The sequence below is a fragment of the Flavobacterium anhuiense genome (assembly GCF_900101855.1).
Taxonomy (GTDB): Bacteria; Bacteroidota; Bacteroidia; order Flavobacteriales; family Flavobacteriaceae; genus Flavobacterium; species Flavobacterium anhuiense.
In genome coordinates, this window is record NZ_FMVC01000002.1 from 439,599 (window position 1) to 497,269 (window position 57,671).

A 57,671-nucleotide genomic window follows, 5' to 3' on the forward strand; every position below is an offset into this window, starting at 1 on the left:
GTCACTTTATAGGTAACTGTCACTGTTCCGCCGTTGCATAGTTTCGGAGCCGTCGGACTGCCTTGGATTTCCCCTTTCGCATCACAGCCGCCGCTCACTTTAAAGCCTGCTTTGAAGGCCTCGAATGCGGCATCCAATGCGGCCTGGTCTGCATACGCGCAGGCCGAAGCATTCACTGAGGTCGGAGCTTCTGCGCTTACCGCCGCAGGAGCCGTAATGGTGAAAGTCGCAGAACATGATTTCTGTAATCCGCAAGAATCAGTAACATTATAATTTACGGTTACAGTTCCTCCGCATAAAGCTGGAGGAGTCAAATTCTCTAATCCTGTAATTGTTAAAGTTCCATTACCTCCCGAAGCTGTAAAGCTTTGTTTAAAAGCATCAAAAGCAGTATTAACCGCGGCTTGATCGGCATAAAAACAAGAACTTTTTATATTATCTTCAGGGCAAGTTATATTAATAGGCGTTGGCGGAGTGCTTGTCACAACTACGTCATCTGCTTTTTTACATCCATTTATAGGATCGGTGACTGTTAAGGTATAAGTTCCAGCCTTATCAATTGTTGGTGTGAGCGTTGTACCGCCCGATACAATGTTTCCGTCCAATGTACTCCATAAATAGGTCGCATTAGGCGTACTTGATGAGCCGGATAATTTTATTGATGTTATTAAACACGTTAAAGCCTTATCTTCTCCCGCATTAACATTTGGCGGTTCTTTATTTTCAAGGACTGTGACCGTTTTTTTAGCAAAACAGCCTTCTAAATTTGTATAAGCATATACCGTATAAACTCCCTTAACAGATACAACAGGAGCATTTCCTGGTATAAAAGGGCCATCGGCTATGCCATCAGGTGAAGGGCCGTACCATTTTATAGTGGCATTTGGCGGAGTTGGTGTTGCTGTTAAAGTAGCTGTTGGATTATTACAGGTTAATGGATTACTAACATTACCCTCTACGGCTACATCCGTAATATTTCCGAACAAATAAGGGCCTGAAAAATCTTTTAATTCTGCCGTAAATGAAGATGACGATCTTGTTTTTACTATCAGACTACCTAATAAATTTGAACAAGGACTTTGGTTAACATTTCGGCTATCCAAGCCTAACGCTGTCAAATTAAGTCCGAACTCTGTAAACTGCAAAGCCTTATAATTATCTTGAAAATTGGCTTGCGAACCTTCTAAAGTTCCCCAAGGCGGACCTAATGTTGCAGCCGTTACATTAACAACTGCAAAAACATTGGTAAGTATCCCTCCACCTTTTGCTTTTATTTCGGCATATCCGTAAGGAGGCGCACCATTTCCTTGGTCAAAAACACCAGTAAGATCAAAAGGTCTGTCGGGTCTTGAGTTAAAATTAGCAATATCAGCACTAGACATCCAAACTCTTACACTTCCAAGCGGTTTTGTCCCACCGTTTTCAAAATCAATGGCAACGAGTACGTCTCCAGGCACAAGTATTTTTCCGGTAGCGTCAAAAGTCCATGCTGTGTGTCCTGCTTGGCTACCTGTACCAACTAACGCACTACCGTTAAAGCTTACTTCTGTTCTAAAAAATTCAAAATCAAAATGGGAATTCCCATCAGAAGAAATTTTAGATGCTCCTCCATATCCCCATAAAATTCCATTAGGATTCACCGCTAATGCCGCCGGAGACAAATCTCTTCTTAAATAGCCATACACATCGACAATATCATCTTTTTGAGGAATACTACCTGAACCTAAAGCCCAAGTAGTCGGGTTATCGCCATTCTTGTTAGAATTTCCAGAAAAAGTATTAGAGTCGCTGTTACTTTGCGTTGAATTTCCATCACGTCCATAAACAGCATCAATCCACAAAAAATTACCAACCATGGTATTTTTGGGTTTCGACATTCTTTTTTCGAATGTAAAATTATTATTCGCTTGGATTGATGTTTTTAGACCCGCCGCATTAGTCTGATCGATAACATTTTGACCCGTTCCATTGGCGAAAGCCGAATTAAAAAACCAGTCATCATAAATACCTGAAACTGTTGGGGGAACTAAAAATTGCTCTTTGTTTGCATAAACGTCAGCATCAATACCAAAATTAGCTTGCACGGCCGCTCCAGATATAGCTTGTGAATGCAAGGAAGGATGGATAGCAAATAGCATAAAAAGTACCATCACATAAAATTGATACTTTTTGTGCACAATAATTTTCGTCAAATTAAAATTTGGAAAAATTAAATCGATAAAAGAACAACGAAAGATTTCACAAAATTCATGTAAAATCTTGATGTGATAAAAAATAGTTTTTTTCATAATAATAGTATTTAGAATACCATTACATTAGCAAAAAACCAGATAGTTTGCAGATTTGGCAATTACATGTAAATAATAAACCTTCTTCAAAAGTTATGAAGCACAAAATCTAAAACTCTTATAAAAAAGACTTGACCCTCAGAAATTAATCTGACATTGACGATCAGGGGGGATAAACATTTGTTAAAATTAGTTAATAACCTATATGCTCTCAATTAAAAACGAGTAAAATCGATATCATTCAAAAATAATCGATGAACGGAACATAATAAGAAAGAAAAGTAGTACGAAGCGCTTTTTCAAATAAAAAAAGACCTTTCATTTTTCAAAAACAAAAGGTCTTTTTTGTCAATTTCTTAAAAACATATTAACCAAACAACACAATAACACGCATGTTGATTAAAAAATATGAATTTCGTAATTACTTTGTTTTAGTTTTAAACAATATTTTACTAAAAAATAATGCATGATACAGAAGCGAGTTTTCCCAATAATCCCATGTATGAGCTCCTGGACGTTCTGTATAATCGTGGTCGACTTTGTTATAAACTAATCTTCTGTGTAACTCTCTATTGGGTTCAATTAAAAAATCATCTACACCGCAATCTATTATTAGTGGCAACTTGTTCGCTTTTAGTTTATCAGCCATTCTTAAAACAGAATTTTGCTCGTACAATTCAGTATTTCCGCTTTTATCGCCAAAAACAGGCTGCATTAATTTGACAATTTGAGCAGACGAATCTCTGTTAAGCATTGTACTCATATCTACGGCACCGCTCATACTTCCAGCTGCACAAAACAAATCGGGATGTCTGGCTGATAAATATAAAGCGCCATGACCGCCCATTGAAAGCCCCGTGATTACTCTTCCGCCTTTATTGGCAATTGTTCGGTACGTTTTATCTACTTTCTGAATTACTTCCTGCGTAATAAAAGTCTCAAACTGACTTTCTTTATTTACAGGACTATCAATATAAAAACTAAACGTCTCGCCTTCTGGCATTACGATTATCATATTATATTGATCTGCAAGATTGTGAACCAGTTTTTTGTTTGGAGTATTTTTTAGCCAGTCGCTAAAATGTCCGTATGCGCCATGCAACAGATACATTACTGGAAAAGTGGTTTTGCTTTTAGCATAAGAATTGGGCAAAACTACCGCTGCTTTATAGGTTTTTCCCATTGCAGTGCTGGCAACTTGAAGTGTGTCTACTTTTGCAGCGTATGTCATGGTGGTAAGACAAAGCAAAAATGCAGACAATAGCATTTTAAATTTCTTCATTTTAATATTTTTTTTCTGATTAGGGTTTGTAAATATACCTTTTTTCAGAATAAAATATATGAAAAATCCGATCTCTTCTTGCACTTAAAAAAGATAGCCACGAATTCACAAATTAATATCAAATAAAATTCGTGACTCGAGCGACAGCGAACAGGCGAAGCAATTCGTGGCTAAAAAGCATCAAGCCAAAAACTAGCTGATTATAATTTTATGCTCATGACGGTATTGCGAGGCGCTTTTACCGGTGTATTGTTTAAACGATTTGCTGAAGTGGCTGAAATTATTAAAACCGCTTTCGTAACAAACCTCATTAATACTCATAGGCTGTTCCGCCAAAAGCTTTGAAGCATGCACTAAACGATATTCATTTACAAACTCAGTAAATGTTTTGTTTGAAATTTTCTTGAAATAACGACAAAAAGAAGGCGTAGTCATACTCACCAAACTTGAAACCTCGTCTATAGAAATAGATTCCTGAAAATGATCTTTCACAAAGTTGAAAACCACATTCATACGATCATTATCCTGAGTCTGAAGTTCCATCGTAAATCCGTCAGCATTTAAAATGGTATATTCTTCAGCTGATTCTAGTTCGTCTAAAACAGTCAAAAGAGTCATTAATCTTTGAAATGGCGGTTCATTTTCCATCATTTCAATTTTTTCTCCAATACGTTTTTTCGTTTCACCACCAAAAGCGATTCCACCTTTAGCTTGTTTTAATATATTCTGAACTTTTTTCATTTCGGGAGCAACAAAAAAATCGCTTCCTAAAAATTCAGGTTTTATGTGAATAACAGTTTCATTTGTATTTCCTGTCTGCTCATTTGTAAAACCGCAATGCGGTAAATTAGCTCCTATTAAAAGTAAACTACCATTGGTATAATAAGAAACATGGCTTCCTATTTGTCTTTTTCCAGCCCCGCCATTTATATAAACCAACTCAATTTCTGGATGATAGTGCCATAAATGAGCTTTGCTATTGGTCTTTTCGGCGTGTTTAGTGTAGGTAAAAGAACTTCCGTATGAGTTAGTTATCACTTCTAGAGCTGGGGCAATAGTCTTCATGATAATTTCTTTAAAAAATAATAGCAAATTTAACAAAATCACCTAAAATAATTTAAATTTTAACCTACAACGGTTTCGTAAATGCGAATTTTACATTAAAATAACGTTCTTAACACTGAAAAATTTATATCAAAATCGGCTTTTTTTTAAGGTCTTATTTTTTTTCTCTACTTTTTTTTTATTTATCCCATTTAAAACCTGATTTTATACCAATATGTTAAAAATTGTAAGAAAGATGGAAATTTTAAGAAGTATTAAGTTTTCGAAAAACTTTGAAGAATAACAATCAAATTAACAAAAACATAAGATTTAAATCAAATTTTAACCTATAACGGTTTCGTAAATGAGAATATAGCATATAAATTGGAAAATATAGATGTTAAAATAACACACATGCTACTATAACTTTGCCTCAGAGAAATGAACGAAAAAAATTTAATACTATAGAATATGAAAAAGATTATGAAATTAAGTTTAGTATGTGCAGTACTTCTAACAGGAATGAGTACTTATGCAATTGATGGAAATGAAACGTTAAATCTTCATGTATTAAAAGGAAATGGCAAGGTAATTGCTTTTGGAATTAATCAATTACAAAAAGCAGTTATTAGTATATATGATGATAATGGTGAATTAATCTATACTGAAACCGCTTCTGGTAAAGACGGAATCTTAAGAACTTTCAGTTTAGAACAGTTTCCAGAAGGAAAATATATTTTAGAAGTTGCTGACAGCTTCAAAAAAGTAAAATACGATATTACTGTTAACGCTAATAGTTCTGTTTTGTCTTCAAAAGGAACAGTTTCTGTTAACTAAGAAAATATAAACGTTAAGTGCAATTCTTCACGGCACTTAAAACTTTATACTCTAATACAGTATAAAAAGTGAGGTTAGATAGTTAGTAAGTTAAAAACTTTCAAAAGTTTTAAAAACGGCTCTTTGTGGTTACTGAGCCGTTTTTTTTTGCTTTATACTTTCTTAACAGTAAAGTTTTTTTTATCGCAAAGACACAATCCTGATAGCTATCGGGAACGCAAAGTTCGCAAAGTTTTTTTCGATAAAGCTTTGCGAACTTTGCGTTTGTATTCACAATCTTAAGTAAAAATCTTTGCGCCCTTTACGGTTAAACACATCATCCAAAAAACTTAGATTCTTAGTATCTCAGAACCTTAGCATCTTTCAAAACTTCCTACATTTTTTAAAGAAACCGTTATGATATTGTAAATTAAAAACCATCAAAAACGTTGAAAAATAATAACCAAATTAACCAAAACAGTAAAAAATAAATCAAATTTTAACATATAACGGTTTCGTAAATGAGAATATAGCATCGAAATTGGCAAATATAGTATTGTTTTTTTACTTACAACTGAAGTAATTTAGCATCAGAGAATTAGAACTATTAATTTAAAAACTAAATACCATGAAAAAGATTATTAGATTGAGTTTAGTAGCAGCGTTGCTTTTCACTGGAATAAGCACTTATGCAATTGATGGAACAGCAGATTTTAACCTGCACGTTATTAAAGCTAATGGCAAAATGATCACTTTTGGCCTTAACCAAACACAAAAAGCCTATTTAGCTATTTATGACAAAGACGGATCTCTAATTTACTCTGAAACCGCTTCAGGTAAAGATGGAATTTTAAGAACTTTCAGCTTAGAAGAATTTCCAGAAGGAACTTACTTCTTAGAAGTAGAAAACGATGCAAAAAAAGCAAAATACGAAATCACAATAACTGACGATTCTTCTGTTTTATCTCAAAAAGCAGTTTCTTCGGTTTATAAAGCAGGTTTCGCTAAAAATACAAGCGTGGCAGCACGCTAAAAAAGTTTATGCTTTTCATAAGTATAAAGTGAGGTTAGATAGTTAGTAAGTTTAAAAACTTTCAAAAGTTTTAAAAACAGCTCTTTGTGGTTATTGAGCTGTTTTTTTTTTGCTTTAATTTTGCCACATTTTTTTAACCGCAAAGGCGCTAAGGTTTCGCAAAGTTCGCAAAGTTTTTTATTTGAAAGCTTTGCGAACTTTGCGCTTTCTTGGTGTCTTTGCGGTTAAAAAACTTATTGCATTTTGTAAATAAATCCTTAAACCATTGTAAATTTAAAAACAAGCAAAACATTAAAAAATAATAACCGAATTAACAAAAACGTTGAAAATAATTCAAGATTTAACCTATAACGGTTTCGTAAATGAGAATATAGCATAGAAATCAGAAAATACAGTTGTGCTTTTTCATGTAATACATAAGTAATTTAGCATCAGAGAATTAGAACTATTAATTTAAAACCTAAGTACCATGAAAAAGATTGCAAAATTGAGTTTAGTAGCAGCGTTGCTTTTCACAGGAATAAGCACTTACGCAATTGATGGAAATGGAGAATTTAATCTTCATGTATTAAAAGCTAATGGCAAACTGATCACTTTCGCACTTAACAAAGTACAGAAAGCCAATTTAGCTATTTATGACAATGACGGAACTTTAATCTATTCTGAAACTGCATCTGGAAAAGATGGAATTTTAAGAACTTTCAGTTTAGAGCAATTTCCTGAGGGAACTTATTACTTAGAAGTAGAAGACAATGTGAAAAAAGCAAAATATGAAATTACAATAGATGATACTGCGTCATTATCTAGAACTGCAATTTCTTCAGTTTACAAAGCTGGTTTTGCCAAAAATTCAAGTGTTGCTGCGCGCTAAGAATTTATACGCCCCAAAAAGGTATAAATTGAGGTTAAAAAAATTAAAAATTACGTTTTAAGAAACAGCTCTTGGTGGTTATGGAGCTGTTTTTTTGTTTTATAATAAATCCAAAATTGCAAAGCAAAACCATTTTCTGAAAATTATTCTTATTAATTACAACCCACTGATTTTTAAGGACTAAAAAATATTCAAGAAAAAACAATCCGTAAGCCCAGTAATTACGTACATAGTTCAAACAAAATGCAGAAATAATTACAATTCAATAACTTATGGATTTAAAAATGCCATTTTATTGCTAAAAATTAAATTTGTATTTGTAGTTTTACGCGTTCCACATTTAGTAATTAACAATTTAAAAAAAACATGACAAAATTTACCAAAGCTGGTTTAGTTGCTGCCTTTTTTTTAGCGACTGTGTTTACCTATGCCATTGATGGAAAAGGTGATTACATTTTAAATATCAAAACAGGAAACGGAAAAGTAGTTAGCTTTACTTTAGACACTGTAGAAAATGCATCTTTCTCTATCTATGATGAGAATCACAACTTACTTTATGCGGGAGAATCTGCAGCAGACAAATTGGAAGTTTCTAAAACAATTAGTTTAGAAAGTTTTCCTGCTGGAACGTATGTTCTTGAAGTGAAAGCCAACGACAAAGTTGAGAAACACGAAATTAAAGTTGCTGCTAAAAAAGTAAAGACTGTAAAGTTAGACCAATCTGTAAATCAGAGTCCAGCTTTCCGTCGTTAATTTTTTGCCCCTAAAAAATTAGAAAAGCAGCTCGTACCAGGAGCTGCTTTTTTTGTTTTATTTCTCGATAAAATCTAATTTATATATTCAAAACTTTCAAAATCAATTGATTCTAAAATGCAATACAACAGTTTTTATTTACAAAACGTCGTCTAAAATCAATTCATGTTACTGATTTCCATATATTTGTAACCAAAATTGCACCAAGCATACAATAAAAATAAATTAGTGAAGTTTATAATTGTTTTTATAACTGTTTCTTGCAGTGAAAGATTTTCAAAAACAATTAATGAATACGATTAAATACCACAACCAAAACTAAAAACCTATGCAGAAAAAACTAGCTCTTTTAGTATTGTTAATCGTATTTTCATTTCGTGCAGTTGCGCAAAATGAAACTTATTATAAAACCGATAAGGTCGGCGAAAAGTATGCCTATGTCGACGTTATAAAAACCTACGAAAAGGTTGCTGCAAAAGGCTACAAATCTGTAGACTTATTTCAAAAACTAGGAAATTCATCGTATTCGAATTGCGAACTCGAAAAAGCAGCCGAATGGTACACCAAACTTTTTTCTCTTACCACAGATTTAGAACCTGTATATTATTACCGCTATGCAGAATCGTTACGTTTTATTTGTGAAAACGCAAAAGCCGATGCTCTTATCGAAAAATTAAAACGTAAGCCGAAAACAACAATAAAAAAGAAAGTTTAATATACTATTTGAATAGATATAAAAAAACCTCTCAGAAATGAGAGGTTTTCTTTTATAAATCAAAATCAATCATATCGCGAAGTGGAAGACGACCCGATAGCACGGATTGTAAATCCGCGCTATCGGGTGAAAATCTGCTCGATCGGAATTAAAACGTTTTACGCTTCCTGTCTGCCGTTGGTTCCATACCAAGACAACCATTGTCGGCTGACCAATGCAAATACTTATTGCGGAGCTCCCTTAAATCTTCTTGTTCCTGCAACTCCTGTTGGTAGACATTATAATTTTTATCTCCAGCTTCTACACCAATGTACTTTTTATGGATATCGCCATACCATTTAAAAACATAAGGTGAGGCGTCACCAAAAACATATCTCCGCAAACGCTTTTTTACCCGCATAAGCAAAGCATCATTTGAAATGCTATATTTATCAATTTCTAATTTTACTTCATCAAAAGGTAATTTTTGTAATGCTATAGCTGATTCTGCCATAAAATGCAAAGGAATATAGCTATAAGTATTTTTTAAGTTTCGTGTGCCTTTAAGTTCGTGCTTAGGGCCGAAGAAAGAAATTTCCAGCTGATCATCGAGATACCAAGATTCATTAATTAACTTTTCCGAAAGTTTATGAAGTACTTCTTTAAAATTTTTCTCAATAACTCCAACCGTTTCAATGCCATTATTATAACTACCACCAATGTCTGAGTGAACGCCTGGAAATTCTTTTTCTTTTCCTACTGTAGTTTTAGTAAGCGAAAAATTATTGCGGTGTTCATCAGTCGCCGTAAAATGCATTACAGTTTCCGCTTTAGACAAATTATTTAATGGTATCTCAGTTTTGTCATTATCAAAATTAGTTTTTGCGCTTGCCAGTGCCGAGTATGACGAAACTGTATCAAAAAGACCCAAAAACCTAACTTTTATAAGACTTACTTTGATACCATTTTTTGCCAAATAATATCCCAAATATCCCGCCTTATTTTTTTGATTGACAGACAAAGGTAGAGCTTTTTTGCTTATTTCATTTAGAAAAACTCTTGCTGCAGCCGCACCACGGCTAAAACCAAAAACATCCAGATAAAGTACGGGTATTTCTTTGGTTTCACTTTGTTTGCTGATTGCTATAGCCAACTTTTCACAGCCTTCTTTTACTTTTCCTAGTATACCTGTATCGCCAGTACCAAACCCAGCACCTAATAGCTCATCACCTTTTTCCTTTACGGTACCGATTCCATCAACGTATACTGCCAAATTATCTGGATAAGCATCATGAAGTCTTGCTACGTTAGACCAATCGTTGTAATAACTGCTGCTTTCATGATCCCTGCCATATCTTCTATAGGCCTCTGCCGAAATTTCCTCCTCAGGCGTTAGTTTTTTGCCTCTTGCCCGTTTGTCGTAATACTCTTTGGCTTTAGTGTTGTTTTTATTGTTGTTGGTGCCGTCAAAAAAAACACCAACGGTTAAATCTTGTGTTTTTGTTACTTTCTTGGGCGGTGTGTAATTTCCAAATACTATGCTCATAATCAATTCAATTTACCCGAATCTTGACAGACTTGACTCAAATTGTACTTTTGTCCTCCTTGCTCTATATAAAAATCAGTTACCCAACTATTATCTGTTTGTTTTGTTGGATCTATCTTTATAACCATTTCTGCGGGTTTATTTTTATCTATATATTCCTTAAACAATTTCCTAATTTCATTTTTGTTAAAATCCGAAGGAATTTCGTTATTGCCACCTGCTTCGAGATATTTTGCCCAATACTCCTTATCTCTGGTAAAAGCAATACGGGATACATACTCTTGCTCTTTTTTGCCATTCATAACCGACCAGAAAATTTGAAAGCCATAAGGAATTGCTCTGTAGTTCTGTTCTATTGGTCTGTCGAAAGGGTCTTCAAATTCTCCGTTACACATCTTAATGTATAGTCTGCTAATTTTGCAGCCTTCCGGCAGTATCACTTTTGGCTTCCAGAGGTATTTTTCTCTGTAGGCTTCATAAACTTCCGATGGCGGATAACCGTTTTTGGTTATATACTCTCTTAAATCTTGCGATATAACATGATTATTTTCTAGTCTATGAGAACTATAGCCTTCTCTAAACATATACTTTTCCTCTTCGGTAATCAGTTTGGGGTCTAAAGTAGTTTCACTAGCCTGAAACCTTGCAACTTCCACCTGTCTATCTGTTCCCGCGACCCAAACTACAACCATTCCTTTTGGACCAAGTCCAATGTTTATAATATTATAAGCTTCTGTTTTAGCTTCTAATCCCCTTTTAGAATAATAGCCTTCATCAAAAAGCTGCTGTATTTTTTCGACAGGAAGCTTCCATTCGCCTGTATAAAATTTATCATCCACATACGACAGCCATGTCATATCTAATCTATCAGGCACTGGAGCTTTAATATCACTATCTCCTATACGGCAGCCCCAACCAGAATTGCTAAAACCTCCCATTTGACTAAAAAAATAGCCTCCTGCTGCTCCTGTATATACTTCTATAGGATATTCTTTTGGCGCACAAATATGTGCCGACCACTCGTATTCTTTTTTCATATATGAAGTCATTGTTATTATTACGACAGCCATCACTATTATAATGATGAAGCATAATAAAATGTTATATTTTTTGATACTATTTTTTTTCACCGCTAATTGTTATTTTCCATCATTATTTTTCTTTACCGTGAGCTATTATCTTTTTCCCAGAAATTAAATTCAAATCTCCTTTCGTCGCTTCAAAATTCAATTTGTTGGCATTCTTTTCAAGTTTGCCTTTAACAATCAATTGGTAATTTTCTGTTACTTTTATTTCAATATTTTTTGCTCGTTTTATAATTCCCATAATTTTAAAAATTAAAAAAGATTAGAATTTTCAGCACTATTAATACGTACTTGCTTTCCGCTTTGTATAGTCATATCTTCTTCATGGCTATAAAGACTTGCTTCCGAAGCTATTTCATTTGAAATATCTGAAGTACGCTTAAAATCCTTATCAACCAATTCAGTCCTATTATCTGAATGCTCTATAATATCACCCTCAGCATTTATTGAAATATTATTTCCCGCTTCCTGTGTCATATCATTCCCCGCTCCAACATCAATATCTTCTTTAGCTTCAATTTTTACATTTTTTCCAGCTGCAATAAGGACATCCCCACCAGCTTCCAATTCAATATTTTTAGGGGCTTTAAATCTTATATTGCCATCACCATACAGAACTGCAATAGTTTCGCCTTTTTGGCTTTCAATCGTAATATCACCCGTAGCGTCATCATTAATAATTCTGTTTCCGCTTCGGCTATGCATTACTGCCTTTATATCATTATTCGGCGTACTGTAGCCGCTTTTTTCTTTTCTGCTGGTCATGGTTCCCATTACAATAGGCAGTTCGGCATTATTGCCCTGAAAGTCTACAAAAACGGTATCGCCAATTTCAGGTATGATATGAGAGCCTCTGGCATCGCCACCGTATTTTTGAATTAAGGGGATATAGGGCGTGGTTTCGCCTTTGGCTGCCTGCCAAGGCATCTGCACCTGTATGCCGCTGAGTCCGTCAGGATCTGCATTGGCGGTTACAATGGCAGTCTGGCTTTTGCAGTGAGGCACTAGATCTGGATCTGTTTCGGGAGAAAATACAGAACCGTTAAAATTTACGGCTGTAAAGTGGTTTTCGTAACCGCCTCCGTCATCGCAGATGTGCGTAATCTGGGTTACGCGGTAAGAGCTCTCCAGCTGCATGTCGACACCCAATACGCGCACTTCGTTTCCTACGGTAATTCCCGGAACTTCGCTCGATGCTTTCATTTCTACCAAACTGCTTAAAACAGCACGCATTTTGTTTTTGGCATATTCCTCAGAAGACTGTCTTCCAGATCCGCCAGCAGGAGTCTGGTTAAGCTGTATTACGGTTTCTATGTTAAAAACTTCATTAGACCTGTTTAAAAAGTTTTGATGGAATCCGTCGGCTTCTTTTCTGTATCTTAAGGTTTCGTCGGTTCTATACTGGCCGCCATTATTGTCATTTTCTATTACTTTAAATTGTGCGGGCAGAAGTTTAATGGTATAATCAAAATCCTGCATGTTTATTCCGTAGATTAATTTTGGCTGTCCGCCAACACCTCCGGGACTTCCAAAAATGGTCGTTCGCCCATTATAATATAGCCAGTGTCCGTTTCTTTTTGCCAAACGGTTTAGAAAAGAGAAATTGCTTTCGTTATACTGCACTGTATAAGGCAGATTGTCCAAATAAAATGGTCTGACATCCATATCGATATCACAGCCTGATTTTACCTTGCTTACGATATCGCTCAAAGGCATATTGGTAAAAGAATTGCACTCGGGTCCGTTTTCTAGAACTATCGTAGAGCTTTTCCCTTTTATCACAATAGTTTCCTCTATGTCTCTGATTCGTGATTTCTGCAGTCTGACTTCGGTGACAATGCCATAAAACTGCATAATATAATCTTTAGGATCTGCTCCAATCATAAGATCTTCAAGTCCGTCTATAGGTTTTATCTCTATGCTTATTTTTTCTCCGTATAATTTCTGGGAAAAAGGCATAACGCTTTTAAATTCTTCCACCAATAAATCCTGTCTTACTTCAAATGAAAAAGTGTGGTGGTCGTGAATGGTCTGAAAAACTTCTAATTTGCTGAAATTGGTAATTCGAATTTCGCCAATTTTAATATTTGTGATTGTCTGTAATGCCATAATTAGTCATTTAGAAGGTCTATGAATTTTTCCAATTATTTTCAAAAAGCGTGTTCCCGATTTTTACTTCATTGGATGAAATTAAAATCTCAGTAACCATAGGAACTGATCCTTCGCTTCTAAAACTTTTATGGAACGATATGCAGTAGCCTTTTTTGAAGGTTACATTTTTCATGGTGCTCATCGCGTCTCTTCGGTAAAAAATGACTTTCCCGTCTTTTACGCTGGTTTGGGATACCATCCAATCTGAAAACAGATCTGTCTGCGTGCTTTCTATTACAAGTTTTATCTGTCCGCCTTTTGTCTTATTGGCAGGTTTTCCGTTGTTATCGACATTCTGGGTAAAATGAACATCAAATTCTAAAACATTAAACACTTCATTGTCTAATTCTAATTTTGCTAAAAAGCTCATATTTAAAGGGTATTGATTATCTGCAGGCTTTTGTAGATTTTATAACCTTAATCAATAAATGAGAAGTGGTATTTAAGTAAATAAAATATTACATAATTATACGGTAAATATATTAAAAAACTTTAAAAAAGTAAGAAAAATATTTAATTTAACAATTAATAGAAACTTAAAAAGCATAAAAAAAACCTCTCAAAAATCTTAAGAGGTTTTTCCATAAATCTATAAAAACATTAAGTTTACATATTCCTTCTATACTGCCCACCAACCTCAAACAACGCCGAAGTAATCTGACCTAAAGAACAAACCTTTGTAGCTTCCATTAAATGGTCGAATAAGTTTTCGTTTTTAATAGCCGCTTGCTGTAAAGCATTTAAATGCTCGTTTACTTTTGCTTCGTGGAAATTATGCAAGTTATCCAACATCGTAATTTGATATTGTTTTTCTTCTTCTGTTGCGCGAATAACTTCTGCTGGAATTACCGTTGGCGAACCTTTTGAACTCAAGAACGTATTTACACCCACAATTGGGAAATCTCCGTTGTGTTTTAAGGTTTCGTAATACAAACTTTCTTCTTGAATTTTAGATCTTTGGTACATGGTTTCCATTGCGCCTAGAACTCCTCCTCTTTCTGTAATTCTGTCGAATTCTTGCAAAACGGCTTCTTCAACTAAATCAGTTAATTCTTCGATGATGAACGAACCTTGAATTGGATTTTCGTTTTTCGCCAAACCTAGTTCTTTATTGATAATCAGCTGAATTGCCATTGCACGACGCACAGATTCTTCTGTTGGCGTAGTAATCGCTTCGTCATACGCATTTGTATGAAGCGAATTACAGTTGTCATAAATCGCGTATAAAGCCTGTAAAGTCGTTCTAATATCGTTAAAATCAATTTCCTGCGCGTGTAACGAACGACCAGAAGTCTGAATATGGTATTTCAGCATTTGCGCTCTTTCGTTGGCTCCGTATTTGTTTTTCATGGCTTTTGCCCAAATTTTACGCGCCACACGACCAATTACAGAATATTCTGGATCAACTCCATTCGAGAAGAAGAACGATAAATTCGGACCAAAATCGTTGATGTTCATGCCACGGCTCAAATAATATTCCACGTAAGTGAAACCATTTGAAAGCGTAAATGCCAATTGCGTAATTGGGTTTGCTCCTGCCTCTGCAATATGATATCCAGAAATCGAAACCGAATAGAAATTACGAACGTTTTTAGTAATAAAATATTCTTGAACGTCGCCCATTAATCGTAAAGCAAATTCAGTTGAAAAAATACAAGTATTCTGCGCCTGATCTTCTTTTAAAATGTCAGCCTGAACCGTTCCGCGAACTTGCGATAATGTTTTGGCTTTTATTTCGTTATACACTTCCTGAGGTAAAACCTGATCTCCTGTAACGCCCAAAAGCATTAATCCTAAACCGTTGTTTCCTGCTGGAAGTTCGCCTTGGTATTTCGGTCTTTCGATTCCTTTATCTTTATAAAGTTTGTTGATTTTAGCTTCAACTTCTTTTTCTAAACCATTTTCTTTGATATAAATCTCACATTGCTGATCGATTGCGGCATTCATAAAGAAACCTAACAACATTGGCGCAGGTCCGTTAATCGTCATACTTACCGAAGTTAAAGCATGAACCAAATCGAAACCTGAATATAGTTTTTTAGCATCATCTAAACAGCAGATTGAAACGCCCGCATTTCCGATTTTCCCGTAAATATCTGGACGCAAATCTGGATCATTTCCGTATAAAGTTACGCTGTCAAAAGCTGTAGAAAGACGTTTCGCAGGCATTCCCGCGCTCACATAATGAAAACGCTTGTTGGTTCTTTCTGGTCCGCCCTCGCCCGCAAACATTCTAGACGGATCTTCCCCTTCACGTTTAAACGGATATAATCCCGAAGCAAAAGGAAATTCGCCAGGAACATTTTCCTGTAAATTCCAACGCAGAATATCGCCCCAGCCTTCATATTTAGGTAAAGCAATTTTCGGGATTTGTAAATGTGATAAACTTTCAGAATGCGTTGCAATCTTGATTTCTTTATCACGAACTTTAAACGAGTAAACTGGATTTTTGTATTTCGCTACTTTTTCATCCCAATTCAGGATAATTTCCCAATTGTACGGATCTAAATCCATTTTTACTTTATCGAATTGATTTAGTAAAAGATTTAAGAAGATTCTGTTTTCGTCGTGTTCTTGAAATCCTCCTGTTAAAACAGAAGAATCGTCTATTCCTGCTTTTGTAATTTGAGGAACTTTACCCGAAACAGATTCAATGGTTTTGAAGATTCCATATAATTTCTGAGCTACTTTTTGCTGTGCAATTGCAGTCTCGTCATAATTTCTATTATTCTCGGCAATTTCAGATAAATAACGTGTTCTTCCTGGCGGAATCACAAATATTTTCTCGCTCATTTCTTTAGTGATTTCAAAAGTCGATTTCAAATCTGAAGCCGTTTTTTCAACCACTTTATCCATAATCGCTTTGTAAAGCGTGTTCATTCCCGGATCGTTAAACTGCGAAGCAATCGTTCCGAAAACCGGCATTTCGTCTGGGCTTTTATCCCAAAGACCATGATTACGCTGATATTGTTTTTTTACATCGCGCAAAGCGTCTAAAGCTCCACGTTTATCAAATTTATTTAAAGCCACTAAATCGGCAAAATCAAGCATATCGATTTTCTCCAATTGTGTTGCCGCTCCAAATTCTGGTGTCATTACATATAAAGAAACATCAGAATGATCCATAATTTCTGTATCAGATTGTCCGATTCCTGACGTTTCCAGAATAATCAAATCGTATTTTGCGGCTTTTAAAACCTGAATCGCTTCGGCTACATATTTAGACAAAGCCAAATTCGATTGACGTGTCGCCAGCGAACGCATATACACACGAGGGTTATTTATGGCATTCATACGGATTCTGTCTCCTAAAAGTGCTCCTCCTGTTTTTCTCTTAGAAGGATCGACAGAAATTAATCCGATTGTTTTTTCTGGGAAATCAATTAAAAATCGGCGAACCAATTCGTCCACCAAAGAAGATTTTCCGGCACCTCCCGTTCCTGTAATTCCTAAAACTGGAATTTTTGAAGTGGCATTATTTTCGTGAATTTTGTCAAAAACTGGTTTTGCAATTTCAGGAAAGTTTTCGGCAGCAGAAATCAAACGCGCAATTGCCGTTGGAACTTTATTTTCGATATGATCGATTTCTCCGTTTAATTTATCTCCAATCGGAAAATCGGCGCGTTCGACCAAATCATTAATCATTCCTTGTAAACCAAGAGAACGTCCGTCGTCTGGAGAATAAATTCTTGTAATACCATATTCATGTAATTCCTCGATTTCGCTAGGCAGGATTACACCTCCTCCTCCACCAAAGATTTTAATGTGTCCCGCTCCTTTTTCGCGAAGCAAATCATACATATATTTAAAGTATTCGTTGTGTCCGCCTTGGTACGAAGTCATGGCAATAGCATTGGCATCTTCTTGAATGGCGGTATTTACCACTTCTTCAACGCTTCTATCGTGCCCCAAATGAATTACTTCAACACCCGTAGATTGGATAATGCGTCGCATAATATTTATGGCTGCATCATGTCCGTCAAAAAGCGAAGCAGCAGTAACAATTCTTACTTTATTTTTAGGAATATATGGTATTTGTTGTTCCATTTTATGAATATGATAATTTTATGCGACCAATGTACAAAATATTTTAATATTTGATTAAGACAATAGCTTTATGTTAACAAAAATAAATCGATTTCGTAAACCAAAAGGGTAACAAATTACGTAACTAATTGATATAGTTAAAGAAAGCTTAAAGACATGGCAATTTCGCAACATTTAAATAAAATCAGAAAACATATTTTAAGCCTTCCTAAATTAATTTAGCAGTGTAGAAAAGCCCCAAATTTTTACCTAAAAACTTACATAGAAAAGTAATAACGTAAAAATTAAAAAAATGAGAACATTTTATTCATTCACCGTAATTTTAGGTTTGAGTTTTTTTGTATTTTCTTTTAACAGTTTTGAAAAAAGTGATTTCATATATAAGAATACAAAAGCTTCAAATCATTCAACCTTTTACCACAATTCAGATGATGTAAACGAAATTTCGAACGACTTCTTTAAAAGATATTCTGATTTGAAAAAATATAAATCGGAAGTTATGTCGTTGTACAAAAACCGAACGCTTGGAACTATTTGGTTTGACGAAGATGAAATTAACGAGTTTGGTTCTGTTTTGTATGAAAAAGCAAAAAAAACAAATGACTTAATCATTCCTTATCAAAAAGAAATTGATCAATTGTTTAGCGCTTCATCAGATAAAAGCACTCTTTCTCAAACGGATGCAGATATGCTTTTAAGTTCATTGTATGTATTGTACACTAAGAAAAATAATGCTGATAAAAAAAGAATTGCTTATGATGCCATGCTGAAAGATTTCTTAAACTATAGCACATTAGAAGAAGAAACAACAGCAGTTGCAACCAATGAAAAAGTTGAATTTGATCAGTATTACAAATTGCAAGATGCTCTAAAAAAATACAAAAGATTAGAAAAATCCAGCAAATACAAACCTATTGTTCCAGAAGAATCTCCATATAAAGAGTTGCGTCCAGATGCGGTTTCAAGCACCATTTCACAGGTTAGAACTCGCTTGTACTTATTAGGAGATTTAAAAACCGATTCTAAAAGCAAAGTTTATGATCGTGAATTGATGGATGCTGTAATGAAATACAAAGTCCGCAACGGATTTAAACCTAATTACATCTTGGCTCAAGAACATATTGATGAAATGAATATTCCGCTTGAAGACAAGGTAGCAACTTTAAAACTTAACATGGAAAGATGTCGTGAAATTTCGGCTAAAATTGCTGCAAGCGACGAATATGTTTTAGTTAACGTTCCTTCTTATGAATTGTTTTATGTTAAAAACGGAAAAGTAGTTTTAACTTCTCCTGTATTTGTTGGAGCGCCTTTGACTAAAACCACGATTTTTAATGGAGAAATTGACCGAATTGTTTTTAGCCCATATTGGACAGTGCCTCAAAGCATTGTGCAAAATGAGTTAAGATCTAAAATTGCTGCAGATCCAAATTATCTTGCAGAAAAAAATATGGAGATGGTTAACGGCCAAGTAAGACAAAAACCAGGACCAGACAATTCTTTAGGATTGGTAAAATTTATGTTTCCAAATCCTGATGATATTTATATGCACGATACGCCATCTAAAACTTTGTTTGACTTTGAAAAAAGAACTTTCAGCCACGGATGCATTAATGTAAAAATGGCAAAAGAACTTGCTGTGGCCATGCTGAAAGATTATCCAGAATGGACCCAAGCAAAAATCGACAAAGCTATGGCGGGTAAAGTAGAAAACAGTTTTAAGCTGTCTAAAAAAGTGCCTATTTTCATTACGTATTTTACTTCATTAGTAAATGAAAAAGGTGAAATTGGCTTCTTTCAGGATGTATATGAAAAAGACGCCGATCTAAATCGTGAAGTACTTCCTGACGCAGCAACTGTAAATCAATAATTTACGCCAATAATTTTTGAGGGAATTTATCAAAAGTATATTTGATAGATTCCCTCTTTCTATTTTAGTCTCAATTCAAAAATGCCGTAAAGTATTATTCTTAAATCTTTTAAAGGCAATAATTTTTTTAGAATCTTCTTTTTTTGCACCATAATTCAGCTTCATTTTTTTTATAAAATGTTTAAAAGTAAACTATTATGAAAACAAATAATATTGAAGGACTTACCATGTTCGAAATAAACGTTTTAATTCAACAGGGAGGAAAATTTATTATGTTTCCTTTTATTGTTTCTGAAATGGTAAAGAAAAACAAGGCACCCAACATATATTTTATCCGTCCAAATGAAGGCACATTTAAATATGCCTTGAAACACTTTCTTCTGAATTTGTCCGTAAGTTGGCGTATTTTTCCATATGCCCCCATTTATGTAGTAAAATCGCTGTTTTATTTCCTAAAAGGCGGAAAAGATTATACAGAAACTATATTAAAAGATTTAAATTCTAATAAACCCACTTACAAGCCATCGAAATTATCTTTTTAAGTTTAAAAGCTTTCTAAAAATCATCTTACAAGTTGCATAAGGTGATTTTTTTTATTCTAAATCGACTATTTTTAAAGATTTGAATATCAATATTTTTCCCAAAAATACTCTTAAAACATAAGAATTTTATCCTTACTTTAGCTCTATCGTATATATCTAAAACTCATGTTTATGGAAGATTCCAACGAATTGGTTCAAAGTAAAAGCTGGCTAAACCGAAACTGGAAATGGCTTATTCCAAGCGGATGCTTAACACTTATCATATTAGTGGCTTTATTTATTGGGGGAATTTTCTATGAAGTAACTTCCGTATTAAAAGATTCTGAGGCTTATAAAGAATCTATGACAGCAGTACAAAATAATAAATTAGTAGTTGAGAGGCTCGGATCTCCAATAGAAACAGACGGAATCGTTTCTGGAAGTGTCACTTCTTCCAATAATCTTAGAACTTGCGATGTGCAAGTTCCGATAAAAGGCCCTAAGGGCAAAGCAACATTATTTGTTGTTGGTGAAAAAAGAGGAAAATGGAAATACAGTGAAATGTCTGTCTATATTGAAAAAACAAATGAAAAAATAGATTTATTGCAGCCATAAAAATCTATAGCCCTAATAAAAATTATAAATGAAATCTTTTTTTAGTCTATTCTTAGGACTTTTTCTGTGTGTTTCTTCTTTCGCACAATCTGCCGAAAATTATCACGTTTACCCCAATCAAATCAAACGGTTCTCAAAACCTGCTAGAATATTACACAATGATATTAATGCAGAGGGAAATGGCTCTATTGAATTTACAAATGCCAAAAACCAAATACTGCGTTTTAGATTGCAAAACAATAAACTTCAATTAGGATCTTGTAGGATTGCCTTTGAAATATATTATTATGAAAATAATTATTTGAGAAGAATTGAATCGCTTGACAGCAACGGAAATTTGATTGGTTGCAATTTAAAACTAAACGGAGAAGCTGTTACTGAATATATTGTCGAAAAACCTTACTTGTATCTCCAAAAAAAGAAACTGATTGATGATGCCGAAGGAAACATTGATATGAAAGATGATTCTAATGATAAAATCATTCGAGTTCAATATTTTGATGCTCATAATAAACCTATAATACTTTCAAAACCCGTTTATATTTCTAGTAAAACCTACTGGCAAGATAATATTCGCATGGGATGGCCATAAATTAAGATGGAAAAAATGGAGGTTCTAAGTCGCTAAATCCTCTTATGTTAAGTTTACAACAAAATGTTAGTTTGCTTAAAATAAAATTGTGGCGTTATTTTTGAATAAGTAGTATTTTTGAAACTTAAACTAAACCCCCATAATGAAAAAGATTTTACTATTAGCCGTTACATTTTCTCTTACTTCGTGCGCACAGGTACAACAGACTTTAAATCAATTGCCACAAATCGCATCCCAGATTCCAACAACAGGAACTGTTGATATTGCTTCCGGATTAAAAGAAGCTTTAAATAAAGGAATTACACAACAAGTAAGTAAATTAACCGCCGTAGATGGTTTTTATAAAAACGAAGCTGTAAAAATTTTAATGCCTGAAGAATTACAAAAAGTAGATGCAACTCTACGTAAAGTGGGATTGAGCTCTCTTGCAGATGAAGGAATCAAAATGTTGAACCGCGCCGCAGAGGATGCTGTAAAAGAAGCTACTCCGATTTTTGTTACAGCAGTAAAAAACATGACTTTTACAGATGCTAAAAACATTCTTTTAGGAAGTGACAATGCAGCAACAAATTATTTGCAAACCAGTACCACAACTGCATTATATGCCAAATTTAATCCAGTAATAAAAAACTCTTTTGCAAAAGTAGGCGCAGATGCTGTCTGGACAAAAATTATAACAAAATACAACACTATTCCATTAGTAAAAAAAGTAAATCCAGATTTGACTGATTATACAACCAATCAAGCTTTGTCTGGTGTTTTTAAAATGATTGCTGTTGAAGAAAAAGAAATCAGAAATAATATTACTGCAAGAACAACGCCTTTATTACAAAAGGTTTTTGCAATGCAGGATGGAAAATAGTTTTTTCTTGTAAGGTTCAAAGGAACAAAGTTACAAAGGGACAAAACTACCTTTGCAACTTTGATCCTTTGTAACTTTGCAACTAACCAAAACCAAAAGACCGTAATGCAAAAAATTACCATACTTATTCATTGCAAAGACCAAAAAGGAATTATTGCTGCAGTGACTACTTTTATTGCTAAAGTAGAAGGAAACATTACTTATATTGACCAACATGTTGATGTGGAGCAAAATGTGTTTTTTATGCGTTTAGAATGTGAATTTAGCAATCAAGGCAATAGCATTGAAGCCATAAAAGAAGAATTCAGCCAGACACTTGCTGCCGATTTTAATATGTCTTGGGATTTGTACAATCAGGAACAGAAACCTAAAATGGCTTTGTTTGTTTCTAAGTACGACCACTGTTTGTTTGACATTTTAGGACGTTACAGTGCTGATGAATTGGGTGTTGAAATTCCGATGATTATAAGCAATCATAATGATTTACGTTCGATCGCAGAACGTTTTGATATTCCGTTTCACTATGTTCCTTTTACAAAAGACAACAAAGAAGAAGGTGAAGCAAGGCAAATTGAGCTTTTAAAAAGATATCAAATCAATTTTATCGTTTTAGCGCGTTACATGCAGATTGTAACTCCAAAAGTGATTTCACTTTACGAAAATAAAATTATCAACATCCACCATTCATTCTTACCTGCTTTCCCAGGTGCAAAACCGTATCATTCGGCTTTTAAACGAGGCGTAAAAATTATTGGGGCAACAAGTCACTATGTAACAGAAGAACTGGATGAAGGTCCGATCATCGAACAAGATATTGCACGTGTTTCTCATATTCACTCTGTAGAAGATTTCATCATGAAAGGCCGTGATTTGGAACGCATTGTTTTAGCAAGAGCCATTAAACTGCATGCTGAAAGAAAAACAATGGTTTATAGCAATAAGACAGTTGTTTTTTCTTAGTTTTTAAGTTTCTGAGATACTCAGTTTCTGAGTTCTTTTATATAATAAACCCGACAGGTTTTAAAATCTGTCGGGTTTTCTTTTTATAAGCTCAAAAGTTGGCAAGAAAAACAAATCCATAACTTCTTATTTGACTCTTTTTCATTGTCAAAAAAGGGAGTTTATGCTACAGTTGTTAATTTTTCACTTGATTCTATTTCATTGATTTTTAACATTTTATCATATACTGAGACTTATCCTTAGCACATTTATAAACAAAATTGATTGTTATTGTATTATAATAATAAAAAATTATTTTTCGTTGCACAAAGCTCAAAACAGCTATTTTTCAAATCTTAACGTATGACCAACAAAGTAATAACAAAACCTTAACAGCATAAAATTGATATATGTCGGACATTTGTAATGTAATAAACTGGTTATTTATTATTTTGGTTTTGGTTAGTTAAATGATGCCGGCGTCTTCGAGATGCCGGCATTCTTTTTTTATAATCTTTTGTTTCAGGTTTCATGTTTTTTTGTTTCAAGTTACAAAGCTATACGCATAGTTTTAGTGAAAGAGCGCAAAGATTTTTTAATTGAAAGAAGTTTTAAATTTCGAACGCTTTATAAAAAAATTTTATTCCTATGACTGTCTGAAATGTCTAAACTTTTGCATTTATTCCGTGCACCTATATGCTCCAACAACTTGAAACCTGAAACTTGAAACAACTGTTTTTACTGCAAGCTTTAGACATTAACTTATATCCAACAAAGTAATAACAAGACCTTAACAGCATAAGATTAATATATGTCGGATATTTGTACTGTAATAAACTGGTTATTTATTATTTTGGTTTTGGTTAGTTAAATGATGCCGGCGTCTTCGAGATGTCGGCATTCTTTATATATGAAAGTTAGGTTTATTTTGTTTCACGTTTCATGTTTCATGTTTCACGTTTCATGTTTCATGTTTCACGTTTCATGTTTCATGTTTCTTTACTTTGAACATAGTTTTAACGCAGAGAACGCAAAGTTTTTTCTCAAGAAGTTTGTATAAAAACACAAAGTTCGCAAAGCTTTGTCTAAAAAGCTTTGCGAACTTTCCGAACTTTACGAACTTTACGTTAATCTTAGCGCTCTTTGCGGTTAAATTTTCAAGCCTCAAGTTGCTTCACTTTGAAAATAATTTTACCGCAAAGAACGCAAAGTTTTTTCTCAAGAAGTTTGTATAACAACATAAAGTTCGCAAAGCTTTGTCTAAAAAACTTTGCGAACTTTGCGTTCCCGATAGCTATCGGGATTGCGTTCTTTGCGGTTAAACTCTCAACAACTTGAAGCCTGAAACCTGAAACAAAAAGCTAATTCTTCAATCTTTCGTGCAGTAATTTGAAATACGAAAAAGCTTTTAGCAATCTACTGCCGTGCCAAGAGAACATTTCGCCGTCAACAAAAATAGTTTTGGCGTGATGTGTAAATCTTCCTATTTCGAAAGCATCTTCTTCTTTAAAAGGATAAGGTTCAGAAGAAAGAAAAACAATATCAGGATCACCTTCTAAACGCATTTTCTTTAATTCGATTTCAGGATAGCGGCCTTTATCTTCGTAGATGTTTTTAAAATGATTCAGTTTAAGCAACTCATTGATATAAGTGTCATTTCCAGCTACCATATATGGATTTTTCCAAATAAAATAGGCTGCTTTCTTTTCTTTTATATCCTTTATATAATTTTTGAAATCGCTCAAGGCGAAAGCTAATTTGTTGTTCCATTTCTGAGCTTCGGTTCTGCAATTGAATAATTGTCCAAAATCTGAAATCATTTGGAAATTATCTTCAATAGAAACAATATTAGTCACCCAAACAGGACAAATTGCGCTTAACTGTTCTACAATCTCAAGCGTGTTTTCTTCTTTATTGCAGATAATAATGTCTGGTTCTAAAAGCTTTATTTTTTCGAAGTGAATTTTCTTCGTTCCGCCAACAATCTTTTTGATAGATTTAAGATGAAACGGATGAACACAAAACTTCGTTATTCCGATAATTTTTTCTTCTAAACCTAAATCATATAATAATTCAGTTTGCGAAGGTACAAGAGAAATAATTCGTTTTGGAGCTGTTTCGAAAGTATGAATAATACCAAGCTGGTCTGCTAATTGTTTCATGTTTCAAGTCTTTTTTGTTTTCAAGTTATTTGGGCTTGTGGTTTTTAACCGCAAAGTTCGCAAGGTTTCTTTACGCAAAGTTCGCAAAGCTTTGCGCTCATAGCGTAACTCTTTGCGAACTTTGCGGTTAAATTATGTTCAAAGCAAACTTTAAACCTGCAACTTCAAACCAATAATCTCAGCCATTTCCTGTTGCACTTTCAAAGCTTCTTCTCTTGCTTTTTCAGCAAAATCGGTTCCTTTTGAAGCGTAAATAATCGCTCTTGCAGAATTTACCAAAAGACCTACCATATCATTCATTCCATATTTGCAAACTTCAGATAAGCTTCCGCCTTGAGCACCGATTCCAGGAACCAATAAGAAACTATCAGGAACAATTTTTCTGATTTCTGTAAAGTATTCTGCTTTGGTTGCACCAACAACATACATTAGGTTTTCGCTGTTTTTCCAAGTTTTAGAAGTTTCTAGAACTTGTTTGTACAATTCCTTTCCGTTTGTATTTAAAGTCTGAAAATCGAAAGCTCCTTCATTAGAAGTCAAAGCTAGCATGATGGTGTGTTTATTTTCGAAAGCTAGAAAAGGCTCCACAGAGTCCTTTCCCATATAAGGAGCAACGGTTACACTATCAAAATTAAGGTCTTCAAAAAAAGCTTTGGCATACATGCTTGAAGTATTCCCGATATCACCTCGTTTTGCATCTGCAATCGTAAAAATATCAGGATAATTTTCGTTGATATAATTAATTGTTTTTTGCAGAGACATCCACCCTTTTATTCCGTATGCCTCAAAAAAAGCGGTGTTTGGTTTGTATCCAACAGTCAGATTATGAGTGGCATCAATAATAGCTTTATTAAATTCGAAAATAGGATCTTCGGTTTCTAATAAATGTTGCGGAATCTTAGTCAGATCAGGATCTAAACCAACGCATAAAAATGATTTTTTTTGAAGAATTTGTTCGTGTAGTTGTTGTGTTGTCATATTCTTTTTTTCTTGTGCGGCAAAATTACAAATTATAATGGTTAATGAGTTAATGGTTGGTGGTTAATTGTTGGTGGTTAATTGTTGGTGGTTGGTGGTTGATGGTTGATGGTAATTGCTAATTGCTAATTGTTGGTGGTTAGTTGTTGTCAGGCTGAGTGGAGTCGAAGCCCCTTGCGCCCTTCGGGCTTCATGTGAGAATATTTATTTATGCCAACATTAAATTCTATAAAATCAATAGAAAATTGTGTAATAAAAAAATTGTAACCAAAAGTAACTTTGAAATAAACCATTTAAAAGACAATTATGAGCCCAAATATCGGAATCACACCGAAAAACTTAAAAAAAAGCGCTTCTATATTAGCCACAATTTTATCAAACGAAATGACTTTATATGTAAAGACAAGAAAATTTCACTGGAACATTTCTGGAAATAGTTTTATGGAACTGCATAAATTGTTTGAAGAGCAATATCGCATTCTTGAAGCCCAAATTGATGAAGTTGCAGAACGCATTAATCAATTGGGAGAAAAAACAATCGGGACAATGAAGGAGTTTATTGATAATTCTACTCTTAAAGAATCTCCAAAAGAATATGCTTCTCAAAAAAATATGCTTTCTGAACTTTTAGAAAACCACGAACAGCTGGTAACAGAATTTAGAAGCTACATTCCGATTTTTGAAAACGAAACTAACGATGCCGGTTCTGCGGATTTTGTAACAGGATTGCTGCAAGAACACGAAAAAATGGCTTGGATTCTTAGAAGATACCAAGTATAATCGTTATTGGTTTATCCAACTGTTAATTTATACTTTAATTTCGGATTGAAGTGAAAATTATGCAACAGTCAGAAAAATAAATGTAACAAGAGGCTAATAGAAAATTTGCAATTTTACAATACAACAAAAAAACTAAAAAAGACATCATGAATACGACTGAAATAAAAGGAAACTGGAACGAGTTGAAAGGAAAACTAAAGCAAAAATATGCTGAGTTAACAGATGACGATTTGATGTTTGCTGAAGGAAAAGAAGACGAAATGTATGGAAGACTTCAGCAGAAACTGGGAAAAACAAAAGAAGAATTTCATCAAATCCTGTCAGAATTGTAAATCCTTGCAACTCAATCAGGGAAATACCGTCTAGTACAAAATATTAGACGGTATTTTTTTGAAAATTTTATTTTAAAATCACATTTACTTGTAATTCTATATCATTTAAAAGCAAAAACACCAAATAAAATAAGTATCTTTAACCAAATTTCTATAAAATGAAACTATTTATAAAGTTCGACATTAATACCATTTGCTCTCTTTATTTAAAACAAAATCTGGAACAAAACAATGTAAATTTTACTACTCTAGGTTTTGGCGAAATTGAGATTGAAGACAATCTGGATGCCGAAGCATTGGAGAATTTAAAAGCTAAATTGGCTCCATGCGGTTTTGAAGTAGTTGAAAATCAAAAAAGTGTATTAGTACAAAAAATAAAAGATGCTATTATTGAACTTGTATTTATGGATGATAACAATAATTACAAAAGTTCTGTATTTTTGGCAGAAAAACTAAATCACAGTTACGGATATTTATCGAATGTTTTCTCAGAAGTAACGTATTCTTCTATAGAAAACTTTATCATTTTACAGAAAATCGAAAGAGCAAAACAATTGATTATTATCAACGAAATGAGTTTGACCGAAATTGCTTTTTTACTCAACTACTCGAGTGTGGCGCATTTGAGTACGCAGTTTAAAAACACAACCGGAATTACTCCGTCTGCTTTTCAGAGAATTATTAAGAAACGAAGAGAAAATTTAAAATAAAACCCAAATACCACATTAAAAATGCAAAAAAACGCATTACACATTTTATTGGCCGATGATGATGAAGATGACCGTCTTTTCTTTAAAGATGCATTTGAAGAAATAAAGATACAAACAAATGTAAGTTTTGTTCATGACGGTATGCAACTTATGGATCATTTAATGAACCCAGACAATAAACTTCCAGATATTTTGTTTCTAGATTTAAACATGCCTAAGAAAACAGGTAAAGAGTGTTTAATTGAAATCAAAAAAACGGATCATTTAAAAGATATAATTATTGCCATTTACTCCACGTCTTCCTCTGAAGAAGATATCGAAGATACCTTTATTCAAGGAGCCAATATTTACATCAAAAAGCCAAGCGATTTCAATACGCTCAAAAAAATAATTAATGAGGTTGTGACTGTAAACTGGCATTATCATACTTCTGGTTTAAACCGTGATAATTTCTTGTTGCGACTAAAATAAAAGCATACCAACAATGAAGTGGATACCAAATTTTAATTCTTCAAACTCTTTGAGAGTTATTTTTGTAATCGCAGTTTTCATTCTGTTATTTCTTTCTTCAATTGCTTACAAACATAATCAGGACTTGAACGAATCGAGCAAACTGGTTATGCATGCTTACGAAATCAACATACAGCTCGAACGATTAATGTCGGCTATTAAAGATGCAGAAACGGGTCAGCGCGGGTACATCATTACCCGCAATGCCCGTTTTTTAACTCCCTATATTTATTCTCGCGACAAGGTAAATACTTCATTTATTACCTTAAAAAAACTAACTGCTGATAATCCTAAGCAGCAGGAAAACCTTCAGAAACTCTTCAAGCTCATTACCCAACGTTTTATTTCTTTTGAAAACTGTTTAAAATACAGCGATCCTAAAACATACGATAAAAGAAAACTGGACAATCATATGTTTGGCGGAAGAATCTTAATGGAAAATATCCGTTTTAAGGTTGACGAAATGAACGATATCGAGAAAGATTTCTTAAAGAAACGACTTAAAATTTACGACTCCGAAATCTCTTTGAGTCCGCTGTTTTCGATTTCATTATTCTTGGTGGCTTTGAGTTTTATTTTATTGGCTTACCGCCAAATTAGCCGCGATTTTGAACGTTTGAAAGTATTCAATAAAAAACTTCTTATTTCTAGCGGTTTAATTTCTGAATCTGAAAACATCGGTAAATTCAGCACTTGGCAATGGGATTTGGATTCTGATAAAATTGATTTTTCAGACAACCAATTCCGATTATTAGGTCTTGAGCCAAAATCTTTTGCGCCTAACAAAGCAACACTTATCAAATATGTTCACCCAGACGACAAAGAATCTGTTGCCAAGGCAATAGACGAAATTGTAGAAAAGAAACATCTTCCGTTTGTATATTATAAAATTGTGCGTCCAGATTTTGAAGTTCGTTATTTTAAAACAACGGGAAAATTGGTGACCGATCAGCAAGGCAGTAAAATTTTGCTGGGAATCAATTTTGATATTACAGATGAGCACCTTCTAAATATCGAACTTCAGGAACGAAATAAGGAACTGGAAAAAAGCAACAAAGAACTAGCTTCTTTCAACCATGTGGCAAGCCACGATTTACAGGAACCTCTTAGAAAAATACAAACTTTCATTTCGAGAGTTTCGAGTGCCGACAAAGAAGTTATGTCTGAAAGCGGTAAAAATTACATTACCAAAATAGAAAGTTCGGCAAAAAGAATGCGTGTTTTAATAGACGATCTTCTTTTATTTTCAAGAACCAATACGACCAAAAAGGAATTCATCAAAATGAATCTGAATGAACTTTTGGATAATGCCGAATCTGAGTTGGGTGAAGTAATTGAAGAAAAGAAAGCGACGATTCAGCGTATTGGCAAACTTCCGAAGCTTTCTGTTATTCCGTATCAGATCGAACAGCTGTTCATTAATTTAATTGGAAATTCATTAAAATACAGCCAGCCCGATGTAAATCCTGAAATTTCTATTTCGAGCGAAAAAGTAAATTCTGCCGATTATCCAGAAATATTAGAACAGTCTATAAAGAAGTACCACAAAATTACTTTTACAGACAACGGAATGGGATTCGATCCGCAGTTTAAAGAAACTATTTTTATTCTTTTTCAGCGTCTTCATTCCAAAACAGATTATCCAGGAACCGGAATCGGATTGGCGATCTGTAAGAAGATTGTCGAAAACCATAAAGGCTATATCACAGCCGATAGTATTTTAGGAAAAGGCTCAGTGTTTACAGTATTTCTACCCGATTAAACCTCATTAAAAAAACACATAAAAAACGTTATATAAATCCACTATGGGAATTATATAACGTTTCTTTTTTATGCTGTAAAGTAAAATCTTTCATTCGTTAGCATCTTTGTAATGTAATACTTTAGGAAGTAATAATGAAAGCAATTCCCTCTTTAAAGGCTGCATATTTTAGAGTCTTTTTCTTATTCGTATTAGTACTATGCGCGACGTCTTGCAGAAAAATTAATCCGATTGAAAACAATTTTAAAAATCAAGCTTTTGCAAAAAATGACAGAGAAGAAACAGAAGTCTTCTTTTTTATTTCGACGGCGAATATTAGCAAATCAATTATTTCTAAAAGTCAAATTGCACAGAAAAAAAGTTCAGATGTTATTGTTCAGGAATTAAGCAAAAGAATTGAAGTTCAAGAAAATCAATTATTGGAAGAGATTACCAAAATGGCAACATCAAAACTCATTGTCATTACTGAAATAAATGCCACGCACAAACGAGACCTGTACAACCTTATTGATGCGAGCAGCAATGACTTTAACAATATCTATTTAGATGCAATGACAGAAGCAATTTGTGACCAGATTGAGTTACTCGAGACAATTTCTAGAGAAACCAACGATAAAGAAATTCTAGAACTGGTACTTCGCTTTTTGCCACAACAATACAGACTCTTACGAGAGACTGAACGAATAAAAAAACAAAATGAATAAATGCCTAATTAATTATCTATTAACTAAATTTTTAACTATGAAATTACAAGCCAAATTTTTATGCGCCTTAACACTTTTTTTAACAGCATCATTCGGAATGCTGCACGCTCAGGACAATAATGTAAATACCGAGTTCGGTGTAAAAGGAGGATTCAACATGTCCAACCTATATGGTAGCGGAGATGATGTAGATGACAACAATATTTTATACGGATTTAATGCTGGGGTTTACGCCACACTTCCTATCTCAGATTTTGTTGCCATCCAGCCAGAGCTTTTGTTTACCACAAAAGGAGCGGAATTAGAATATAGCAATGCTTTTGCAAGCGGAAACACAAAATTTAAACTAAACTATATCGAACTTCCACTTTTAGTGAGAGTAAACGTAACCAAAAATTTTAATATTCACGCGGGTGGTTACGCATCGTATTTAGTAAGTTCTAAGGTAACTGGTGATGGAACTTTCGATTTTGATGAAGAAATTGATGCAGATGATCTTGCAAGATTTGATGCCGGTATTTCTGCAGGTATTGGAGTAGATTTTAGCCCAATTAGTGTCGGATTACGTTACAACTATGGTTTAACAACTGTTGGTAAAGAAAGAACTATTGCTGGGACAACTTACACAGTGCCAGATGCAAAAAACAGCAACTTGACCTTATACCTTTCTTATAAGTTAAACTAAACAAGAAATTGATTATTAACCGCTAAAATAAAAAACCATGTCAAACTTATTATATACCATCGCAGTGATTCTGGTAATACTTTGGGCTCTTGGGTTCTTTGTTTACAGTTTCGGAAGCATCATCCATATTTTGCTCGTAATTGCCATTATTGCCGTATTGCTTCGCTTAATTAAAGGTCGCGAAGTTTAAAATCACAACTATTAAATCAACAAATTATTAAATATTAATCCATTAAATTAAATATTATGAAAACTAGTAGCACAATTTTAGGAATTTTAGGAGCCGCAGCGGCGGGAGCATTCATAGGTGTTTTATTTGCACCAGACAAAGGATCAAACACAAGAAAAAAAATCAAAGATAAATCAAGAGATTATGGTGATAACTTGAAATCAAAATTTGATGGCATCGTAAACACAATCACTTCAAACGGTAAAGAAATTATCGAAGAAGGAAAATCTAAACTTAACCAAGTTAAAGAAGATTACAACACGTTGAAAGACGATGCTAAAACAGTAAAATCAAACTATTAATAGCAATCTATTGATTAGTGAAATTTTCAAACCATAAAACCTTATATCATGGAACCAAATGCAACAACAAACGAGAATTTAAATCTTTATGAAAAAGCAGAAAACTATGCTAAAACAAGTTTAGAATTATTAAAACTAAAAACAGTGTGTTCTGTTGCTGATGGTGCTTCATCATTGGCTTCAAAGATAGCGATTGGTATTGTTGTTGCATTTTTTACATTGTTCTTAAACATCGGGATTAGTTTATGGATTGGAAAAGAACTTGGAGAGTATTACTACGGCTTTTTTATCATGGCACTATTCTATCTTATTTTAGTGATTGTGGTGGTAAAATCACACCATAAATTGATAAAAACCCCAATTGGGAATACAATTATCTCCAGCATTCTAAAAGAAACAAAAAACTGATTTAATTTATTAATAAACATAAAAGACTATGGAAGCCATTTACAATATTGATCAATTAAATCGAAAAATTGAGGAATTAGAAGTTCGCCAGGATAAAGAATGGTGCGCTATAAAAGACCATATCGACGAAATTAAAGACAATTTAAAACCGATAAATCTGATTAGAAATACGGTTGAAGAAATCAACGAAACGGTTGGTTTTAAAAGCCATATCGCGCAATCGGCAATCAGTATCGGAATTGGTTATCTAGCCAAAAGATTTATTGTCGGAAAAGGCGATTCGATGTTCAAAGGCGTTTTGGGCTCTCTCGTTCAGCTCATTGTCACCAATCTGGTTTCGAAACTTCATCATGAATCTTCTGAAGGTGAAGAAGAAGATTCTCAATATGAACCATCAAGAGAGTAATTGTTAACTTAATTTAATTATTATGGAAAAGCTTAGCGAAATAGTAATAAAAAATGGTGTATACGTTTACTCGAATCTATATAAATGTTTTGAATATACGAGAGTATTTTTAGGAGTATAGTTTTTTTTAGCTTCTAAGATGCTAAGACACTAAGTTTCTAAGTTTTAGATTCTTCGAATCTTATTTTATTATTGAAACTCAAAATCATAAAAAAAACAGCATCACAAAGTGATGATGTTTTTTTTATGTGTTAAAGTAAAGCTTAGAAACTTAGTGTCTCAGCGTCTTAGAATCTTAGAATCTCAGCATCTAAGAAGTTTACGTTAGTAAACTTCTGAAGCTTCCTTTAATTTCTCCATGTTATTAACCAACTGAAGCTCAGAAACAATTTTCTGAATATCACCATTCATGATATTTCCTAAATCGTAAAGCGTTAAACCAATACGGTGATCGGTTACACGGCCTTGCGCGTAGTTGTATGTACGGATTTTTGCCGAACGGTCTCCAGAACTTACCTGAGAACTACGTTTTTTAGCATCTTCCTCTTGTTTTTTGGCCAATTCCATTTCGTACAAACGAGAACGTAATACCATCAAAGCTTTATCTTTATTCTTGTGTTGCGATTTCTCATCCTGACATTGCGCCACCAAACCTGTTGGAATGTGCGTTAAACGTACAGCCGATTTCGTAGTATTTACCGACTGTCCTCCAGGTCCAGACGAACAGAAGAAATCTACACGAACATCGTTCATATCTACCTGAACATCAAACTCCTCAGCTTCTGGTAAAACCATAACCGTTGCAGCCGATGTATGCACACGCCCTTGAGTTTCTGTCTGCGGAACACGCTGTACACGGTGAACACCCGCTTCAAACTTCAAAGTTCCGTATACATCTTCTCCAGTAACCTCAAAAATAATCTCTTTGAAACCTCCAGAAGTACCCTCGTTCATATCTACAACAGATGATCTCCATCCCATAGATTCGCAATATTTCGTGTACATTCTAAACAAGTCACCTGCAAAAATACTCGCTTCATCCCCACCCGTTCCGGCGCGGATCTCCACCATTACGTTTTTCGCATCTTCAGGATCTTTAGGAATAAGCATAAATTTGATTTCCTCCTCCAACTCTGGCAGACGTTCTTTTGCTTCATCCAATTGCATTTTGGCCATTTCCACCATTTCAGCATCACTTCCGTCAGCAATAATTTCGTTTGCTTCGTCGATGTTTGCTAAAACTATGATGTACTCTTCTCTCTTTTCAACAAGCGCTTTTATCCCTTTATATTCTTGGTTAAGCTGCTTATAACGTTTTTGATCAGAAATAACATCCGGCTGAATAATCAAATCCGAAATCTCATCGAAACGCTGCTTTACATATTGAAGTCTATCTAACATTTTCTAATTCCTTTTATTGGACGGCAAAATTACAAAATTTTTATCGAAAATTCTAGTGTTCATTTTTTGCGGAATTTAAGCTGAATATTTAGTGGAATTGTAATGATTTTTAGGAGCTGTTTCCTGCTATCCGTTACAATCTTTTGTGCCGAACCCCGGCACAAAAGGATTTCCACTTCTATCAGGGCTATGGCTTTCGGTTTTCATAATTATGTTTACGGTTTTCCGTAATGTATTTAGCATTTATGTTCTTAGTTTTGAAAAGTAACTAACAACCACAACTTAAAAAAATGAAAAAATTTTTTACCATATTCTTGTTGCTATTTGCAATAACGAAAAATTATTCTCAAGATAAGAATTCAGAAGCCCGCCAATTTATTGAAAATGCAGAAATTACTCAAATAAATAAAGATTGGAATGTAAAAGCAGAATTTAAATCTGGAATTGATGATGCAGTTTCTTTCTTTCCAATAGAAATAATTGATTTGAAATCTAATAGAAAAATAAAATCATTACAAATGGATATGCTTCTCAAATATCAATCAAATCATAATGATTTCAAATCTTCATGGATAGATTTAAATGAAGTTGACGAATTTATATTGTTTATTGAACAATATGTTATTCCAAATCTTAAAGATAAAACCGAAAAAAATCAATCAACAACATACATTTTTAATTCAAAAGAAATAATGTTTAGTTTTTATATTCAAAAAAACTCAAGGAGAATATCAATCTATCTAAAAGATAATGGCGTTACAGATTATGGACATTACTTCTGGACAGAAACACAAGTAAGGAAAATTCCTGAGTTGCTTACGATGTTGAAGGAAATTAAATAAATTTTCTGTTTCACAAAATAATCAGGTGTTTTTACCTACGGATACGTTCAAATTAAATACGATGTTTGTTCTAGAATCGAGAATACACTAAAAAACATTAATATCTATTTGAATTAAAATATTGTATCTTATTTACATCACTAGAATAATTAATTTTATGGATAGTTAATTAAATTTGAAATATCAAAATGAGCTAATCAAAAAAGCTACACAAATCATTTCTATCTTTTTATGACTTTCTAAAATCATATCATCATGAAAATAAATATTAATAACTTTAGAAATTTTGATAATCAACATTTAGATTTTTCACGAATAAATATTTTAATCGGAGAAAATAGTGGTGGAAAGAGTTCACTACTTAAGTTTCTTTTAACGCTAAAACAAACAATTGATTCTCCTCTAGAAAGCAACTTAAAACTTCGTGGAGATTATACTGATTTAGGAAATTATCAGGAAGTTGTAAAAAATAAAATTAAAACAAAAAAAATTAATTTTGGTTTCTCTGATACTACAAAATATTTTGAGTATTTTTTGAATTTTGTGAATACATTTGAAAAGGAAGATGCTAAAATTGAAAATAAAACAATCTTAGAACTTCTAAATTCAGTTTCAGAAAATAAAACCGAAACGTCGATAAAATTCACAATAAGTTCTTTTTTAAACAATCATAAAAGCATCAATACCGTAATAAGCAATAATGCATTTGGTAAAATAACAATTCAGAGCAAAAAAGTCGATGCTTATTATTCGCAACGAGAGCTATCGTCTAAAGTTATTGTTAAGTTTGATAATATAGATTTTGAAATGGAAGATTGCCTTGCCTACAAAGAAGGCTTTTTTACTTTATTTGATGGGGAAATAAGAAAAAAGGTGTTTTCACTAGAAATAGAAAACAAAAGTGAAATTTTTTATAAAATTATTTTCCTTCTAATTTTTCAAAACTATTGCTTAGAATACATCGATAGTATTCGATTCGTAAATCCAATCGGAAATTCTCCCAAAAGATTATACTTCCAAGAAGATACAAAATCAAATTACAAACTAATTGATATTGAAAAATTCATCAATATTTTAGGTGACCCTAATTTATCTCAAAAAGAATTCAATAAAAAGATTGCTTCATTAAATGAGGCAATTCAAAAATCTGGAATAGCTGAAGAGATAGAAATAGTAAAAAACAAAGACCTTCCAGTTTTAACATTAAATGTTAAAACAAAAGGATTTTGGGCTAATATTACAGATGTAGGTTATGGTGTATCATTACAATTACCGATTCTCTTTCAAGCGATTCTATCTGAAAATTTTACAAACAATATAGAAACGTTATTAATAGAACAACCAGAAGTACATTTACACCCTTCTTTGCAGTCGAAATTTATTGATACATTACTCAGCATCGGTGACAAAAATAGGTATTATATTGAAACACATAGCGAGCATATAATTAGAAAACTACAAATATTAATAAAAAAGAAAGAATATAATTTAAAACCTGAAGACATTACAATTCATTACTTCAGAAGGACTGAAAGTAAATTTGAGATTACTAGCCATCAAATTGATAGAAATGGAAAATTGACTCCTAATTTTCCAACTGGTTTCTATGATAATAGTTATAATTTAGTAAAAGCACTTCTATAAATATGACAATTTTACCATCACTTGATATTTTTGAAAAATATATTTCAAATTCTAGAGACAAAGTATTTAGCGACATAAATTGTATTTTTTTTAATGAAAATATTGATGTTTTAATTACATCTAATTATTTAGAATTATTAGAAATGTATTTTGACAACAATGATTTAATACAGGCTTTAATAATAGAATTATCAGATAAAAATAGAACTGTAGTTAATTACGTTGATAACGAACTCCAAAATACCTACGAAAATTTTTACGAAAAAATCTACACTGATAATATTGACTCTTTGGATTGTTTATATGCAATTTCGATTGGAGAAAGTCCAAATATAATTCACTATCAATATTCTAAGAAAAACAAACAAAATTTAAACAAAGAGTTTTTAATTTTTGAATTATTGATATCCAACATTATCTCACTTCATTATTATAATTTTGCCTCAAACACAGAAATTCAAAATTTAATTAAGAACGTTTTTAAACTTCCTAAAAAAATTAGTCGAATTTTGATTTACAATAGATATTCCGAAAGCAATTATTTTCACTTTTTGAAGCATAAATCAATTCACTATTTTAATGCTATCACTGGAAGCAATCAATTTAGAAGGACTGAATTCATACGAATTGAAAACGACCTTAAACAAAATCTTGGAAGAAATCTTGTATTAAAATCAACTAATGATTTAACCAAAATTCATGAGCGTAAAATACTTTTTAATAATTTCATATTAACATTTGACCATTCTTTTAATAGCACAATTGTTTCTGAACCAAGTTGGAAAATTGATATTGAAATTGATAGAAAAATATGTTTAAGCGAATGGAATAAAAAACACCAATATTTTTCTAGAATAAATTAACATATTTAACTTCTTTCATATGGTGCGCTATCGTACATGTTTATAACTGAATCTTACAAACCTCATCCAACAACTCCATTTCATCTTCTGGCAATAACTGCAAGGCAATTTCAAGCAAAGTCATTACATTGACATTATTGTCTTTTGTAAAACTCGACAAACCGTTTGCATCAGGATTAAGCAAAATAATACTTGCTTTTAGCAAATCTGAAACCATTAGATTTAATTCGTTATAAGAAGATACTTTTAGCGGTATGGAAAACGAGTTGGTTTCTTTTGGCTCTGGTTTTAGTTTGCTGAAGTAGCTTCCTTTACTTATTAATTCCAATAATTCTTCCGCTCTTTCTTTATTTTGCATTTCTATTTTCATATAAGATTTATTTTACAATTTCAAACAAATATATAAAATTTCGGTTGAAAACAATCGATTTTTAACAATCATATCAAAACAATCCATTACTTGTAATTTCATTTCTATGAAAAGAGAAAGAAAAAGCGAAATTCCAGAAGTTGTAAAAGAGCTAGGAATTAAGATAAAAGATTTGATTGATGGCAATAAATTAAAGCCAAGAGAAGTTGCTCATGATGCTGAAATGGATGTAGAAAATTTAAGAAAATATATAAAAGGTTCGCAAGAAATGAAAGTAAGCACTTTGTTTAAGATTGCACAAGCTTTAAAAATTCATCCAAGTGAATTGATTAAGGATTTGTAATTAGCAAAAGGAAATTTATGAAAAATCTAATCACATTACATGAAGCAATCATTTTAGTTCTGATAAAGAAAGCCAATCGAACTTCTTCTTTTGATGAAATTGCTAAGGAAATTGAAAAGAGGAATTTATTTCCAGAAAGAAAAGGAAATATTACTCTAAGCGAGCAAATTCAACTAAGAACATCAATATCTTCAAGTAAATACAAACATTTATTTGAAAAAGTTTCAGAAAACGAAATTAGATTTATTTGATCATCCCGATATTTAAAACATCAAAATGGTACAACTATATAATTTAGTTCATGGTAAAGAGTCTTTATCTAAAATCATCGATAAACTAAGAGATTGGAACTTCGAAACATTAGATGGAATTGGCTGTTGTAGAAAACATGACAAATATGCTTTAATTGAATTGAAAGTCTATCATGTTGATAATTATCCTGAAAAAGATAAACTAAACCAATATTATTCTCACTTGCTTTGGAAAGTAGATACAAATCAATTCCCAATAGAAAATTATGAATATGCGCAAGAAGAACTTCGAAGATATGCTGAATTTATAACGGATTGGTTTTCTACAATAAAAGGCGAAACAATATATTTGGTTTATGAAATTAATTTTGCTGGATGTTTTCCCGCAGATGTATTTGGACGAGGTGCAGCAGGCAGAGCTTTTTTAGATGCCATAATTAGCTGTTTTGATGACGACTTATATAAAGTTGGAATTGAAAAAAAAGAGAAAAATCATCCTTTAAAATAATGGAATTTATCAAAGTGTTTATAGTCCTAGGAGAATTTAAAATTTAACAATAAGATCATATAATCTTTGCGGAGCTACTTGCGAAGATTTCTCCTAACGTCGAAATGACAAAACTAAGTGGATAAGCCTTATAAAGTATTCTGACATGAACGTAATGCTAATGCACACAATCAAAACTCATAAAATTAAATGACAGAAATTATAACAATTAAAAATAAACCAAATTGTTTCATTGCAATCTTTCTTCCTTTTGGTCTTTTAATTTTGATTCTTATAATGTTTATTATTCTGCCTATCACATCAGCTGAAAACACTTATCTCCTTTCAATTTTACATTACATTATATTATTAATTCCTTTTTTAGGGTTCTTTATTATATTCCTTAATATTTGGCTATGGAATACTTTTGGAAAAGTTATCTTAGAAATCTCAGTAGAAAAAATAAAAGTCACGAATAAAAACCGTCTTTTCAGTAAACCAAAAGAATATCAAGTTTCTGAAATTGAAAAAATCAGCATTTTAAATCTGGGAATCGAAAGGACTAAATATTGTGTGCGCTTAAATTATTTATTTTCAAAATCACATTATTCGATTGTTATTCAAAAAAGTTCTAAGACAATAAGAATTATTGATTGGTTAACTATTGAGAATGCAAATAATATTCTTGAAAAAATTAATAGAATTGTGAATGAAAAGTAACCTGTTAGCGCGGATTTGCAATCCGTGCCCGCAACAGCAAGACACAGTACAAATAATTTAAAGCCAATCTTTGTGGGCACGGATTCAAATCCGCGCTATCGGAAAGTGTTAATAAACTTTAAGTATATTTAATTTGCAAAATAGTAATCTTTTACTTACTTTTATAATTCTATTCAGAATAAAAACAATTCATTCTATAAAAGATTAACGCCAAATACTACTTCAGGCGCAAAATGAATCTTCCAAAATAAAAATTTAATTCTCCATTTGCTTCATAGAAATTCTATATCCAAACTGAATCAAGAAGCATTTCATTGTATTAACTTTAATATCAATAAAAATGAAAAGAATTATTTTTTTACTCGTAGCTGTTTCTGCAAATGCTTTATTTGTGAGTTGTTCAAAAGAACAAGATTCCAAAGATTCGAATTCTGCAAAAGAAAAGATTGAGATTCCTTTGACTGATTATGGTTTTTATCATAATGAAGCTTTAGATTTATACTATAAAAAATATAAAGGAATTGATGGAAAAACAACTGGTTTGATAATAGACGAAATGTTGGCTGAGCTTAAAATAAAATATCCAGAACAATTTAAAAATATGGATACAAATGAGGTAAAGCTTGCATTTCAGGACATTGATCCAAAAAAATTTGACATGTATTCTTTTTGGAATTCAAAAAAAGAGGAATTATATGCTTCCAATAAAGTATCAAAACGTTTAGGAAGTTTGGTTGACAACATAATTGAAGATGATATGAATTACAACCAATGTATGGTTGCAATTGAAAATTTCAAAAAAGTCAATTATTTATCGAAAACAACTAGTACCTTAACAGTAAATGAGCAAAATGAATTAGTAGTACTTGAAAATGTATTGAAAAGTTCAAATCAATATTGGACTTCTAAAAGCAATCCAACAAAAAAAACAAATAGCCAACCAGGATCAAAAGCAATTGTTGCTGATACAATGGGAGCTTTAATGTTTGTTTACAGCGGTCCAATGTCGATAATCGCTGGAGGCATTTGTTCACTATTTGTTAATGAAGCTATACCTTATGAAGCAGTTCCTTACGAAGAAGAATCGATAAATCTTTAAGAAATAAAAAACTAGCAACAATGATAAATATAGAGTTAAATAAAACTGTAGAAATGTTAGAGAAATTCAACTATAAATACAAATTGAGAAACAGTACTATTACTGTAACTCTTGATTTTTCTCAAAATGTGGTAATTGATTTATCTAATCCTTCAAAAATTATTATTAGAGATCATCTTGAAAATTGGAATTTTTTAACAGGCTGTATCAAAATGAGTCTAAAAAATGCGATTCTGTATAATTTTATTCTGCTTTTATTCTTCGGTTTTTTATGTCAATATTTACAATTTACAGGAAATTCATTAACCAATTTATTTTTAACTTTCATGGGATGGATATTACTATTTTCCACATATTATTTAATCAAACTTGAAGGTTTTAAATTACAACTCAAAACAATTATAAAATAATCTTCTCCCGTTGGCGCGAGCAAGGCGCTCGCGCTAGCACAGGGGATAAAACTTTACAAACACAGACTTTAAAAGCCAACTTATTACATCAGTGTTAGTAAGAAATTTATATATTTGATTATATCAAAAACCAATAGTGCCGATTTGCGTTGGTAATGGCCTTGACGAACGATTCTAAAAAACAGTTTAGCAAGCTGAAATAATTAGAAAAACTAAACTAAAACTCAAATCATGGAAAACTTCGACTGGACTTCTTTCACCAAAAAAATAGCCGTTAAAGCGCCACTCAACGACATTTACAATGCTTGGACAATCGCGAACGAACTAGAAAAATGGTTTCTAGAAAAAGTATCTTTTTTTGATGCGAATCTAGAACCAATCAGCAAAGATCAAAATGTTTCGGGAGGCAATGCTTATGAATGGCTTTGGTATTTGTACGATGATGCTATGAAAGGAAAAATCACTTCTGCCAACGGAAAAGACCAATTGCAGTTTACCTTTGAAGGAAAATGTCTGGTAGATATAAAACTGAGTGAAGAAAACGGTTATACAATTGTAGAACTTCGCCATCATAACATTCCAACAGACGATAATTCGAAACAATATATCAGGCTAGGCTGTTCAAACGGCTGGCATTTTTATTTGACCAATCTGAAATCGGTTTACGAGGGCGGATTGGATTTGAGAAATAAAGATGAGAATTTGAATCCTATGATTAATAATTAAATAATGGATTTAATAGAAATAACATCGGGTCGTATTATTTTGGAGTTTTTAGGAGGTTCGGTTCGATTTCTTGGTTACAATTTATGGACGCTTTCCAACCAAAATGATTTTAAAACATTTTCAAGTTTCTGGTCATCAGGCGGAAGTATCAAAAAAAGAGATGATAACAGCGATCGAAATCATATGATTGGAGTCATCGCTTTAGGAAGTTTTGTAATGTTGCTTATTGTTTTTAACACCTAATTCATCACGCCACAACACATTCCATATTTTTCTCTTCCATAATCTGCATGTCGATTATTTTTTGGGCAACAGTCCCTCTTTCAAATAAACGAATGAATTTGAAAATGGCGCTTACAAAATATCCAGGATTCGAAACCAATCGGGCGACTTCGGTTATTCTCTGGTCTCTTAATTTCGTACAGGCTTCTCTTTCGTTTTCTGGAACTGCTACAAATTCGTTGGCAAATTTCCATGCACCGTTTCTCGCCGTTTCCATACTGAAATCTATAAAGAAATTGTCTACTTTGCCCGTAAATTTTAATATCCACGTAAGTGTTGGCCAAATTTTGATCAAGCACTTTTCGACACCGCCAACCAAATCGCTAAGAATAAAATTTATGTGGTCAAAATCATGTTTTAAATCTTCGATGTCTTCGACTGTACTGACTTCTGCCGAGGCAATTCCTAAATCGAGATTTATATGCGCGTTGATTCCGAGCAATAAATGCTGCAATACAATAGGCCAGAACTTTTCAGCTTGTTCAAAGGCAAATGCCCAGCATTCAGATGGTTTTTCTTTGGCTTGATATTGATAATACGCTTTCAGGTATCGATTGGCAAAAATAACATCGAGTTTTTCCATTCGCTCTCCGTTCTGAAAAGAACCAGCCAAAATACCTTCTTTTACTCTTACCGTAACTTCGCGATACAGAATGGCAAACAAACCTAAATTGCTTTGGTCTATTTTTGATTTTTCTATTATTTGATCTAATAATAGAATTACCTCGTCTATAGTTTCAGCTTGTTTCATACTCATTTATAATTGGTTATGATTAAATTAAGAAGAACGAATTTAATTATTTTAAGCTTTCAATGAACGTTTTTTGAAGTAATTCTCTTATTATTTACTTATTATTTACTTTCTATTATTTCAAAAAAAATCCCAAAAGAAAAACTCTTTTGGGATTGTTGCTGACTTTAAAACGAAAACTAACAATATGTATATTACTCCTCTACTTTAAGAATTTCTAATTTAAGATTTCCTTTTTTAGCAGGCCATTCAATAATATCGCCTTCTTTGTAGCCCACCATGGCAATTCCTTCATCTGAAAGAACCGAAATTTTATTTTTACTCACTTTGGCTTTTTCTGGACCAACAAGAAGAATTGTTTTTTCTTCGTTTTTGATGTGATCTTTATAAGTCACTTTTCGATCTATCGAAACTACGTCTTCAGGCAGATTTTTTCGCAATACTTGCGTAGCATGTTTTAGTTGGTCTAATAAAAGTTCTTCTTCTTGAGCGGTTACTTTTTTTCTCCTTACGTGATCTTTAATTAAATCGTATGTTCCTGTTGTTAAAATTATATGTTGTGACATGACTTTCTTGTGTGTTTCATTCTTTCTAAGACATGACACAACTCTACAGTGAATAGCACGCAAAACGGCATATTCAACGATATCATATCCGGAATAAATGAGATTAAATAAATAAAAATTAAATAGAAAAGAATCCCCTGCCTAGAGTTGTGACAGGGCTAAAGAAATAAACTCTTTTGAGCTTTTTAAGAAAGTATCGTCATGCAAATACAGCAATGTGCATATTAAGCACATCAGACGGCTGTTTGTTAAATAAAAATTTGCAGTGATCATTGTAGTATCAATTCTAATCTTTTAGCAAGATACATTTTTTTCTTACAATAAAAAAAATATAAAATGTACAATACGGTTTTACGTAAGGATTTTGATTTTAAACCATTTATTTTTGAAAAAACTCTTAAAACTATACGAAAAACAAAACCAATGAAGCTAACAATAACGGCATTACTTTTAATTTTAAACTTGAATTTATTGGCACAATCCAATCAGTTTGTTGGCGATTATACTCGTTCTCTTTCCAGCGAAAATCATAAAATTGAATATAAACTGACTTTAAATCCAGACGGAACATTTGAGTTTCATTCTTATTCTAATATACAAGGCGGAAACCCAGAAGAAGGAAACTTATACGGAAAAGGAAAATGGAGCGCAAAAGACAATCTGATTACTTTTTCTTCCGATAAAAAAACAGATTTAGACCAAAAATATACTTTAGATTTTACAAATTCTACGGCAAGATTTATCGTCAAAAATCCGAGAGACAAAAGCGATAAAATAGTCAAGACCAAACTTCAGTTTTTAGAATCGGAAATCTTCTGGATGCGAAGAATTGATATTTTTAAAGTATAAATAAAATGAAAAAAATATTTGTTTTGATTTTTCTTCTTCTATCAATTGTTACATTTTCACAAACCAAAAAAGAGAATCCAATTGATGTTTTAGAATCAAAATATCTTAATAAAGACAATATTTCTAATGCCGACATGTGCAATTGCACCATACAAGCTCGTGAATCTTGGGACAAAGAATTGAACAAATATTACAATTTATTGAAAACGAAACTCCCAAAAGAAGCCTTTGAAACTTTGAAGGAATCTCAAAAACAATGGCTTGTTTATCGCTATAAAGAATATAGCTTTATTTCGAAATACTTTTACGAAGTAAAGCAAGGAACCATGTGGTATGCTGTTGCCGAAAATTTGCTTTTATTTACTTATTCTATTTTGCAGTAGTTTCTAAAATGCAAGTATTAGGACATTGATTTAAGGAAATTATTTGTTTGTCAAAAACCTCAAGAAACAAAGCTCCTCCATTAGTTTTGTATTCTTTTACTGGCGAACTAAAATTATTTTTTTCAAAAACACTGATACGTCCTTCACCTGGAACTGCAAAATAAATACGATTGTCTGAAGTAATTTTAGCATCTGCCAAATTAAGAGTCGACGAGTAACTTTTGGTTGTAACCTCTGTAAAATTTTCATAATCAACATCTGATTGAAAACCAAAATTAGTGCTTACAAAGAAACTTTTATCTTCTGACAAAGCAAATAATCTACTGTCGGCAACAGATTCATTCCAAAGTAGATCTGTAGTGACTTGATCTCCGTTTATATTCAGTCTTCTAATTGCCGACGAACTTCCATATTCACGTCCATCACTATCTAAAATGAAAAAATAATTATCTTTTCCATAAAATAATTTTGCATTTGAAGCAGCGCCAAAAGAACCATTTCTATTTAAAACCTTATCATTTTCAACATTATAAACAAAAAGACCTCCAATGTCTGCATAAGGGTGTTTCTCTATAAATAAGATGTGTCCATTTATTGGAATTGCAGTTAAGATATTGTAATCTGTCTTAAGATTTATAGTTTTCTTAATCTGATGTGTTTTTAAATCTACTAAAAAGACATTTCCATTTATACTTGGAACATATAAGTCTTTCACTCCATTATACTCACCAATAGAGCAAAAGAATATGTAGCCATTTGTTGAAATCTTAGTACTGGTGAGGGAATTTATATCGTAAAACACAATTTCGCCTTCATTATTAATAATGATCATCTCATTTTCAACGTATGGATTTTTAAATGTTTGCCCAGGTCTAAATTTCAAACTTCTAGGATTATCTATCAATCCTAAATTTTTGCTCCAAATTGTTTTTCCATTTATAACTTTAGACACGGCATAATATACTATTTGATCTGTATATTGAGCAGTATCAGAAATACTATTTTCGTTTTGAATAGTAATACTCTTAAGTTTGTTTTTATCATTCATAACATCTTCATGAGATAAAAACGGACTACTCAAGGCATAAACTTTATAACTTTCAAAACCAGCATTAGAGTCTTTATCCCAGGTTACTTTCAAACTCCCATCTGCTGACTTTTCTACAGATGTAATTGCAAATGACAAATCCTTATTTTCGAAAGATAAATGGTTTTTACTTACGACAGCTATAACATTCTTTTCTTCATTCAAGTATTCCGTAACAACAGCATACATTACAAAAGAATTATAGGGCACTTTTGTATCTATAAAACTTGTAGTCCTATTATTTGTAGCTTCAAATACAAGCTCTCCCAAACCTACAACTCCTTCTGGTATAAAAGATTCATTATTATAAGTATCAAATCGATAGACTTTATAACTCTTAAATTTTTCTATGAAAACAGGTTTCCAATGTACCTCTAACTGATTTTGATTTCCTTCTAAACTTATTAATTCGGTTTGTGGCTCGAATACTGCATTTTCAGGAATTGGATCTTCGTCATTGGAGCAATTAATAAATAATAATAAAATAAAAAAACAATAAAAGAACTTTTTAAACTGATTGATATTCATATTTCTTATTGGTTGTAGTATTACTATAGTAGGATCGAATTAAGCGCCGAAGTTATAAAATTTATCCTCTTACTTCTTTTCTTATTATTAAATATTTCATTCAAAAAAATATCCCTGTTTTCTTGCCCAATTGAAGTAAAAAAGAATGCATTAGATCAACTTCAATTTTTATAATAAAAGCGTATGATAAAATACCTTTGTCTCTTTGTTACTAACAACCTTTGCCCCTTTCTTCAAAATTCCCTACTTTCGCCTATTAATCAAGAAAGGAAAAAATGAAGGTCTGTATTGCTGAGAAACCAAGTGTAGCGCGTGAAATTGCATCTGTTTTAGGCGCCAATACCAAGCACGACGGTTATTACGAAGGCAATGGCTATGCTGTGACCTACACTTTTGGGCATTTATGCACCTTAAAAGAACCCAACGATTATAAACCGCACTGGAAAAGCTGGGATCTGAATAATCTGCCAATGCTTCCTGAAAAATTTGAAACCAAAGTGGTTCAGAATTCAGGAATCCAGAAACAGTTTAAAATTATTAAAAGCCTTTTCGAAAAAGCCGAAGTGGTCATAAACTGCGGGGATGCTGGACAGGAAGGAGAACTGATTCAGCGTTGGGTAATGAACGAGGCGAATTACAAAGGCGAGATTCAACGTTTATGGATTTCGTCACTTACAACTGAAGCCATCAAAGAAGGTTTTGAAAACTTAAAACCATCAGCCAATTACGATAATTTATATTACGCCGGATTTTCCAGAGCCATTGGCGACTGGCTATTGGGCATGAATGCCACACGTTTGTATACCGTAAAACACGGCGGCTACAAACAGGTTTTGTCTATTGGGCGCGTGCAAACGCCAACGCTGGCAATGGTTGTAGATCGTTTTAGAGAAATCGAGAACTTTAAGCCTCAGCCGTATTGGGAATTGCAGACATTGTATAGAGAAACACTTTTTAGCTATGAGGAAGGTCGGTTTCTAAATAAAGAAGACGGAGAAATTGTAGCCGCAAAAGTAAAAGAAAGTGATTTTGAAATTGTTTCTGTGGATAAAAAGAACGGAAACGAATATGCTCCAAAACTTTTTGATTTAACCGGTTTGCAGGTATATTGCAATCAGAAATTTGGATTTTCAGCGGAAGAAACGCTGAAAATTGCGCAGACTTTGTACGAGCAGAAAGTAATTACTTATCCCAGAGTAGATACGACTTTTTTACCCAATGATATTTATCCGAAAGTGCCTGGCATTTTGCAGAAATTAACTAATTATGCAGAACTGACTCAACCCGTTTTGGAGAAAAAAATCAAGAAATCGCCAAAGGTATTTAATGATAAAAAAGTAACCGATCACCACGCGATTATTCCAACGGGAGTTCAAAACAATCTGCCGTTCAATCAACAGCAGGTTTATGATATTATTACGAGACGTTTTATTGCCGTTTTTTATGATGATTGTTTGGTTGCCAATACAACCGTAATCGGAAAAGCTGCCGATGTGACTTTTAAAGCAACAGGAAAAGAAATTTTGAAAAAAGGTTTCCGAGTTGTTTTTGAAGATCCAAATGCGAAGGAAAAAGAACCTGATTTATTGCCAAGTTTTACTGTGGGCGAAAAAGGGCCGCATGAACCGTCGTTTCTTCAAAAAGAAACCAAACCGCCCAATCAGTTTACCGAAGCGACTTTACTGCGTGCCATGGAAACCGCAGGAAAACAGGTCGACGATGAAGATTTGCGAGAACTGATGAAAGAAAACGGAATCGGACGTCCGTCAACTCGTGCCAATATTATCGAAACGCTTTTCAAGCGCCAATATATTGTTCGAAATAAAAAACAGGTTTTACCCACTTTAACTGGAATTCAATTGATTGATACGATTCAGAACGAATTGGTAAAATCGGCTGAACTTACCGGAACATGGGAAAAACAGCTAAAAGATATTGAGAAAGGAACTTTCACCGCTGCGGCGTTTATCAGAAACATGAAACATATGGTGGAAGCTTTGGTATATGAAGTTCGAAGCGAAACCAAACGCGCGAACATTTCTCATGCTGCGACGATTCAGAAACCTATTGTAAAAGCTGAAAAAGAGAAAAAGAAAGCTTCTGGAATTTCTGCAGAAACTTGTCCGAAATGTCAAAAAGGAAATATACTGAAAGGAAAATCGGCTTTTGGATGCAGCAAATACAAATCGGGTTGCGATTTTGTATTGCCTTTTGTTTTTCACGATAAAAAAATTACAGAAAGCCAGTATTTACGATTGGTTCAAAAAGGTTCAACTGTAAATATAAAAGGTTTCAAAACTGATTCTGGAACTGTTGAAGGTTTAATTCGTTTTGAGGAAAATTACAAACTGAAATTAGAGCCAAAGAAAACAGATAAAAAAACCGAAGCAAAAGAAAGTTCAGATGCTTTGATGTGTCCGAAATGCAAAAAAGGGACTATTCTAAAAGGCAAAACGGCTTATGGCTGTGCCGAATACAAATCGGGCTGTGATTTTAAGGTTACTTTTGATGAAGTTCGTGCAAAATTAAAAGACCAAAAACCAACTAAGGAATTGGTGTATTCTATTTTGAGTGAAAGCTTTTAAGTTTTTTTTAGCCACGAATTCACGAATTAATTTTTAAAGATTATTGTGTTAATATTATTTACCACAGATTGAACGGATTAAAATGATTCTTTACTCTGTGCATTTTACCAATAATTGCACAAATTTTTTCTCGCAGATTTAGCAGATTTGACAATTTTTATAATGCATAGTACAAAATAAATCTGCTAAATCTGCGTGAGACAAAATCATTTTAATCCGCTCAATCTGTGGCTAAAAATAATTTTGCTTTCAATAATAATTCGAAAAATTCACAGAAAACTTCCATTCCGTTTATCAAGAAAAATTCGTGAATTCGTGGCTAAAAAAAATTTCATACATTAGTACCACATTACCAAACCAAAATATCAAAAAATATGTTTCAGAAAATTACTCTTTTAGCTCTTGTATTAGCCGCAGTTTCTTGCCAGAAAAAAGAAACAGTTGAAAAAGATAAAATCAAAAAAGCCGACTGGTTAATTGGGAACTGGGAAAATAAATCTCCTGAAGGCGTTTTATCTGAAAACTGGCAAAAGTTAAATGACAGTACTTTCAGTGCTTCTTCTTATTTCATTAAAGGAAAAGACACTTTGCATTTTGAAACAATAATTCTGGCTCAACTAGGCGAAACGCTAACATACAAAGCAACTGTAAAAGGACAAAACGACGATAAACCTGTTTTCTTCCCTTCTACTTCTGAAACAGAACAAAAATTGGTTTTCGAAAATCCGAAACACGATTATCCTCAAAAAATCACTTATACAAAAGGTGCCAATAATACTTTGACAGCAGAGATTTCTGGAAATTTGAACGGTAAACCAAGTTCGGAGAAGTTTGTGATGACGAAGAAGTAAGCAAATAGAAATTTAGTAATCCTATTAATATATTAGATGAGAATATATTCATCGCTTCAAATTGGCGATTACCATCGAAATAATTGTGAAGATCATTTATTTGTTGGCGAATATGGCAAAAATAAAATTCTTTGCGCTGTGATGGATGGCTGTACCACTGCTTTAGAAAGTCAATTTGCTTCTTTACTAGTTGGGAAAATTCTAAAAAAAATCTGTATAGAAAAAGGTTATAAAGAATTTATTGAAAAAAAGACAGAACCTATTCTTCCAGAAGAAAATCTAAAGCTTATTTTACAAGATCTATTAAGCGAACTCCGAATTGTTAAAAATCAGTTGCTGATTGATGAGAAAGAATTACTGACAACGCTAATAATTCTTTTATTTGACAAAGAACAAGAAAGTGGTTTTGTGTTGGTAATTGGTGACGGTCTAGTAAATATAAACGGAAAAATAACGGAATTTGAACAAGACAACAAACCCGATTATTTAGGTTTTCATCTTACGGAGGATTTTCAAACTTTTTACAATTTACAAAACCAAAAAATTACATTCAATACATTAAATGATATTAGTATTTCTACTGATGGAATTTTTACTTTCGAAAAATTACTGCCAAAGAAATCTCAAGAAGAAATTGATGTAATTCAATTTTTAACAATTGACAAAGTAAACTCTGAAAAGGATGATATGTTTCCTTTTAAATTGAAGACATTAGAAAATGAATTCGGATTAAAACCAACAGATGATTTCTCAATTATTAGAATTATAAAATAAGGGAATTATAAAATCGCATCTTACTTTATCCGATGTAAAAAATCTACTCATTCTCCCCGATCTTATTCACCATAAAAATCATCAGAATACCTAAAAGCGCCATAATAAGAAACGCCCATTTCATGCTTAAATATTCGGAGATAAAACCAACCATTGGCGGAACCAATAAGAATCCTAAATAACCAATTGTAGATATTGAAGTTAATGCAGAACCTGTGCTTAATTTAGATGATCTTCCGGCAATGCTAAACACCAACGGAACTACGCAAGAAACCCCAAATCCAATTAAAACGTAACCGAAAATAGTTGGGTAAGCATACGGCATGATAAAACAAATTCCGAAACCTGCTGTTATTAAAATTCCGCTGTAAAGAAGGATTTTTTTAGTTCCAAATTTCATTACGCCATAATCACCAAAAATACGTCCCAAAGTTACTGCCGAAGCAAAAAACACGAATGCAGCACTGGTTAATTTTGGAGAAGCTTTTAATATATTTTCGAAATAAATTCCGCTCCAATCGTACATTGTATTTTCGCAAGCCATTGACACGAAGCAGATCAAGGCAAATTTTACCAGATTCTTTTCTGGCATAGAAAAGAACTTCTTTTTAACCGGAACTGGTTCGTTGTGAATACTCATTGGGTAAAAACAGGCCGTCAGCGCCAACATAAAAATACTTACTCCCAATAAATGATGAGATGGTGCAATATGCTGCGTTACCATTACATATCCTAAACCTGCACCCGAAAAAACGGCAATACTCCAAACGGCATGAAAACGCGTAATAATAGATTTTGGATATAATTTCTGCACTTCAAGAGATTGTGCATTTATAGACAAATTGAAAATATTACGAGAAGCTCCAAAAAATAAAAGTATGATGACCAATTGCCAAACAAATGCTGCTAAACCTGGCAAAGACAAAGCAACATTAAACATAACTGCTCCAAGCAACATGATATAACGGCTGCTATATTTATTTAGCAATTTTCCAGTAAATGGCATTGTAAGCATTAGCCCTATTGGGAAAGCAAATAAAACAGCTCCGAATTCGGCTTCAGAAAGTTTCAATTGAGCTTGTATATGTGGAATTCTCGAAACCCAAGAAGAATAACCAAAACCAGAAAGAAAGAAAAAAACGGTATTGGCAATACGATATCCTCGAGGCGTATTTTGAATCTTTTTAAAGAATGGTAAAATCATGAAATCGTTTTTCAGACTGCAAAATTAAGCCTTTTTATAGTTTATCTCACTACAACTCGTAATAAGAATTTTGATTAATCGCTCTAAAATCAACATTTAACAATTTCATTCATAAATGATAAAAAAATAAAATTGTTAAAGTTATTTTAATTTCTACATTTGCACTGTTTTTATTTATTCTAAATAAAATTATTATCAACCAAATTTAAAATAGTAATGAATTACCTCAGTTTGAAAACTTCGCGTTTTCTATTTTCAATCAGCTTTCTATTTTCGTTTTTATCTGCCTTTGCACAAAACCATGGAAAAATTAAAGGAACAATTGCAACATCTGATGGCGATGCCGCTGCTGGTGTGAATATTATTCTCAAAAACACTAAATATGGCACCGTTTCTAATGATGACGGTTCTTTTGACTTCAATAAAGTAAAAGCCAATTCTTATACATTACAAGTATCTTTAACTGGTTATGAAACTTTAGAGGCTGAAATTACGGTTACAGAAAATGAAACTACTACGGTTAATTTACAACTGAAAGTTTCAAACAAAGAATTAAAAGAAGTTATCATTAGCAGTCCGAAAAGCATTGTGTCCAAAAAAACAGACTATGTTGCTAGAATGCCACTTAAGAATCTGGAAAACCCACAAGTTTATAGTGTAATCCATAAAGAACTTTTACAGGAACAAGTTGCGGTAGACATTAGAAGTGCTGTCCAAAATTCTCCTGGAGTAGTTTCAATTAGTTATCCATCCGGAGGAGTTGGCGTAATTTTTAGAGGATTTTCTACAGGAATAAATGCTAGAAACGGAATGGAAACGGTTTCGGGGCGTTCTTCTGTTGATCTTGGAAATGTAGAACGCATTGAAATCCTAAAAGGCCCGTCTGGAACTCTATTTGGTTCAACTGTATCTTCATTTGGAGGGGTGGTAAATTTAGTGACTAAAAAACCACACGAAACTACTGCTGCCGAAATCTCATACACAACCGGAAGCTATGGTTTAAATCGTTTAACGGCTGACATTAATACTCCGCTAAACAAAGATAAAAGTGTCTTGTTCAGAATAAATATGGCTGTTAACAGAGAAAAAAGTTTTCTTGATTATGGTTTCAATAATGCTTTGCTTTTTGCTCCTAGCCTTACTTACAAAGCATCTGAAAAGCTTACTTTCAATATTGATGCTGAACTTTATAATGTAAACAATACAAGACGCACTTATAATACTTACGCTGCAAATTCTGGAATTACAAATCCGAATGACTTAAAGATAGATTACAGAAAATCTATGTTTCATGATGATAATGATGCTAAAACAAAAGCAACAAAAGTTTTTGCTCAGGCCGAATATGAAATATCAGAAAACTGGAAATCTACTACTGTATTTTCATTTGTCGGAGAAGATGTAGAACGCAGTTATCAGAGTTATGCCGTTTGGAGTTCACCAACTCAAGTGGCTAGAAGAGTTGGTCTTTGGGGACCGATTTATAATAACTACACTAACATTCAGGAAAACTTAAACGGAAAATTTTCTACTGGAAACATTAAGCACAAATTTCTTGCGGGTATAAACTATAGACTTTACAGCGGTGCCTTTTCTGGAGGAAGTACTTTTACTCTTGACAATATTGATGTTACTGCACCATTTACTCCTATTAGAAGAAAAGCTGTAGATGCTGGTCTGGTTCTTACAACCTCTCCTATTGCAGATCAGAAAACGTTTAGCGTGTATGCGTGTGATGTCATCAATTTTACAGATCGTCTTTCGGCTATGTTGAGTTTGCGTCTGGATAATTTTGACCGTGAAAAAGTAGGAACCGTTGAAGGTTATAATCAGACAGCTTTGGCTCCAAAGCTTGGATTGGTTTATGAATTGGTTAAAGACCAAGTTTCTGTATTTGGAAATTACATGAATGGCTTTCAAAACATGCAGCCTGTAACACAGCCAGATGCTTCGATATTTGTTTTGGATCCTATTTATGCAGTTCAATATGAAGGAGGTATTAAAACCGAAGCTTTCAATAAAAAACTGACTGGTTCTGTGAGTTATTACAATATTACAATCGATAATGCGACAAGAGTAAATGCTACAGGTTTTACAGAACAAGATGGCAAGCAAGTCAGTAAAGGTTTTGATTTTGAGTTAATGGCCACTCCTATCAACGGATTAAGCATTGTCGCTGGTTATGGCTATAATGATAACAGAATTGTAAAAGCTTCTGACACATCAATCGAAGGAAATAAAGCGACAGGTTCTCCTGAAAATGTGGTGAACTTCTGGACTTCTTACACCTTCCAAAATAAACTAAAAGGGCTTGGTTTAGGTCTTGGTGCCAATTATGTAGACAAAAATTTCTTTACAGCAGATAATACTTTTTATATGCCTTCTTATACAACTCTTAACGGATCTGTTTATTATGATCGTACATCATGGAGAGTTGGTCTTAAATTTAATAATATAACTAACGAAAAATACTGGGATTTCTGGGGTACGTCACAAGCTCCGACAAATATTCTGGCCAGTTTAACTATTAAATTTTAAGACAGAGTTTTAGTTTAAGTAAAGCATCTCAATAAAAACTTGAGGTGCTTTTTTGTATGATTTTATTTTTAATTATTCTAAATAAAACTTATGTTTGTGAAAAATATCATTTAACAATTTAAAAACTCGATCTTATGAAATTAAATACTTTAAAAACAGTAAGCTTTTTATTTCTAATGCTTTTTGCTGCACCTCAACTTTTTGCTCATGCGCTTTGGATCGAAACTAAAGCAACAGGAACAAAAGGAAAAGCTCAAGAAATTTCTGTTTACTTTGGAGAGTTCTCTGATAATGACATTACAAAAGCTGATAAATGGTTCTCTGATTTAAAGGATTTCTCTTTAGTTGTAATTTCTCCTTCAAAAAAAGAGACTAAATTAACTTCTAAAGCTCTAGACAATAAATACCAAGCGTTTTTTACACCAGATGAAGATGGGGTTTACACGATTGTAATGCATCATACGGTAAAAGACGTTTATGGCACGATGAAATTAGATTACAATTCTAGTGCAAACGTTGTGGTTGGCAATAAGGCAGCAGGAAATACTATTGCTTCTAACACCAATAAAATTGCTGTTTTCTCAGAAAATGCAGATGTTGCCAAAAAAGATACTAAAATTACTGGCGTAGCCTCTTATGACGGAGCGATTGCAAAAGAAGCTAAAATTAAAGTAATTGCGCCAAACGGATGGGAAAAAGAATTGTGGACAAACGATAAGGGAGAATTTTCTTTTACGCCTATCTGGTCAGGAAATTATATGGTAGAATATGCTCACACAGATAAATCATCTGGTGAACACAACGGAAAAAAATACGATGAAATCTGGAAAATGGCTACTTACCAAATTGTAGTAAAATAATTTTTTGTTCATTCTTAGATTTAAATTCAATTTAAAGCCTCGCTGTGGAGCGAGGCTTTTTGTTATTATTTATACTAAATTAAAATAAAAACAAAAAATTCTTAAGCAAATCTTAAGAAAGAAATAATAAACATTTAAGAAATAAAATTGGTTCATAATTTTCTGTTAAAGAGTCTGTGTCTTTATATTTGCACTCGATAATTTTTATTGAATCTAAATAAATACCATGAAATATAATTTACTATTTGCATTAGGATTATTAAGTTTTGCCTCTTACGGTCAAGATTATTCAAGCAATGAAACTACTTCATCTGTTACTGACACTGTAAAAAATAAAAAGGGAGAAATTCTTAACGAGGTTGTGGTCTCTAAAACAAAAGAACCGAAACCAGTAACTGCAGTTCGCTCTGGATTAAAACCAATGGATAATCCGCAAACCATTCAAGTAATTGGTTCTGATGTTATCGAACAACAGCAAGCTATCAGATTAAGTGAAGTTCTTAAAAATGCTAATGGTGTATATGTAAGTTCTGCTCGTGGAGGTGCTACAGAATCTTTTTTCTCAAGAGGGTATGACATGTCGGCAAACAATATGTTCAAAAATGGTTTTCGTTATAATTCAGGTTCAATCCCTGATGTTTCCGGCTTAGATAAAGTAGAATTTCTAAAAGGAGGTTCTGCCTTATTATTTGGAAACGTGGCGCCAGGAGGAATTTTAAACTTAGTAACCAAAACGCCTCAATTCAAAAGCGGTGGAGAAATCTCAATGCAGTTTGGAAGCTATGCTTACTATAAACCAGCATTTGATTTTTACGGAGGCCTAAATAAATCTATTGCTTTTAGAATTAACGGTTCTTATGAGAATTCAGAAAGTTTTAGGGATGTTGTAAAAAACGAACGCGTATATGTAAATCCGTCGTTACTTTTTATTGTTAGTCCAAAAACACAAATCACGGTTCAAGGAGATTATTTAAGTGCAGATTGGACGCCAGATTTTGGAACTGGAATTATTGGAAAAGAAATCTTAGACTTGCCTCGCAATGCTTTCTATGGAGCGCTTTGGTCAAATGGTACTACTAAATCTTCTAGTGCATCGGTTTTATTAAATCACGATTTCAATAAAAACTGGAAACTGAACTTCAATAGTTCTTATCAGACATACAAAAGAACGCAAAAATCTACAGCCCAACTATCTAATTTAGATGATACAAAAATATATCCAACTCCAGGTTACTGGAACAGAGGATTAACTCAAGGAAAAAACTTAGAGCAAATTTTAGGAGATCAATTAAGCTTACAAGGAAACTTTAATACAGGATCTGTAAAACATCAAATTTTTACCGGTGTAGATTGGGAAAACTCATTTGCAACAGCTTATACTTACGCTTTTAGTGAAGAAAAAGTAAAAGTAAACGGTAAATATGATCCTAGTCTTTATGACACAATTTATCTTTTTGATTTTGATCCCTCAACGCAAAGAAATGATATTCCAAATGCAAGAGCAACACAAATCGGAAAAACAGAAACAAATCGTTTTGGAGTTTATTTCCAGGATTTAATTTCGATTACAGAGAAATTTAAAGTACTTGCTGGAATTCGTTGGTCATGGCAAGAAGCTGAAGTAACAACATATAAAGAGACTTCTACCGGAGCAGGAAATCCTGAAAAAGCAACACCAACTGTTGCTCCAAAACGTTTAGATAATGCGTTTTCTCCAAAGGTAGGATTAGTATATCAGCCTTTAAAAGACATGTCATTATTTGCTAGTTACTCTAGTTCATTTACACCAAATACAGGAACAACAATTGACTTGCAACCATTAGAAGCTTCTATTATAGATCAATATGAAGCTGGAATCAAAAAAGATTTCTGGAATGGTGCCTTAAGCACAAATGTAACCGTTTACCAAATCACAAATAGCAATTTAGCACAAACTGCGGAGTTTAATACTGACGGGTCTCTTAATACAGATACAACTAAAAAGACTTTAGGTGGAGGGACAAAAAGTAAAGGAGTCGAAATTGATATTACAGCGAGACCTGTTGAAGGCTTAAGCATTATTGGTGGTTACAGTTACAACGACATGCGTTACGTTAACACATCTGGAACACAAGGGAGTTTTGTTGAAGGCGACCGCGTAGTAAGAACACCGCAAAATACCGCGAACTTGAGTTTCTTTTATACTTTGTCAGCTGGCGTCTTAAAAGGCCTATCTTTTGGAGCTATCGGAAACTATATTGGAGACCGTTTGGGCGGATGGAATGATGATTATGTTTGGAC

57 protein-coding genes and 1 pseudogene (1 of these 58 only partly in view) are annotated in these 57,671 nt (G+C 33.0%); 41 read left to right on the plus strand and 17 right to left on the minus strand.

Annotated elements, in window-relative coordinates; translation table 11 throughout:
- From BLP44_RS22925 to BLP44_RS06430, 3 genes and pseudogenes are all read right to left on the minus strand, one after another.
- Positions 1-2,153: pseudogene (locus BLP44_RS22925) on the minus strand (immunoglobulin domain-containing protein); the annotation flags it as partial.
- 556 nt (positions 2,154-2,709) lie between these two features.
- Positions 2,710-3,570 carry an alpha/beta hydrolase gene (locus BLP44_RS06425; protein WP_091131376.1) on the minus strand — a complete coding sequence of 287 codons (861 nt, stop codon included), beginning with the start codon at positions 3,568-3,570 and terminating at the stop codon, positions 2,710-2,712.
- Positions 3,571-3,762: 192 nt separating this feature from the next.
- A complete protein-coding gene (locus tag BLP44_RS06430; protein ID WP_008462391.1) occupies positions 3,763-4,635 on the minus strand; it encodes an AraC family transcriptional regulator in 873 nt (290 codons plus the stop codon).
- Between the two features lie 450 nt (positions 4,636-5,085).
- Between BLP44_RS06430 and BLP44_RS06435 the strand changes: the two genes are divergently transcribed.
- From BLP44_RS06435 to BLP44_RS06455, 5 genes are all read left to right on the plus strand, one after another.
- Positions 5,086-5,451 carry a DUF3244 domain-containing protein gene (locus BLP44_RS06435; protein ID WP_008462389.1) on the plus strand — a complete coding sequence of 122 codons (366 nt, stop codon included), beginning with the start codon at positions 5,086-5,088 and terminating at the stop codon, positions 5,449-5,451.
- Positions 5,452-6,058: 607 nt separating this feature from the next.
- Positions 6,059-6,463 (plus strand): secretion protein, encoded by a 405-nt coding sequence (locus tag BLP44_RS06440; protein ID WP_008462388.1) that lies wholly within the window; start codon positions 6,059-6,061, stop codon positions 6,461-6,463.
- Between the two features lie 469 nt (positions 6,464-6,932).
- A complete protein-coding gene (locus BLP44_RS06445; protein ID WP_008462386.1) occupies positions 6,933-7,334 on the plus strand; it encodes a T9SS type A sorting domain-containing protein in 402 nt (133 codons plus the stop codon).
- Between the two features lie 366 nt (positions 7,335-7,700).
- Positions 7,701-8,087, plus strand: a complete 387-nt coding sequence (locus BLP44_RS06450; RefSeq protein WP_091130690.1) for a secretion protein — start codon at positions 7,701-7,703, stop codon at positions 8,085-8,087.
- A 328-nt stretch (positions 8,088-8,415) separates the two neighbouring features.
- Positions 8,416-8,802: a flagellar motor protein MotB gene (locus BLP44_RS06455; RefSeq protein WP_091130693.1), complete on the plus strand. Its 387-nt coding sequence runs from the start codon at positions 8,416-8,418 to the stop codon at positions 8,800-8,802.
- 148 nt (positions 8,803-8,950) lie between these two features.
- On the opposite strand, the gene BLP44_RS06460 is transcribed toward BLP44_RS06455, so the two are convergent.
- From BLP44_RS06460 to BLP44_RS06480, 6 genes are all read right to left on the minus strand, one after another.
- The gene (locus BLP44_RS06460; RefSeq protein ID WP_091130695.1) at positions 8,951-10,327 is read right to left on the minus strand and encodes a T6SS phospholipase effector Tle1-like catalytic domain-containing protein; all 1,377 of its coding nucleotides are present in this window, start codon (positions 10,325-10,327) and stop codon (positions 8,951-8,953) included.
- Between the two features lie 2 nt (positions 10,328-10,329).
- Positions 10,330-11,364, minus strand: coding sequence for a DUF2931 family protein (locus BLP44_RS06465; protein WP_162927191.1), 1,035 nt, complete (start codon positions 11,362-11,364; stop codon positions 10,330-10,332).
- Between the two features lie 115 nt (positions 11,365-11,479).
- Positions 11,480-11,653 (minus strand): hypothetical protein, encoded by a 174-nt coding sequence (locus BLP44_RS22930; RefSeq protein ID WP_162927190.1) that lies wholly within the window; start codon positions 11,651-11,653, stop codon positions 11,480-11,482.
- Positions 11,654-11,664: 11 nt separating this feature from the next.
- The gene (locus tag BLP44_RS06470) at positions 11,665-13,521 is read right to left on the minus strand and encodes a phage baseplate assembly protein V (protein ID WP_139159182.1); all 1,857 of its coding nucleotides are present in this window, start codon (positions 13,519-13,521) and stop codon (positions 11,665-11,667) included.
- Between the two features lie 19 nt (positions 13,522-13,540).
- Complete coding sequence (gene tssD, locus BLP44_RS06475; RefSeq protein WP_091130700.1) at positions 13,541-13,933, minus strand: type VI secretion system tube protein TssD; 393 nt, start codon at positions 13,931-13,933, stop codon at positions 13,541-13,543.
- A gap of 236 nt (positions 13,934-14,169) precedes the next feature.
- Complete coding sequence (locus BLP44_RS06480; RefSeq protein ID WP_091130704.1) at positions 14,170-17,610, minus strand: methylmalonyl-CoA mutase family protein; 3,441 nt, start codon at positions 17,608-17,610, stop codon at positions 14,170-14,172.
- Positions 17,611-17,902: 292 nt separating this feature from the next.
- On the opposite strand from BLP44_RS06480, the gene BLP44_RS06485 reads away from it, so the two are divergent.
- From BLP44_RS06485 to purU, 6 genes are all read left to right on the plus strand, one after another.
- Positions 17,903-19,480, plus strand: coding sequence for a L,D-transpeptidase family protein (locus BLP44_RS06485; RefSeq protein ID WP_091130706.1), 1,578 nt, complete (start codon positions 17,903-17,905; stop codon positions 19,478-19,480).
- Positions 19,481-19,677: 197 nt separating this feature from the next.
- A complete protein-coding gene (locus BLP44_RS06490; RefSeq protein WP_091130709.1) occupies positions 19,678-20,022 on the plus strand; it encodes a hypothetical protein in 345 nt (114 codons plus the stop codon).
- 171 nt (positions 20,023-20,193) lie between these two features.
- Positions 20,194-20,616 carry a cytochrome c oxidase assembly factor Coa1 family protein gene (locus tag BLP44_RS06495; protein WP_091130720.1) on the plus strand — a complete coding sequence of 141 codons (423 nt, stop codon included), beginning with the start codon at positions 20,194-20,196 and terminating at the stop codon, positions 20,614-20,616.
- A 28-nt stretch (positions 20,617-20,644) separates the two neighbouring features.
- Positions 20,645-21,208: a hypothetical protein gene (locus BLP44_RS06500; RefSeq protein WP_091130723.1), complete on the plus strand. Its 564-nt coding sequence runs from the start codon at positions 20,645-20,647 to the stop codon at positions 21,206-21,208.
- Between the two features lie 142 nt (positions 21,209-21,350).
- The gene (locus BLP44_RS06505; RefSeq protein WP_008462362.1) at positions 21,351-22,070 is read left to right on the plus strand and encodes a DUF4197 domain-containing protein; all 720 of its coding nucleotides are present in this window, start codon (positions 21,351-21,353) and stop codon (positions 22,068-22,070) included.
- A 105-nt stretch (positions 22,071-22,175) separates the two neighbouring features.
- Positions 22,176-23,030 (plus strand): formyltetrahydrofolate deformylase, encoded by an 855-nt coding sequence (gene purU, locus BLP44_RS06510; RefSeq protein WP_066032347.1) that lies wholly within the window; start codon positions 22,176-22,178, stop codon positions 23,028-23,030.
- Positions 23,031-24,370: 1,340 nt separating this feature from the next.
- Here purU and BLP44_RS06520 read toward each other — a convergent pair.
- Positions 24,371-25,171 carry an ABC transporter substrate-binding protein gene (locus BLP44_RS06520; protein ID WP_091130729.1) on the minus strand — a complete coding sequence of 267 codons (801 nt, stop codon included), beginning with the start codon at positions 25,169-25,171 and terminating at the stop codon, positions 24,371-24,373.
- 150 nt (positions 25,172-25,321) lie between these two features.
- On the minus strand, positions 25,322-26,149 hold the full coding sequence (pyrF, locus tag BLP44_RS06525; protein ID WP_091130732.1) for an orotidine-5'-phosphate decarboxylase: 828 nt from the start codon (positions 26,147-26,149) through the stop codon (positions 25,322-25,324).
- Positions 26,150-26,455: 306 nt separating this feature from the next.
- Between pyrF and BLP44_RS06530 the strand changes: the two genes are divergently transcribed.
- From BLP44_RS06530 to BLP44_RS06575, 11 genes are all read left to right on the plus strand, one after another.
- A complete protein-coding gene (locus tag BLP44_RS06530; protein ID WP_008462353.1) occupies positions 26,456-26,929 on the plus strand; it encodes a Dps family protein in 474 nt (157 codons plus the stop codon).
- A gap of 146 nt (positions 26,930-27,075) precedes the next feature.
- Positions 27,076-27,261: a CsbD family protein gene (locus tag BLP44_RS06535; protein WP_008462351.1), complete on the plus strand. Its 186-nt coding sequence runs from the start codon at positions 27,076-27,078 to the stop codon at positions 27,259-27,261.
- A gap of 158 nt (positions 27,262-27,419) precedes the next feature.
- Entirely contained in the window at positions 27,420-27,971 is a 552-nt protein-coding gene (locus tag BLP44_RS06540; RefSeq protein WP_008462349.1) for a helix-turn-helix domain-containing protein, read from the plus strand.
- A 21-nt stretch (positions 27,972-27,992) separates the two neighbouring features.
- The gene (locus BLP44_RS06545) at positions 27,993-28,442 is read left to right on the plus strand and encodes a response regulator (RefSeq protein WP_008462348.1); all 450 of its coding nucleotides are present in this window, start codon (positions 27,993-27,995) and stop codon (positions 28,440-28,442) included.
- Positions 28,443-28,455: 13 nt separating this feature from the next.
- Complete coding sequence (locus tag BLP44_RS06550; RefSeq protein ID WP_066032349.1) at positions 28,456-30,243, plus strand: CHASE3 domain-containing protein; 1,788 nt, start codon at positions 28,456-28,458, stop codon at positions 30,241-30,243.
- Between the two features lie 134 nt (positions 30,244-30,377).
- Positions 30,378-30,947, plus strand: coding sequence for a DUF4142 domain-containing protein (locus tag BLP44_RS06555; RefSeq protein ID WP_066032350.1), 570 nt, complete (start codon positions 30,378-30,380; stop codon positions 30,945-30,947).
- A 37-nt stretch (positions 30,948-30,984) separates the two neighbouring features.
- Entirely contained in the window at positions 30,985-31,632 is a 648-nt protein-coding gene (locus tag BLP44_RS06560) for a porin family protein (protein ID WP_066032351.1), read from the plus strand.
- 37 nt (positions 31,633-31,669) lie between these two features.
- A complete protein-coding gene (locus tag BLP44_RS22860) occupies positions 31,670-31,822 on the plus strand; it encodes a lmo0937 family membrane protein (protein WP_111365189.1) in 153 nt (50 codons plus the stop codon).
- Between the two features lie 56 nt (positions 31,823-31,878).
- The gene (locus BLP44_RS06565) at positions 31,879-32,163 is read left to right on the plus strand and encodes a YtxH domain-containing protein (RefSeq protein ID WP_008462340.1); all 285 of its coding nucleotides are present in this window, start codon (positions 31,879-31,881) and stop codon (positions 32,161-32,163) included.
- 48 nt (positions 32,164-32,211) lie between these two features.
- A complete protein-coding gene (locus BLP44_RS06570; protein WP_008462338.1) occupies positions 32,212-32,571 on the plus strand; it encodes a hypothetical protein in 360 nt (119 codons plus the stop codon).
- A gap of 28 nt (positions 32,572-32,599) precedes the next feature.
- The gene (locus BLP44_RS06575; protein ID WP_091130734.1) at positions 32,600-32,977 is read left to right on the plus strand and encodes a hypothetical protein; all 378 of its coding nucleotides are present in this window, start codon (positions 32,600-32,602) and stop codon (positions 32,975-32,977) included.
- A gap of 324 nt (positions 32,978-33,301) precedes the next feature.
- Here BLP44_RS06575 and prfA read toward each other — a convergent pair whose 3' ends face one another.
- On the minus strand, positions 33,302-34,378 hold the full coding sequence (gene prfA / locus BLP44_RS06580) for a peptide chain release factor 1 (protein WP_008462336.1): 1,077 nt from the start codon (positions 34,376-34,378) through the stop codon (positions 33,302-33,304).
- A gap of 290 nt (positions 34,379-34,668) precedes the next feature.
- Between prfA and BLP44_RS06585 the strand changes: the two genes are divergently transcribed.
- The 3 genes from BLP44_RS06585 (at position 34,669) to BLP44_RS06595 (ending at position 37,727) form a co-directional block, all read left to right on the plus strand.
- Positions 34,669-35,220, plus strand: a complete 552-nt coding sequence (locus tag BLP44_RS06585) for a hypothetical protein (RefSeq protein WP_091130746.1) — start codon at positions 34,669-34,671, stop codon at positions 35,218-35,220.
- Between the two features lie 255 nt (positions 35,221-35,475).
- Positions 35,476-36,864 carry a DUF3696 domain-containing protein gene (locus BLP44_RS06590; protein ID WP_091130749.1) on the plus strand — a complete coding sequence of 463 codons (1,389 nt, stop codon included), beginning with the start codon at positions 35,476-35,478 and terminating at the stop codon, positions 36,862-36,864.
- A 2-nt stretch (positions 36,865-36,866) separates the two neighbouring features.
- Positions 36,867-37,727: a hypothetical protein gene (locus BLP44_RS06595; protein ID WP_091130754.1), complete on the plus strand. Its 861-nt coding sequence runs from the start codon at positions 36,867-36,869 to the stop codon at positions 37,725-37,727.
- A 40-nt stretch (positions 37,728-37,767) separates the two neighbouring features.
- On the opposite strand, the gene BLP44_RS06600 is transcribed toward BLP44_RS06595, so the two are convergent.
- The gene (locus tag BLP44_RS06600) at positions 37,768-38,097 is read right to left on the minus strand and encodes a hypothetical protein (protein WP_091130760.1); all 330 of its coding nucleotides are present in this window, start codon (positions 38,095-38,097) and stop codon (positions 37,768-37,770) included.
- Positions 38,098-38,203: 106 nt separating this feature from the next.
- Between BLP44_RS06600 and BLP44_RS06605 the strand changes: the two genes are divergently transcribed.
- From BLP44_RS06605 to BLP44_RS06640, 8 genes are all read left to right on the plus strand, one after another.
- Positions 38,204-38,440 (plus strand): helix-turn-helix domain-containing protein, encoded by a 237-nt coding sequence (locus tag BLP44_RS06605; protein WP_091130769.1) that lies wholly within the window; start codon positions 38,204-38,206, stop codon positions 38,438-38,440.
- A 17-nt stretch (positions 38,441-38,457) separates the two neighbouring features.
- On the plus strand, positions 38,458-38,691 hold the full coding sequence (locus BLP44_RS06610; RefSeq protein ID WP_091130770.1) for a hypothetical protein: 234 nt from the start codon (positions 38,458-38,460) through the stop codon (positions 38,689-38,691).
- 25 nt (positions 38,692-38,716) lie between these two features.
- Positions 38,717-39,199 carry a hypothetical protein gene (locus BLP44_RS06615; protein WP_091130771.1) on the plus strand — a complete coding sequence of 161 codons (483 nt, stop codon included), beginning with the start codon at positions 38,717-38,719 and terminating at the stop codon, positions 39,197-39,199.
- A 189-nt stretch (positions 39,200-39,388) separates the two neighbouring features.
- Positions 39,389-39,898, plus strand: coding sequence for a hypothetical protein (locus tag BLP44_RS06620; protein WP_091130772.1), 510 nt, complete (start codon positions 39,389-39,391; stop codon positions 39,896-39,898).
- Positions 39,899-40,238: 340 nt separating this feature from the next.
- Positions 40,239-40,997 (plus strand): hypothetical protein, encoded by a 759-nt coding sequence (locus BLP44_RS06625; protein ID WP_091130773.1) that lies wholly within the window; start codon positions 40,239-40,241, stop codon positions 40,995-40,997.
- Positions 40,998-41,017: 20 nt separating this feature from the next.
- On the plus strand, positions 41,018-41,407 hold the full coding sequence (locus tag BLP44_RS06630) for a hypothetical protein (protein WP_091130774.1): 390 nt from the start codon (positions 41,018-41,020) through the stop codon (positions 41,405-41,407).
- 231 nt (positions 41,408-41,638) lie between these two features.
- Positions 41,639-42,133, plus strand: a complete 495-nt coding sequence (locus tag BLP44_RS06635; protein WP_091130775.1) for an SRPBCC family protein — start codon at positions 41,639-41,641, stop codon at positions 42,131-42,133.
- Between the two features lie 3 nt (positions 42,134-42,136).
- Entirely contained in the window at positions 42,137-42,376 is a 240-nt protein-coding gene (locus BLP44_RS06640) for a hypothetical protein (protein WP_091130777.1), read from the plus strand.
- A gap of 4 nt (positions 42,377-42,380) precedes the next feature.
- Here BLP44_RS06640 and BLP44_RS06645 read toward each other — a convergent pair whose 3' ends face one another.
- Positions 42,381-43,172 carry a DUF5995 family protein gene (locus BLP44_RS06645; protein ID WP_091130780.1) on the minus strand — a complete coding sequence of 264 codons (792 nt, stop codon included), beginning with the start codon at positions 43,170-43,172 and terminating at the stop codon, positions 42,381-42,383.
- Positions 43,173-43,360: 188 nt separating this feature from the next.
- Positions 43,361-43,732: a GreA/GreB family elongation factor gene (locus BLP44_RS06650; protein WP_066032362.1), complete on the minus strand. Its 372-nt coding sequence runs from the start codon at positions 43,730-43,732 to the stop codon at positions 43,361-43,363.
- Positions 43,733-44,155: 423 nt separating this feature from the next.
- Between BLP44_RS06650 and BLP44_RS06655 the strand changes: the two genes are divergently transcribed.
- On the plus strand, positions 44,156-44,581 hold the full coding sequence (locus BLP44_RS06655; protein ID WP_164085574.1) for a copper resistance protein NlpE N-terminal domain-containing protein: 426 nt from the start codon (positions 44,156-44,158) through the stop codon (positions 44,579-44,581).
- A 5-nt stretch (positions 44,582-44,586) separates the two neighbouring features.
- Positions 44,587-44,964, plus strand: coding sequence for a lysozyme inhibitor LprI family protein (locus tag BLP44_RS06660; protein ID WP_066032364.1), 378 nt, complete (start codon positions 44,587-44,589; stop codon positions 44,962-44,964).
- Here BLP44_RS06660 and BLP44_RS06665 read toward each other — a convergent pair.
- The gene (locus BLP44_RS06665; protein ID WP_091130786.1) at positions 44,951-46,579 is read right to left on the minus strand and encodes a fibronectin type III domain-containing protein; all 1,629 of its coding nucleotides are present in this window, start codon (positions 46,577-46,579) and stop codon (positions 44,951-44,953) included. The genes BLP44_RS06660 and BLP44_RS06665 overlap by 14 nt on opposite strands.
- Positions 46,580-46,854: 275 nt before the next feature.
- Between BLP44_RS06665 and BLP44_RS06670 the strand changes: the two genes are divergently transcribed.
- From BLP44_RS06670 to BLP44_RS06680, 3 genes are all read left to right on the plus strand, one after another.
- Positions 46,855-49,164, plus strand: a complete 2,310-nt coding sequence (locus tag BLP44_RS06670) for a type IA DNA topoisomerase (RefSeq protein WP_091130790.1) — start codon at positions 46,855-46,857, stop codon at positions 49,162-49,164.
- Between the two features lie 374 nt (positions 49,165-49,538).
- The gene (locus tag BLP44_RS06675; protein ID WP_091130792.1) at positions 49,539-50,015 is read left to right on the plus strand and encodes a DUF6265 family protein; all 477 of its coding nucleotides are present in this window, start codon (positions 49,539-49,541) and stop codon (positions 50,013-50,015) included.
- Positions 50,016-50,051: 36 nt separating this feature from the next.
- Positions 50,052-50,789, plus strand: coding sequence for a protein phosphatase 2C domain-containing protein (locus tag BLP44_RS06680; RefSeq protein WP_091130796.1), 738 nt, complete (start codon positions 50,052-50,054; stop codon positions 50,787-50,789).
- Between the two features lie 43 nt (positions 50,790-50,832).
- Here the strand turns inward: BLP44_RS06680 and BLP44_RS06685 are convergent, their stop codons facing one another.
- Positions 50,833-51,993, minus strand: coding sequence for an MFS transporter (locus tag BLP44_RS06685; RefSeq protein WP_066032369.1), 1,161 nt, complete (start codon positions 51,991-51,993; stop codon positions 50,833-50,835).
- A gap of 216 nt (positions 51,994-52,209) precedes the next feature.
- Here BLP44_RS06685 and BLP44_RS06690 point away from each other — a divergent pair, with 216 nt between their 5' ends.
- The 3 genes from BLP44_RS06690 to BLP44_RS06700 all read left to right on the plus strand — a co-directional run.
- Positions 52,210-54,531 (plus strand): TonB-dependent receptor, encoded by a 2,322-nt coding sequence (locus tag BLP44_RS06690; protein WP_091130800.1) that lies wholly within the window; start codon positions 52,210-52,212, stop codon positions 54,529-54,531.
- 134 nt (positions 54,532-54,665) lie between these two features.
- Entirely contained in the window at positions 54,666-55,391 is a 726-nt protein-coding gene (locus BLP44_RS06695) for a DUF4198 domain-containing protein (RefSeq protein ID WP_091130809.1), read from the plus strand.
- 226 nt (positions 55,392-55,617) lie between these two features.
- On the plus strand, positions 55,618-57,671 hold the 5' portion of the coding sequence (locus BLP44_RS06700) for a TonB-dependent siderophore receptor (protein WP_091130810.1). It continues 250 nt past the right edge of the window; the window shows 2,054 of its 2,304 coding nt (coding positions 1-2,054); its start codon is at positions 55,618-55,620; its stop codon lies beyond the right edge, outside the window.

Bases quoted from the DNA above. Each gene is read 5' to 3' on its own strand.
- BLP44_RS06605 (WP_091130769.1), top strand. From the start codon at position 38,204: ATGAAAAGAGAAAGAAAAAGCGAAATTCCAGAAGTTGTAAAAGAGCTA.
- BLP44_RS06595 (WP_091130754.1), top strand. From the start codon at position 36,867: ATGACAATTTTACCATCACTTGATATTTTTGAAAAATATATTTCAAAT.
- BLP44_RS06480 (WP_091130704.1), bottom strand. From the start codon at position 17,610: ATGGAACAACAAATACCATATATTCCTAAAAATAAAGTAAGAATTGTT.
- BLP44_RS06585 (WP_091130746.1), top strand. From the start codon at position 34,669: ATGAAAAAATTTTTTACCATATTCTTGTTGCTATTTGCAATAACGAAA.
- prfA (WP_008462336.1), bottom strand. From the start codon at position 34,378: ATGTTAGATAGACTTCAATATGTAAAGCAGCGTTTCGATGAGATTTCG.
- BLP44_RS06625 (WP_091130773.1), top strand. From the start codon at position 40,239: ATGAAAAGAATTATTTTTTTACTCGTAGCTGTTTCTGCAAATGCTTTA.
- BLP44_RS06540 (WP_008462349.1), top strand. From the start codon at position 27,420: ATGAAACTATTTATAAAGTTCGACATTAATACCATTTGCTCTCTTTAT.
- BLP44_RS06575 (WP_091130734.1), top strand. From the start codon at position 32,600: ATGGAAGCCATTTACAATATTGATCAATTAAATCGAAAAATTGAGGAA.
- BLP44_RS06610 (WP_091130770.1), top strand. From the start codon at position 38,458: ATGAAAAATCTAATCACATTACATGAAGCAATCATTTTAGTTCTGATA.
- BLP44_RS06550 (WP_066032349.1), top strand. From the start codon at position 28,456: ATGAAGTGGATACCAAATTTTAATTCTTCAAACTCTTTGAGAGTTATT.
- BLP44_RS22860 (WP_111365189.1), top strand. From the start codon at position 31,670: ATGTCAAACTTATTATATACCATCGCAGTGATTCTGGTAATACTTTGG.
- BLP44_RS06450 (WP_091130690.1), top strand. From the start codon at position 7,701: ATGACAAAATTTACCAAAGCTGGTTTAGTTGCTGCCTTTTTTTTAGCG.
- BLP44_RS06430 (WP_008462391.1), bottom strand. From the start codon at position 4,635: ATGAAGACTATTGCCCCAGCTCTAGAAGTGATAACTAACTCATACGGA.
- BLP44_RS06670 (WP_091130790.1), top strand. From the start codon at position 46,855: ATGAAGGTCTGTATTGCTGAGAAACCAAGTGTAGCGCGTGAAATTGCA.
- BLP44_RS06695 (WP_091130809.1), top strand. From the start codon at position 54,666: ATGAAATTAAATACTTTAAAAACAGTAAGCTTTTTATTTCTAATGCTT.
- BLP44_RS06615 (WP_091130771.1), top strand. From the start codon at position 38,717: ATGGTACAACTATATAATTTAGTTCATGGTAAAGAGTCTTTATCTAAA.
- BLP44_RS06470 (WP_139159182.1), bottom strand. From the start codon at position 13,521: ATGGCATTACAGACAATCACAAATATTAAAATTGGCGAAATTCGAATT.
- BLP44_RS06560 (WP_066032351.1), top strand. From the start codon at position 30,985: ATGAAATTACAAGCCAAATTTTTATGCGCCTTAACACTTTTTTTAACA.
- BLP44_RS06490 (WP_091130709.1), top strand. From the start codon at position 19,678: ATGAAAACAAATAATATTGAAGGACTTACCATGTTCGAAATAAACGTT.
- BLP44_RS06545 (WP_008462348.1), top strand. From the start codon at position 27,993: ATGCAAAAAAACGCATTACACATTTTATTGGCCGATGATGATGAAGAT.
- BLP44_RS06565 (WP_008462340.1), top strand. From the start codon at position 31,879: ATGAAAACTAGTAGCACAATTTTAGGAATTTTAGGAGCCGCAGCGGCG.
- BLP44_RS06635 (WP_091130775.1), top strand. From the start codon at position 41,639: ATGGAAAACTTCGACTGGACTTCTTTCACCAAAAAAATAGCCGTTAAA.
- BLP44_RS06660 (WP_066032364.1), top strand. From the start codon at position 44,587: ATGAAAAAAATATTTGTTTTGATTTTTCTTCTTCTATCAATTGTTACA.
- BLP44_RS06600 (WP_091130760.1), bottom strand. From the start codon at position 38,097: ATGAAAATAGAAATGCAAAATAAAGAAAGAGCGGAAGAATTATTGGAA.
- BLP44_RS06425 (WP_091131376.1), bottom strand. From the start codon at position 3,570: ATGAAGAAATTTAAAATGCTATTGTCTGCATTTTTGCTTTGTCTTACC.
- BLP44_RS06445 (WP_008462386.1), top strand. From the start codon at position 6,933: ATGAAAAAGATTGCAAAATTGAGTTTAGTAGCAGCGTTGCTTTTCACA.
- BLP44_RS06620 (WP_091130772.1), top strand. From the start codon at position 39,389: ATGACAGAAATTATAACAATTAAAAATAAACCAAATTGTTTCATTGCA.
- BLP44_RS06645 (WP_091130780.1), bottom strand. From the start codon at position 43,172: ATGAGTATGAAACAAGCTGAAACTATAGACGAGGTAATTCTATTATTA.
- BLP44_RS06685 (WP_066032369.1), bottom strand. From the start codon at position 51,993: ATGATTTTACCATTCTTTAAAAAGATTCAAAATACGCCTCGAGGATAT.
- purU (WP_066032347.1), top strand. From the start codon at position 22,176: ATGCAAAAAATTACCATACTTATTCATTGCAAAGACCAAAAAGGAATT.
- BLP44_RS06675 (WP_091130792.1), top strand. From the start codon at position 49,539: ATGTTTCAGAAAATTACTCTTTTAGCTCTTGTATTAGCCGCAGTTTCT.
- BLP44_RS06500 (WP_091130723.1), top strand. From the start codon at position 20,645: ATGAAATCTTTTTTTAGTCTATTCTTAGGACTTTTTCTGTGTGTTTCT.
- BLP44_RS06640 (WP_091130777.1), top strand. From the start codon at position 42,137: ATGGATTTAATAGAAATAACATCGGGTCGTATTATTTTGGAGTTTTTA.
- BLP44_RS06650 (WP_066032362.1), bottom strand. From the start codon at position 43,732: ATGTCACAACATATAATTTTAACAACAGGAACATACGATTTAATTAAA.
- BLP44_RS22930 (WP_162927190.1), bottom strand. From the start codon at position 11,653: ATGGGAATTATAAAACGAGCAAAAAATATTGAAATAAAAGTAACAGAA.
- BLP44_RS06465 (WP_162927191.1), bottom strand. From the start codon at position 11,364: ATGAAAAAAGAATACGAGTGGTCGGCACATATTTGTGCGCCAAAAGAA.
- BLP44_RS06455 (WP_091130693.1), top strand. From the start codon at position 8,416: ATGCAGAAAAAACTAGCTCTTTTAGTATTGTTAATCGTATTTTCATTT.
- BLP44_RS06665 (WP_091130786.1), bottom strand. From the start codon at position 46,579: ATGAATATCAATCAGTTTAAAAAGTTCTTTTATTGTTTTTTTATTTTA.
- BLP44_RS06655 (WP_164085574.1), top strand. From the start codon at position 44,156: ATGAAGCTAACAATAACGGCATTACTTTTAATTTTAAACTTGAATTTA.
- BLP44_RS06690 (WP_091130800.1), top strand. From the start codon at position 52,210: ATGAATTACCTCAGTTTGAAAACTTCGCGTTTTCTATTTTCAATCAGC.
- tssD (WP_091130700.1), bottom strand. From the start codon at position 13,933: ATGAGCTTTTTAGCAAAATTAGAATTAGACAATGAAGTGTTTAATGTT.
- BLP44_RS06590 (WP_091130749.1), top strand. From the start codon at position 35,476: ATGAAAATAAATATTAATAACTTTAGAAATTTTGATAATCAACATTTA.
- BLP44_RS06435 (WP_008462389.1), top strand. From the start codon at position 5,086: ATGAAAAAGATTATGAAATTAAGTTTAGTATGTGCAGTACTTCTAACA.
- BLP44_RS06530 (WP_008462353.1), top strand. From the start codon at position 26,456: ATGAGCCCAAATATCGGAATCACACCGAAAAACTTAAAAAAAAGCGCT.
- BLP44_RS06485 (WP_091130706.1), top strand. From the start codon at position 17,903: ATGAGAACATTTTATTCATTCACCGTAATTTTAGGTTTGAGTTTTTTT.
- BLP44_RS06535 (WP_008462351.1), top strand. From the start codon at position 27,076: ATGAATACGACTGAAATAAAAGGAAACTGGAACGAGTTGAAAGGAAAA.
- BLP44_RS06505 (WP_008462362.1), top strand. From the start codon at position 21,351: ATGAAAAAGATTTTACTATTAGCCGTTACATTTTCTCTTACTTCGTGC.
- BLP44_RS06630 (WP_091130774.1), top strand. From the start codon at position 41,018: ATGATAAATATAGAGTTAAATAAAACTGTAGAAATGTTAGAGAAATTC.
- BLP44_RS06440 (WP_008462388.1), top strand. From the start codon at position 6,059: ATGAAAAAGATTATTAGATTGAGTTTAGTAGCAGCGTTGCTTTTCACT.
- BLP44_RS06555 (WP_066032350.1), top strand. From the start codon at position 30,378: ATGAAAGCAATTCCCTCTTTAAAGGCTGCATATTTTAGAGTCTTTTTC.
- BLP44_RS06520 (WP_091130729.1), bottom strand. From the start codon at position 25,171: ATGAAACAATTAGCAGACCAGCTTGGTATTATTCATACTTTCGAAACA.
- BLP44_RS06680 (WP_091130796.1), top strand. From the start codon at position 50,052: ATGAGAATATATTCATCGCTTCAAATTGGCGATTACCATCGAAATAAT.
- BLP44_RS06495 (WP_091130720.1), top strand. From the start codon at position 20,194: ATGGAAGATTCCAACGAATTGGTTCAAAGTAAAAGCTGGCTAAACCGA.
- BLP44_RS06460 (WP_091130695.1), bottom strand. From the start codon at position 10,327: ATGAGCATAGTATTTGGAAATTACACACCGCCCAAGAAAGTAACAAAA.
- BLP44_RS06570 (WP_008462338.1), top strand. From the start codon at position 32,212: ATGGAACCAAATGCAACAACAAACGAGAATTTAAATCTTTATGAAAAA.
- pyrF (WP_091130732.1), bottom strand. From the start codon at position 26,149: ATGACAACACAACAACTACACGAACAAATTCTTCAAAAAAAATCATTT.